Genomic DNA, 56,721 nt, shown 5'->3' on the forward strand with positions numbered 1-56,721 from the left:
GACCTCACCGATTTCCTGACCTGGAAGGCGACCGGGTCGCTGGCGCGCTCGCAATGCACGCTGACCGCCAAATGGACCTATCTGGCGCATGAGGAAACCGGCTGGCGCCGTGACTTCTTCGACAGGGTCGGGCTTGGCGATCTGTTCGAACACGGCAGCCTGCCGGAGAAGGCAAGTGCTGTCGGCGCAGACATCGGCACGCTCACCCCTGAAGCGGCGGCGGAGTTGGGCTTGAGCGAAAACTGTCGGGTCGGCGCCGGCGTCATCGATGCCTATGCCGGCGCGCTTGGCGTGCTCGGCGGCTTTGCTGGCGACGAGCAGAATATCGGCCGCCATCTGGCATTGATCGCCGGCACCTCGTCCTGCGTCATGGCGATGTCGCCCGATCCGCAGCCTTTCGCCGGCGTCTGGGGTCCATACTATGGCGCCGCACTGCCAAAACTCTGGCTGTCGGAAGGCGGCCAGTCGGCGACCGGTGCGCTGCTCGACCATATCATCCGCTGGCACGGCGCCGGCGGCGAGCCGGACGCGGCCATGCATGCAAAAATCGCCAGGCGCGTCGCCGAACTGCGCAGCACCGAAGGTGACAAGCTGGCGGCAAGGCTGCATGTGCTGCCGGATTTCCATGGCAACCGCTCGCCGCTTGCCGATCCGCATGCGGTCGGTGTGGTCAGCGGGCTGACGCTGGATTCCTCCTTCGACAGTCTGTGCAAGCTGTATTGGCGCACCGCCGTCGGCATCGCGCTCGGCGTGCGCCATGTGCTGGAGGCGCTGAACGAGAACGGCTATCTCATAGACACGCTGCATGTCACCGGCGGCCACACCAAGAACCCGTTGCTGATGGAGCTCTATGCCGACGCCACCGGCTGCGCGGTGATCGAGCCGCTGGCCGACGAAGCCGTTCTGCTCGGCACCGGCATGGTCGCCGCCACCGCGGCCGGTCTGTTCCCGGACCTGAATGCCGCTTGCGTCGCCATGCAGCAAGGCGGCAGGGCGCGCACCTCGAACCCGGCCGCGTCAGGCCGCTTCGACCGCGACTACAAGATTTTCCTCGAAATGCACCGCCAGCGGCAGGAGCTCGACGCCATCAGCTAGAGCAATTCCAGGAAAAATGTGAAACGGTTTTCCGTCCGGAATTGCGTACCAAATCTAGGCCTCCTCTCGCCGGCGCAAGGATGCGCCGGTCGCCGCGTCGAACAGATGCACGCTCTCCTCCTCGAATGTGTAGCGCACAGGCGCGCGCAACCCCGGGCATTCGCGGGCCGATACCAATGCGCCGACCTCCTTGCCGCCGCAGGCGAACGTCACCAGCGCGTCATTGCCATGGAACTCGATGAGGTCGGCGGTGCCTTGCAGAAGATTGATGCTCTGAGCGCCGGCGGTCTTCAGGTCCGGCGGTCGGATTCCAAGCACGGCGCGCTGGACGCCGCGTAGATCGAAGCCCGAGCCTTCTATGGAGAAGCTCGAGCCGCCGCCTGTCAGCGTCCAGCGTTCGTCCTTCCGCCCGACGGCCACGTCGATGAAATTCATGTTCGGCGTACCGATGAAGCCGGCGACGAACAGATTGCCCGGCTGGCGATAGATCTCCGCAGGCGAGCCGATCTGTTCGATAACGCCATCCCTGAGCAGCACGATCCGGTCGGCCAGCGTCATCGCTTCCAACTGATCGTGGGTGACATAGACGGTGGTGGTCTTCAGCGACTGATGCAGCCGGGCGATCTCGACCCGCATGTGGTTGCGCAGCTTGGCATCTAGATTGGACAGCGGCTCGTCGAACAGGAACACTTTCGGCGTCTTGATCATGGCGCGCGCAATCGCCACGCGCTGCTGCTGGCCGCCGGAAAGTTCGGTCGGCTTGCGGGCGAGGTAAGGTTCGAGGCCGAGCGTCGTTGCCACCGCCTCGACCCGCTTCCGGATCTCGGCCGGGGGCACTTTCTGTCGCTTGAGCCCAAAGGCGATGTTGTCGAAGATCGTCATATGCGGGTAGAGCGCATAGTTCTGGAAAACCATGGCAATGCCGCGCTCGCCGGGCTCGAGATCGTTGACCACTTTGCCGCCGATCGACACTTCCCCGCCGCTGATATCCTCCAGTCCGGCCAGCATCCTGAGCAAGGTCGACTTGCCGCAGCCGGACGGGCCGAGGAATACGACGAATTCGTGCTCCTCGATCGAGAGATTGAGGTCGCGGATGACGGTGGTGGCGCCGTAAGCCTTGTCGACATGGGAGCAAACGATCGCGGACATGGTCAGCCCTTCTCGCCGGTAAGAAGGATTTGCAGCTTGACGTCTTGCGGCTTGCCTTGCGCCGCCCGCTCGAAGGCCTCGATGCTGTCCGAGAAATCATAAGTGCCGGTGATCAGCGGCTTGAGGTCGACCTTCCCCGAGGCGATCAGCTGCAGCGCGCGGTCGAAGATGTTGGCGTAACGGAACACCGTCTCGATGCGCACTTCCTTGGAGATCGCCGCCGGAACGTTGAGGCTGACCGGTTCGACCGGCAGTCCGACCAGCACCACCGCGCCGCCCGGCCGCACGACATCGAACAGGTCGGCGAATGCCTTCGGGCTGCCGCTCGCCTCGAACACGATATCCGCGCCCCAATTGTCGGTCGCGGCGGAGACTGCGTCGACCAGCGATTGCTCACCTATATTGACCGGCACGATGCCGGGATATTGCGCGGCAATCTTGAGCTTGGGTGCGGAAAAATCGGAGATCAGCACCTTCGAGCAGCCGCCGGCCAGCGCCGCCAGCGCGATCATGATGCCGATCGGGCCGCAGCCGACGACGACGGCGACGTCGCCAGGCACGATGCGGGCGCGGCTCGCCGCCTGCATGCCGATAGCAAAGGGTTCGACCATCGCGCCTTCGGCGAAGGTGACATTGTCCGGCAGTCTGTAGGTGAAGGCGGCCGGGTGCACGGCATAGGGCGCCAGCACGCCATGCACCGGCGGTGTCGCCCAGAAGCTGACATCGGGATCGACATTATAGATGCCGAGCCTCGTCGCGCGCGACGACAGGTTCGGCACGCCCGGCTCCATGCAGACGCGGTCGCCGACCTTCAGCGTGCCGACATTGGCGCCGATCTCAACGATCGTTCCCGCGGCTTCGTGGCCGAGCACCATCGGGGCCCGCACGACATAGCTGCCGATCGCGCCATGGGTGTAATAGTGCACGTCGCTGCCGCAGACGCCGACCGTGTGGATGGCGATCTTGACATCGCCCGGTCCGACGTCGAGCGGCAGCGCGATCTCGCGCAGCGACAGTTCGCCTTTTTTCTCAAGCACCAGTGCCCGCATAGGTAAGTCCTCGCATCAAGTCTTTTTTTGCCGGAAAACGGAATTCAGGAAGCCGCTGAGCACGCCGAGGAACAGCAGCGGCGGTAGCGACAACAGCACGACCGAGGCGTTGAGGATTCCCCACGGCACGTTCATGCCTTGCTGTGAAAGTTCGGAAGCGACGATCGGCAATGTCTTGGCGTTGGAACTGGACAGCATCAGCGCGATCAGGAATTCGTTCCACACCAGCACGAAGCTGAAGGCGACGGCGCCGATCAGCGAGCGCGCCGCTACCGGCAGCGCAATGCGCCAGAACACCGAGTAAGCGCCGTAGCCGTCGACGAAAGCGGCTTCCTCGATTTCCTTCGGCACGGCCTGGAAGGCGGGAATGGCGAGCCACATGATCACCGAGATGGTGAGCAGCGAATAGGTGACGATCAGCGCCGGCAAGGTGTCGTAGAGCCCGATCTGCAGCCAGATCACCATCAGCGGAATGGCGACTGCCACCGGGGGCAGGAAGCGCAGCGACAACACGAAGAACTGGATGTCGCCAGCGAAGCGATTGGGATAGCGCGCCACCGCATAGGCTGCCGGAAGGCCGAGCATGACGCCGATCAGCACGGCGACGCCGCAGGAAATGACCGAGTTATAGAGACCAGTCATGACGCTGTCGCGGCCGATGATGTAGCTGATATTGTCGAAGGTCGGGGTAAACACCAGGCGCGGCACGCGGGTGATGATGTCGACATTGTTCTTCAGCGAATTGACCGCCGTCCAGGCGAGCGGAAACACCGCCATGAAGCCGGCGAAGGCCAGGATGATCTTGCCGATGAGGCGGCCCGGTCTCATGCGATACGGCCTCATGCCTGCACCCGCTTCCACAGCATGGTGAAGGTGATGACAGTCGCGATCATCATCAGCACCGCCATGGCCGAGGCATAGGACACCTTGCCGGATTCGATGAAGCCTTGCGAGAAGGCGTACATGTCGAGCGTCTCGGTCGCCACGCCCGGCCCGCCGCGCGTCATCACATAAATCAGGTCGAAGGAGCGCAGCGATTCGATCATCTTGACGAACATCAGGCTGATCAGCGGCGCCTTCAGCATAGGCAAGGTCACATAGGCATGGATCTGCCAGCGTTTGGCGTGGTCGAGCCGCGCCGCTTCGATCGGCTGCGGCGGCAAGGTCTCCAGAAGCTTCAGCACGATGACCGCGAAGAACAGTCCCCACTGCCAGACATCGACCGAGGCGACGGCAAACAGGGCCGTCGACGGCTTCGACAGCGGGTCGAAGATCAGCCCGCCGGTGATCAGCCTGTAGGGATAGGTGGCGATGCCGTAGAGCGGATGATAGGCAAACTTCCACACGAAGGCCGCCGAGACACGCGGCAACAGCACCGGGATGATGAACAGCAGGCAGTAGATGTTGCGCAGCCGCGGCGACGCTACTTCGAACATCAGCACGCCGAGCCCGATCGCCACCATCATCGTCGCCACCACGGTGACGATTTCCCACTTCACCGAAACCCAGACCGCGTTGAGGAAACGCCGGTCGGCGAACAGGTCGATGAAGTTCGACAGCCAGACCCAGGAATAGTCCGACGAGCTCAGCTCGCGGTTCTGCAGCGCAATGACGATGGCGTACAGCGTCGGCACCATCGACAGCACCAGAAGAATGGCGAGCGTCGGAACCAGAAACGTCACGGGCAGGGAAGAGCGTCGGCGCATTGCCTATCCTCGGGCTGTGCCTTTTTGGAGAGACCCGCGGCGCACAGGTCCCGGCATCCGGTCGAATGCCGTGGACCGCGCGCCGCGGGCGGGAGGATTACTTCTTCTTCACCAGCTCGTTGGCGTAGGCCTCGAGTTCGTCGAGGCCGCCCTTGACGTCGGTGCGCGTGCCGGTGACCAGCTCTTCCAGGATGATGCCCCAGCGGTCGCCGAGATCCGGCCAGCGCGGATCCTGCCAGAAGTTCACCGCCGTCACCTTGCCGGTATCGGCAAGCGCCTGGCCGAGATCGGCGCCATAGATGTCGGCGAACTCCTTGCTGGACAGCACGCTGGTGCGGTTGAGCTCGCCGAATTGGTGCGCGTCGAGCCGGCGCTTCTCGTTCTCCTTCGACGTCGCCCAGGCGATGAACAGGCCGGCGCATTGCTTCGCGGCGTCATCGGCATTGGCCTTGGCGGCGATGGCGAGGCCGTGGCCGTAGCCGCCGCCGGTCAGTGGCGAGGGCGGCGGCAGGAAGCCGATCTTGCCGACCACTTGCGAGGTCTTCGGGTCGACCGCCATGCCCGACAGCGGCGTCGATTCGACCAAGATGGCAACCTGGCCCGACAGGAAGGCGCCGGTCGATTCATCCCAGCTGCCGGTCTGCGTGCCGGGCGCTGAATCCTTGAACAGTTTAAGATAGGTCACGGTCGCTTTGACCGCGGCCTCGGAGTTGAAAGCCGGCTTGTCACCGTCGAACCATTTTCCGCCATAGGCCTTGAAGAACGGCATCCAGCGCCAGACATTGGCGCCCGAGCCACGCGCGCCGCGCAGCGCGATGCCGTACATGCCCTTGTCGGGATCTGTCAGCTTCGGCACGTCGGCGATCAACTCGTCCAGCGTCTTCGGCGGCTGGATGCCGGCGGCTTCCAGAATGTCCTTGCGGTAGACCATCAGGTCGCCGCCGCCGGTCAGCGGCGCGAACCACACCTTGCCGTCATAGGTGGCGACCTTCTGCCGGCCCGGGTCGAAATCGGCGTAGTCGTAGTCAGCCGGGTAATAGTCGGTGAGCGGCACGATCCATTTCGACGAGGCGAACAGCGCCACATTGGCTTCGTCGACATAGTAGACGTTGTAGTTGCCCACCGTGGACGCATCGGCGCGCGATTTTGCCCGGCGGTCGTTCTCGTTGAGATAGTCGATCTGGAAGCTGGCGCCGGCCAGTTTCTGGAACTCCTCCTTGGACGCCTCCAGCAGCGTCAGCCCGTCACGCGGTTGCGCCAGCACCTTGACCGGCGCCGAGCAGACCGGCGCCGCCAGCGCCATGGTCGAGAGGGTCGTGGTAAGCATGAAAGCTGCGCTTATGCTCGCAGCGAGCCGAATTGGTTTCATTGATTTTCTCCTCCAGGAACAGTCGCAGGAAGCGGAAGTCTTCGGTTGCGCGATCCTCGCCATCGCCCGAGCGACAAGCCACCCATCGCCAAAATGAGGAGTTGCTAAAGGCCGCGCTAGAAGCCCCGTTGCAGCAGACCTGTACTTTTATGCATTGTGCGCTGCAAAATCCGGCCCGCCTGCACGGCCTCTGTCACATGAGTACCGATGGAGTGAGGAAGGCCGGTTTTCAGGCGCGTATCGTCATCCGCTGCTTCGACAGCTTGCGGTAGGATGACGGCGTCATCCGGTGCTTGCGCAGGAAGGCGCGGTTGAAGTTGGAGATGTTCATGTAGCCGACCTGGAAGCAGATGTCGGTGATCGGAATGTCGGTGTCCGCCAGCAGCTTGCAGGCTTGCCAGAGCCGGAGCTTGGCGATGTGGTCGCTGAAACTGTTGCCGGTGTTTTTCTGGAAGAAGCGCGAAAACGTGCTTTCGCTCATCCCCGCCAGCTCCGCCGCCTCCGGCAGCTTCAGATCCTCGGCGAAATGCTGGAAGAGATAGGTCAGCGTGCGCTGGATGATGTCCAGCGAGGTTGCGTCGAGCGCGGGTGAGAAATCCGGCGAGGACAAAAGCTCGTATTCGTCTGTCCTGGCCAGCAGATCGACCAGTTCGAGGAAGAGGCAAAACCGGGCGAGCCCGTGCACGGTGCCCATCCTTTCCATCAGCGCAGCGCCGTCGAGCGCGGCGCGGCCATGGAAGACGATGCCGCGCAGCGATCGCTCCAGGAACGGTTCTAGTTCGCGCAGCTCCGGCAGCAGTCCCGCCGAGCCGCGCAGCCGCTGCGGATCGAATTGCAGCACGATGTCGCGTCCTTCGATCAGCTCGCCGGGTTGCACCGATGTCACCCAGTCATGCGGCAGCCCGCCGCCGACGATGCTCAGGTAGCCCGGCCCGAATTCGCCGATGTGATCGCCGACCAGCGCGACCCCGGAAGACTTCCTCAGGAGATGGATCTCGTATTCCGGATGAAAATTCCAGACATTGCGCTCCCAGGGATAGTCGTCGAGCCGCCACAGGAAACTGTCGCTCGCCTCGGTGACGATGTGCTCGAAAGCCGGCACCGTGCGAGGGATCGCGGCCGTGTTCTTTCTGCGCCTGAATGCCATCGTCTGCTCTCCGGGGCGTATGAGGAAGCGACTGGTTTCGGGTAATCCGTAGCAGTCTGTTGCCCGCAAGTGAACGATGTCTGCCTCAGCGATTTCAACGCCGGCTCTCGATGATCTCGATGAAGCGGGGGAACAGCCCGGCCTGGGATTTGATGCCGAGTTTGCGGTGGATGTTGCGGCGATGGACCTTCACCGTTCCCGGCACGATGCGCATGGCTCTTGCGATCGACTCGGTGGAATGCCCCTGCAGCACCAGATCGACGACATGCTTTTCGCGCGGGGTCAGCGACAGGCTTTCCCAAATGTGGGCGCGGTCGAACTCGTTGACGGCGGCGATCGTCTCGCCCTGCTCCGCTTCGTCCTGCTCCTCGGCCGAAAGTGTGGGCCAGCGCAACCGGGCGAAGTTGATGACCGCCGGCGCCATGTCGCGCAGCAGCCTGGCATGGGCGGTGCCGAAGGGCCCCGAAGCCTGCAATCGCATCAGCGACAGCACCAGCGCATCCTTGCCGGGCAGCGGCACAAAGAAGCCGACTTCTTCGGCGAGCCTTGTCTGGCTGTAATAGGTGCGAAAATACTCGCTGGCATAGAAGCGGTCGGGCGCCAGTTCGCGCATGCGCCAAAAACCCTCCTTACGCTCCACCGCCGCATGATGAAACGGGTCGAGCAGATAGGGTCCTTCTTGATAGAGCGTGACGAAGACATGGCTCTCGTCCGGCGAGAAGGTTTCGAACAGCAGCGGCGGTCGCGAGGCGCCGCGATAGCCGAAGATCACGCAGTGGTCGAAGCTGACATGCTGCCTCAGCCAATCGACCATTGCCTGGCCGAACAGGCCGCCGCTCGTCTCTCGTGTCGCCGCGACAAGGGCTGCGAGCCGGCTGTATTCGTCGCTGCGGGACACACTCAAACTATACCCCCTTAAACGAGAAAATAGATCAGATATACCACCAGCGAGGTATATACTAGCCGCCATTGGCTCTGGTAGCGTCCTGGAGTAGCCCTGTTGCTGGAGCCAGCACTTTGACCGCAGTGCCCGACATCGAGTTTCGCGGCGTCACCAAGCGCTATGGCGCCGTGACCGCTGTCAGCGGCATCGATCTGGCTGTGCGGCCCTCCGCCTTTGTCGCCCTCCTCGGACCGTCCGGCTGCGGCAAGACCACATGCCTGCGCATGATCGGCGGCTTCGAGCAGCCGAGCGAAGGCCAGGTGTTCATCCGCGGCCAAGACATGGCCGGCACGCCGCCCTATCGCCGCCCGGTCAACATGGTGTTCCAGCAATACGCGCTGTTTCCGCATCTCGATGTGGAAGCCAATGTATCCTACGGGTTGCGCCAGGCACGGCCACGCCTATCGTCGCAGGAAATCGGCCGGCGCGCCGGCGAGGCGCTCGAAATGGTGCGGCTCGCCGGCTATGGCCGCCGCAAGATCCACGAACTCTCCGGCGGCCAGCAGCAGCGCGTCGCGCTGGCGCGCGCACTGGTCAACAAGCCGGCTGTGCTTTTGCTCGACGAGCCGCTGGCAGCGCTCGACAAAAAGCTGCGCACCGACATGCAGATCGAGCTGCAGAACCTGCAGCGCGAGATCGGCATCACCTTCGTGCTGGTCACCCACGACCAGGAGGAAGCGCTGTCGATGAGCGACTTCGTCTGCGTCATGAACGGCGGCCGCATCGTACAGCTCGGGCAACCAAGCGAGATCTATGACGAGCCGGCCGACCTGTTCGTCGCCGACTTCGTCGGCAAGACCAATCTGTTGAGCGGCAAGGTTGCCGGGCATACAGGCGATCTTGTCAATGTGGCGCTGGCGGACGGAACCGTCATTGCCGCGCGCAAACGAACCGCCTTGCAGCAGGGCGAGACCGTTTCTGTTAGCCTGCGTCCTGAATCGCTAAGCCTCGGCGCCACCAAAGGCAGCCCTTTCAAGGGCATCGTACGCAACCGGATCTTCTTGGGCTCGACGGCGGAATACGCCATCGAGGTGCAGGGCATCGGAACGCTGCTGGCCAAGGCCGACCATGTGATCGGCCATGGCAACCTCTTCAAGCCGGGTGAACCCGTCGCCATCGGCTTTGCCTCCGGGACGCCGCTGGCGTTTCCGGAGACCAAGAACAACGGGACCAACCAGAGGGTAGCAAAAAATGTCGAAATCATATCGTGACGGACTGCCGATTAGCCCTGAGAACTTCGTCGACCAGCTGATGCGCCTGAAGCGCGGCTCGATCGGCCGCCGCGACTTCCTCGGCCTCACCGGCCTTGGCATCGCAACCGCGGTGATGGCGCGCGAGCTCGGCATCATGCCGACGCCGGCCTTCGCCGCCGAAAACCTCGGCGACCGCATGTCGATCGCCACCTGGCCGAACTATCACGACCCGCAGACCTTCGAGAATTTCAAGAAGGACACCGGCGTCGCCGTCGAGGTCAACGTCTTCGGCTCCAATGAGGAGATGCTTGCCAAGCTGCAGGCCGGCGCCTCGGGCTGGAGCCTGTTCGTGCCGACCAACTACACGATCTCGACCTACAAGAAACTCGGCATCATCGATCCGCTCGACATGGCCAAGCTGCCGAATTTCGACGGCTCCCAGGAGGACCCGCGCTTCACCTCGGAAGGCACGATCGACGGCACGACCTACGCGGTGCCGAAGAACTGGGGCACCACGGGCTTTGCCGTCAACACCAAGAAGCTGGCCAAGCCGATGACCAGCTGGAAGGAATTCTGGGACGTCGCCATGGCTGAGGGTGATGGCCGCACCATGGTGCATGACTACCAGCTGACCACCATCGGCAACGCGCTGAAATATTACGGTTATTCCTTCAACTCGCTGAAGCAGGACGAGCTCGCCAAGGCCGAGGAGCTGCTGCTCAAGGTCAAGCCGCATCTGTTCGCGGTCTCGTCCGACTACCAGCCGGGCATGCGGGCGGGCGACGCCTGGATGACCATGTGCTGGACGAATGACGGCGCGCAGTTGCATCGCGATATCCCGGAGATCGCCTACGTGCTGGGCAAGGAGGGCGGGGAAATCTGGACCGATTTCTACGCCATCCCGAAGGACGCGCCGAACAAGCCGGCCGGCTATGCCTTGCTCAATTATCTGATGACCCCGGAGGTTGCTGTGAAGGAGCATCTCGCCAATGGCGCGCCCTCGACCGACGCGCGGGTCAACAAACTGCTGCCCAAGGAAGTGCTCGACAATCCGATCCTTTACCCGGCGGCCGACCTGTTGACACCGCTGGAGTTTGGTGCGGCGGCGACGCTGACCGACCCCGGCCGCGCCGAACTGATGGCGCGCTTCAAGTCGGCTTGAGGCTGGCCTGACGCAAACGGAAAACCGGCGGGCCTATGTCCGCCGGCATCGGGGCGGTTTCCATGCACGGCAACAGATTTCGGTATAACATCCTGACAGCGCTGCTGCTCGCTCCGGCTACAGCGTGGCTGGTGGTGTTTTTGGTGTTGCCGTTCATCGCCATTGCCGTGTTCAGCGTCGGCGAGCGGGCGCCGGAGGGCGGCTATCAGGCCACCTTCACGCTGGCGCAATACGCCAATCTCCCGGCAAGGGCGACCGCCTTCTGGAACACGATGATGCTGGCGCCTGTGGGCGCGCTTGCCTGCCTGCTCGTCGCCTACCCGGTTGCCTACTATCTCGCCCTGAAGGCGCCGCAACGCTGGCGACTGATCCTGCTTGCGCTCGTCGTCATTCCGTTCTGGACCAGCCTTTTGATGCGCACCTATGCCTGGATGTACATTCTGGGCGGACGCGGCATTCCCGCACTGCTGGCCTTTGTCGGCATCGAGGATGTCAGGTTGATCAACACGCCGGGCGCCGTGCTGCTCGGTATCGTCTACGGCTATTTGCCCCTCATGATCCTGCCGATCTATGTCAGTCTCGAGCGGCTCGACCGAAGGCTGCTGGAGGCCTCCGCCGATCTCGGCGCGACGCCGCTCTCGACCTTTCTGGGTGTCACCCTGAAGCTGTCGCTGCCGGGCGTGATGACAGGTTTCTCGCTGGTCATGATCCTGCTGCTTGGCGAATACCTGATCCCGACCCTGCTTGGCGGCGGCAAGGTGTTCTTCATCGGCAACGCGCTGGTCGACCTGTTCCTGCAGTCGCGCAACTGGCCGTTCGGATCGGCCATCGCCATCACGCTGGTGGCGGTTTCGGTGGTGGTGCTGATCGCGGCAAACCGCATTTCGACACGGGTGTCGGGCGCCCGCAGGGTGGATCTGATCTGATGCGCGCCTTCGTCACAGCCGTCTTCGCCTTCCTCTATCTGCCGATCGCGTTGGTCGTGCTGTTTTCCTTCAACGCCGGCCGCCATGCCAGCGAGTTCACCGGCTTTTCGGTGCAGTGGTACGGCACGGCGCTGTCGAACCCGTTCCTAGTCGAGGCGTTGAAGAACAGCCTGTTCATCGCCACCACCAGCGCCCTTCTGGCGGCGGTGTGCGGCACGGCAGCCGCACTCGGCCTGGCGCGGGTCGGGCTCAGAACCCGCGCCGTCTTCGACGCGCTGATGGGTGCCGCGATCGTCGTTCCCGGCGTCGTCATCGGCATCTCGACGCTCGTCGCGCTGGTCCAGCTGTTTGGCGTGCTCAACCCGTTCCTCGCCTCGATCTGGCCAAACGACCAGCCGCCGCGCCTGTCGCTCGGCTATGGATCGATCATCGCCGCCCACGGCCTGTTTTCGATGGCGTTGGTGACGATAATCGTCGGCACGCGTCTCGCCAGCCTCGACCGCAACCTGGTCGAGGCCTCGAGCGATCTCTACGCCACGCCGCTGACGACGTTTCGCTCGATCGTGCTGCCGCAGATCATGCCGGCGGTGATCGCCGGCTTCCTGCTCGCCTTCACCTTCTCCTTCGACGATTTCATCGTCGCCTTCTTCGTCGCCGGCGCGCAGACGACGCTGCCGATCTATGTCTTCGCCTCGATCCGGCGCGGCGTGACGCCGGAAATCAACGCCATCGCCACCATCGTGCTCGTCGCCTCGGTTCTTCTGGTGGTGCTTGCCCAATGGCAGCTGCGCCAGCGCCAGCCGTCAAACTGAACAAGCCATCCAGCTGAAAGACAAATTCATGCTCCTCAAAGACCGCATCGCCGTGGTGACGGGCGCCGGTTCCGGCATCGGCCGCGCCGGCGCCATGATCATGGCCAGGGAAGGCGCGCTGGTGGTCATCGCCGACCGGGATAAGACCAGCGGCGAGGCGACAGCGGCGAGTATCCGCGCGGCTGGCGGGCAGGCCGAGGCCATTGTCACCGACGTCTCTGACGACGCGGCGGTAGGGCAGCTCATCACAGGCACTCTCGGCAAAAATGGCCGCATCGACATTCTGCACAATCACGCCGGCATCCAGGTCGGCGGCACGCTGACCGAGGTCGAAGTCGATGGTATGGATGCGTCCTGGCGCATCAATGTACGGGCGCAGTTCCTGGCCGCGCGGCTGGTCATGCCGGCAATGGTCGCGCAAGGCGGCGGCGTCATCCTCAACACGGCCTCGAATTCCGGCGTGTTCTACGATCGCGAAATGATCGCCTATGCCACCTCCAAACATGCGGTTGTGGCGATGACCAGGCAGATGTCGCTCGACTATGCCCGGCACAATGTGCGCGTCAACGCGCTCTGCCCCGGTTGGGTCGACACGCCCTTCAACGAGCCGTTCATCGCCCAGATGGGCGGACGCGAGGCGATCGAGACCTATGTCCGCACCAAGATTCCGATGGGCCGCTGGGCGAGCGCCGAAGAGATCGCCGAAGCGATCCTGTTCCTCGTCTCCGACCGCTCATCCTTCATGACCGGCCAGGCACTGGTGATCGACGGCGGCGAAAGCATCGGCTGATCTAGAGCAATTCCAGGAAAAGTGTGTAACGGTTTTCCGTCCGGAATTGCGTAAAACAAATAAGGGCAGCCGGATAGGAGGGTTCCCGCCTCTGGCTCAATCGCCGGCTGCCCGTCCTCCCTTGCCTTCATGCCGCATTTCGTCCAATAGAACGACGCAAACGCTGCGAAACCGAAGGTTTTGCCGTTTGGAAGTGCGGCTTCCGGCCTCGTTGCCGACGCGCCGCAATCGGAAAGAGCAGGACAATGTCTGCGATCGAAGCCGGCGCTCGTGCGCCGGAAAATCTTTGGCGTCAGGAAATCAGGGCGACGCTGGCGCTGGCCTGGCCGATGGTGCTGACCAATCTCGGCCAGACCGCGATGACCGCCACCGACGTCATGATGATGGGGCGTCTGGGCGCGGACACGCTGGCCAGCGGCGCGCTTGGCGCCAATCTCTATTTCATGCCGCTGATCTTCGGCCTCGGCCTGATGCTGGCGACCTCGCCGATGATCGCCACCGAGCTTGGCCGCCGGCGCTATTCGGTGCGCGATTTGCGCCGTACCGTGCGCCAGGGCCTGTGGCTGGCGATCCTGATCTCGATCCCGATCTGGATCGTGCTGTGGCATGGCGAGGCCATTCTGCTGGCCATGGGCCAGGAGCCGGCGCTCGCCCACCAGGCCGGCATCTATCTGCGCTGGCTGGAATGGGCGGTGCTGCCGTTCTACGGCTATATCGTGCTGCGCTCGTTCATCTCGGCGCTGGAGCGGCCAGGCTGGGCGTTGGTCATCGTTTTCGTCGCCGTCGCCTGCAACGCCTTTTTCAACTGGGTGTTCATGTTCGGCAATCTCGGCGTCACCTCGATGGGCATTGCCGGTTCGGGGCTGGCGACCACGCTGTCGAGCACGCTGATGTTCTGCGGCCTGGCAGCCGTGGTGATGCTGGAGAAGAAGTTCCGCCGCTACCGCCTGTTCGGCCGCTTCTGGCGCTCCGACTGGCCGCGCTTCAAGGGTCTGGTGCGGCTCGGCATGCCGATCGCCGGCATCCTCGCCTTCGAGGTGACGATCTTCAACGCCGCAGCCCTGCTGATGGGCCTGATCGATGCGGATTCGCTCGCCGCGCACGCCATCGCCATCCAGATCGCCTCGATCTCCTTCATGGTGCCGCTCGGCCTCAACCAGGCGGTCACCGTGCGTGTCGGGCTGGCGCATGGCGCCGGCAATCCGGCAGGCGTTTCGCGCGCTGGCTGGACCGCCTTCGTCATCGGCGTCTCGTCCATGGCGCTGATGGCGCTGGTGATGGTGCTGTGGCCGCATCTGTTGATCGGCGCCTTCATCGACATGACCGATCCGGCCAATGCCAGGGTGATCGCGCTGGCCGTGTCGTTCCTTGCCTTTGCGGCGCTGTTCCAGATCTTCGACGGCGCGCAGGCCGTTGCCGCCGGCATGCTGCGCGGCCTGCACGACACCAAGGTGCCGATGATCTATGCCGCGATCGGCTATTGGGGCATCGGCCTGCCGCTCGGCGTGCTGCTCGCCTTCCATTTCGGCCTGCACGGCGTCGGCATTTGGATCGGCCTGGCGTCAGGTCTGGCCGTGGTGGCGGTGCTGCTGCTCGCGCGCTGGCTGCGGCGGGATCGGATCGCGCCGCCGCTCGTCTTCAGCCATTAAAAGCAAAACGGCCGCCGGGTTCGGCGGCCGTTCTCGTTTGGCGTGGCTGCGCTCAGCTCCCGTCCGACGACATCGCGCCGAGCAGCCGGCGTATATCGCCGAACCTGGCGATCGAGCCGAACACCAGTGCCGCCACCGCCACGAAGAACACCGAGACCGAAGCCATGGTCGGCGTGTAGCCATAGCGCAGCGCGTTGAAGATCTTGATGGGCAGCGTCTCGGTGGTGAAGCCGATCGTCATGTAGGCGACGATGTATTCGTTGAGCGACAAGACGAAGGCGAAGGCGTAGCCCGAGACGAGGTAGGGCAGGATCAGCGGCAGCACCACGGTCTTCAGCACCGTGCGGTCGTCGGCGCCCATGGTGGCGGCGGCCTCTACCAGCGAGCGGTCGATCGAGGCAAAGCCCAGCGACAGCGTCACCAGCGGCAGCGTCACGAAGAAGATGGCGTGGCTGATGATGGCGGTGAAGAACTGGCCGAACAGCCCGACCGTCGCCCAGAAGGAGAGGAAGCCGAGCGCGGTGATGACCGGCGGCAGGATGAAGGGGGCAAGCCCCAGCACCTGAAAGATGTTTGCCCATGGCGCGATGCGCCGCCATAGGAACCAGGCCAGCGGCAGCGCCACCGCAACAGCGATCGCCGCCGAACAGACGGCCAGCGTCACCGAATGGATCAGCGCCAGCCGCCATTCCGGATCGGTGAAGATCTGGGCGTACCAGGCGAGCGAGAAACCGACCGGCGGGAAGCTGAGTTCCTGCCGCGAGTTGACCGAAACCCCGGCCACCACGATCAGCGGCGCCGCCAGGAACAAAGCGACGATGGTGAAATAGACACGGCGCAGCAAGGTCGCGGTCATAGTGCATTCTCGCGGCGTCCGACGAGCAGCGTCAGTCCGACCAGCGCCAGCGAGATCAGCACCAGGAACACCGCCATTGCGGCTGCGAACGGCATGTTGGACTGGTAGATCGCCTGGTCGGTGATCAGCACGGACAGCGTCCAGTGTTGCGGCCGTCCGAGAATCTGCGGCAGCAGGTAGGAGCCGAGCGCAAACACGAAGACCATGATCAGCGTCGCCACGATGGTGTTGCGCAGCGCCGGCGCGACGACGTTGAAGAAGGCGCGGATAGGCGAGGCGCCGAGCGTGCGCGCGGCCTCTAACAGAGTCGGATCGAGGCGGACCAAAGCGGGGTAAAGCACCAGGATCGTATAGGGCAGCGCCTGGTAAACCATGCCGGTCAGCACCGCGCCGAAGGTCGGCAGCAGCGCCACCGGCTTGTCCATCAGCCCGATCGCCACGAACAGATTGGTGATGCCCGCCGTGCGCGAAAACAGCGTCGACCAGGCAAAGCCGATAATGACTTCCGACAGCGACAGCACCGACAACAGGCCGACCAGCCACAGCGTCTGCACGCGGCGCGGCCGGCGGGTCAGGAGGTAGGTGAAGGGGAAGGCGATGGTCACGCAGCAGACGGCGACCAGCACCGCCAGCATCAGCGAAAAGCCGAGCACGCCGCCGAAGAACACCGACAGGAAGCGGGCGTAATTGTCGAACACGAAGTCCGGCGTGTAGAAACCGGACGGGTTGCGCTTGAAGAAGCTCACCGCGATCATCGTCGAGAAGGGCACGACGAAGAAGACGATCAGCATCAGCGCCGGAAAGAACAGTGGCGTGTAGTCGGCTATGGACTTCGGGGCTTCGCGTCTCATGCGCCGAGCACCACGCAGCTTGCCGGTGGCAGCGTGACCCCGACCTTGGCGCCGACCGGCACGTCATGCCGCTCGCGCGGCGTCGTCACCGCAATGATGCTGGTGCCGCCGACGTCGACGAAGGTCTCGATGGTGCCGCCGAGATCGCGAACGAAACTCACCTCGCCGGTAATGGCCGAGCCGCCGGGGCTGCCCAGATGCACGTCCTCCGGGCGGACCGAAACAGACGCTTTGGTCTGACCCGCCGGCATGGCAAGACCTGGAATGGCTGTGCCCAGAATGGTGGTGCGCCCGGTGCTGTCGATCTCGGCCGGCAGCAGATTGGTGATGCCGATGAAGTCGGCGACGAAGGCGTCGGCCGGCTTGCGGTAGATCTCGATCGGCGGCGCCGCCTGCAGGATTCTGCCGTGGCCCATGACGACGACCAGGTCGGCCATGGTCATGGCTTCGCGCTGGTCGTGGGTGACGACGATGGTGGTGATGCCCAACCGCTGCTGCAACTGGCGCAGTTCCACCTGCATGGCCTCGCGCAATTTGGCGTCGAGCGCCGACAGCGGCTCGTCGAGCAGGAACAGTTTCGGCGACAGCGCCAAGGCCCGCGCAATTGCCACGCGCTGGCGCTGACCGCCCGACAGTTTGGCCACCGGACGGTCGGCAAAGCCGGTCAGATGGATGAGGCCCAGCAACTCGTCGACGCGTTTCTTCTGCTCCTCCTTCGAGGCGCCGCGAATGCGCAGCGCATAGGCGATGTTGTCGCCGACGGAGAGATGCGGAAACAGCGCCAGCGACTGGAACACCATGCCGAGATTGCGCTTGTGCGTCGGCAAAGGCGTGATGTCCTCGCCGTCGAGCACGATGGCGCCGCTGGTCGGCTCCTCCAGTCCGGCAATCATGCGCAGCAGCGTGGTCTTGCCGCAGCCCGACGGGCCGAGCAGACACACGAACGTGCCATGCGGCACGTTGAGCTGGACATTGTCGACGGCGGCGAAGTTGCCGAATTTTTTGGTGACGGCGTTGATGTCTAGTCCGGACATGCTCATCCCTTGGAGGGTTTGCTAAGGGGCCGCCGGACTATGCCGGCGGCCGCTGTGGTTCAGACGGATCGAACGGCTCAGCCGACGATCAGCTCGGTCCACTTCTGGTTGATCCAGTCGGCCTTCGATGTATAGAGGTCGTAGCGCGGGATGATCGGATCGATATCCGACGACACCGCGGCGAACTCTTCCGGCTTGAGGTCGAGCACCTCCTTCTTCAGCGTAGGCGTGGTGCCGACCTTGCGCGACATCAGACCCTGCATCGACGGCTGGCTCATATAGTCGATGAATGCATGCGCCTCGTCGACCTTGGTCGAGGCGCGCGACAGCACCCAATTGCCGGAATCCTGGATGCCGCCTTCCTTCGGGAAGGTCGAGCGGACATGGAAGCCGTCGGCGACCGCGAGGCCGGTGACGTCGTGATAATACTGGCCCATCGGGATCTCGCCCGACTTCAGCGCCTGCTCGAACTGCGCCTCGTCGCGATACCACAGCCGGACATTCGGCTTGAGCTCGGCGAGCTTTTCGAATGCCTTGTTCAGTCCGTCCTCGGTGTCGAGCGCATTGGTGCCGCCCATGAAGGTCTTTGCCGTCACTTCGAGCAGGAACGAGTTCGAGGCAAGTGCCAGAAGGCCAAGCTTGTCCTCATTGGCCTTGTCCCACAGCGTCTCCCATGAGGTCGGCGCATCCTTGTAGACGTCGGTGTTGGAGACCAGCGTGATCCACCAGGCGACGGCGCCGATGCCGGCGACCCGGCCATCCGGATATTTGTTGACGAAGCGCGGCAAGAGGTCGTTGTAGTGCTTGAACTTCGACGTATCGAGCGGCGTCCATAATTCGGTCGACTGGCCCTTCAGCGTCGAGGTCTGCGACATCATCGAAAGGTCGGCCGGCGCCTGGCCTGCCTTGGACGCCTGTTCGAGCTGCACCAGCCAGGCTTCGCCGGTCGGCTCGGCGACCGATTCCACTGCAATGCCGGTGGCCTTGGTAAAATCGGGGAAGACGTGCTCGTCAAAGGATTTCTTGAAATAGCCGCCATAGACGCCGACCTTCAGCGACTTGTCCTGCGCGCGCAGGATCGACGGCATGGCGAGCACGCCGGCTGTAGCGAGGCCCGCACCAAGCACGCCGCGCCGTGTCAGGGATTTTCCAATCAGTCTGTTCATCTGGTTTCTCCTCAGTTGATGCCGTTCTATTCCGGCAGGTTCCCTTCACGCACTGTCGCCGCCTGGCGTCAGTGGGCCGCCGCTCGTTGTTCGAGCGTACGGGCGTATTGCGTCAGTGGAAAGCACATGACGAAGAAGATCAGCGCCACCAGCCCGTAGACCTTGAACGGTTCGAAGGTGGCGTTGTTGATGGCGTTGGAGGTTCTGACCAGCTCCTCGAAGCCGATGATCGAGGTCAGCGCCGTCGATTTGATCAACTGCACCAGGAAGCCGACGATCGGCGCCCTAGTGATCGAGAACGCCTGCGGCAGGATGATCAGCCTGAGCTCCTGCAGACGGTGCAGGCCTAGGCTGGCACCGGCGTCCCACTGCCCGCGCGGCAGCGCATCGACGCCGCTGCGCCAGATCTCGGCCAGATAGGCGCTGGCGAAGAAGGTCAGGCCGAGCACCGCTGCCGTCCATGGTTCGATGCGCAGGCCGAGCATCGGCAGGCCGAAGAACATCAGGAACAGCTGCATCAACAGCGGCGTTCCCTGGAACAGGGCGATGTAGCCGGAAGCGATGCGCCGGCTCCATTTATTCTCTGCGATCCTGAAGAACAGCACGATCAGCCCGACCAGCGCGCCGCCGACAAAGGCCGCCAGCGACAACAGCACCGTCCAGCGGGCGGCGAGCAGCAGATTGCGAACGATGTCCCAGAAGGTGAATTCGATCATGTGACACCTGCCCCCAACACGCGGCGCCCGCCTGTGACCAGCAGCCGGCGCAAGGCCATGGACAGGACGAGGTAGACCAGGGTCACGACGAAATAGGTTTCGAAGGACCGGAAGGTGCGGGCTTGCAGCATGTCGGCCTCATAGGTCAGCTCGCGCACGGCGATCTGCGACACCACGGCCGATTCCAGCATCATGATGACGATCTGGCTGGTCAGCGCCGGATAGATCACCTTGAGCGCCTGCGGCAGCACGATCTTGACAAACACCTGGCGTGGCCGAAGCCCGAGTGCCAAGGCGGCTTCCGTCTGTCCGCCGGGCACGGCATCGAGACCGGCGCCGACGATTTCAATCGTGTAGGCCGCCATGTTGAGCGTCATTGCCAGCATGGCGGCCAGGATCGGATCGAGCCTTATGCCGAGGCTGGGCAGGCCGAAGAAGATGAAGAACAGCTGCACCAGGAACGGCGTGTTGCGCATCACCTCGACATAGACCGCGATGGCGCGCTTCACGAATACCGGGCCGTTGCGCCGGCCGGCAGCGCCCAGGATGCTGAGCAGCGTGCCCACGAGCGTGGTCACGACGATCAACAGGATCGTCGTGGCCGCGCCGCGCGCGATGTCGCCCACAGCACCTGGGAGCCAGGCAAAGGCCACGAGAACTCAATCCTTGAGGTTGTCGGGATTGAGCGGCGTCTTCAGCCAGGCCTTCGAGCTCTCGTCGAGCTTGCCGTTGGCCAGCATCTTGGCAACCGCATCATTGACCGCCGTCTTCAGCCGGTCCTCTTTCTTGTTGAGGCCGATATGCGAAGGCGAGGTCAAAAGCTGGAACTTCTGCTCCGGCTTCAGCGCGTCCTGCTTGGCCAGCACCTGCGCGCCGACATCATTGCCGACCACCATCAGCTGGGTCTGGCCGGAGATGAAGGCCTGGATGACGGAATTGTAGTTGTCGAAGCGCTTGATGTCGGCCGATGACGGCGCCGCTTCGGTCAGCGACGTATCCTCCAGCGTGCCGCGATTGACGGCGATCGACTTGTCGGCGAGATCTTCCTTGCCTTTGATCGAAAGCGCTGCTGGACCGATGACGGCGATGTAGTAGGGCGCATAGGCGGCGGCGAAATCGATCACCTCCTCGCGCTCCTTGGAATAGCCGACGCTCATCAGGATATCGACGCGCTTGTCGGTGAGATACGGGATGCGGTTCTGGCCGGTGACGCTGACCAGATTGAGCTTCACCTTGAGTGAATCGGCGATCGCCTGCGCGACGTCGACGTCATAGCCCTTGATGCTCATATCGGCGCTGGCCGAGGAGAAGGGCGGAAAGTCGGAGAAGATGCCGACATTGATGGCGCCGGCCTTGGTGATGTCGTCGACGGCGTCGGCATTGGCCTGGGAGGCGAAGCCGAGGCCGGCGAGCATCAGCGCGGCGGCGATGGTTGATTTCATATGGATTGTCATTGGTATTCCCCTTCTGGAAGCTTGTTTGTTTTGGAAACGGCCGCCGGCTCCAGCGCGGCGGCCGCCTTTGCATGTGAAATCCGTCAGGCCCCCTTGCCGGTGATCGCCGGGCTGAACACCATCAGGCTCAGGATCTCGAACAGGACCTGGGCGCCGACATGGGCGGTGTTGGTGGTCGCGTCATATTGCGGCGCCACCTCGACGACATCGCCGCCGACAATGTTGAGACCTTTCAAGCCGCGCAGCAGTTCGAGCACCTCGCGCGTCGTCAGGCCGCCTATTTCCGGCGTGCCGGTACCCGGCGCGAAGGCCGGATCGACACTGTCGACGTCGAAGGAAATGTAGGTCGGGCCGTCGCCGACGATTTTGCGCGCCTTCTCGATGATGGCGGGGATGCCGAGACCCGTCACCTCTTCGGCATGCACGACCGTCATGCCGGATTCGTAGGTGAACTCCCACAGATACTCGGCCGAGCCGCGGATGCCGATCTGGATGGTGCGGGTGGGGTCGAGCACGCCGTCCAGCACCGCGTTGCGGAACGGTCCGCCATGATGGAACTTGGTCATGTCGAACAGCCCGCTTGTGTCGCAATGGGCGTCGATATGGATCATGCCGACCGGCGCCTTCTTGCCGACCGCCTTCAGGATCGGATGGCTGATCGAGTGGTCGCCGCCGACCGAAAGCGGCAGCACGCCGGCATCGACGATCTGGTTGGTGCGGCGCTCGATATCCTCGTGGCTGACCTCCAGCCGGTAGCGGCTGCGGAACGGCGTATCGCCGATGTCGGCGACGCGCAGCTCATGCGTCGGCGCGCATTCTAGCACATGATTGTAAGGGCCGATGCGCTCGATGGCGCGCAGCGCCCTGGGTCCAAAGCGCGAGCCGGGCCGGTTGGTGACGCCGAGATCCATCGGCACGCCGATGATCGCCACCTGCAAATCGCCGAAATCCGGATTGTCGGCAGCGATTTCACGGTAGGGCGCGGCGAGGAAGGTGGGGATGCCGGCATAGGGCGCCAGCCTTGTGCCGCTCTTGGAGAAGATCTTGTCGGCGACCTTGCGGAACTTCGGGTCGAACATCTCGCCGCCATGGCTCTCGCCATACTTGCGGCGCAAGGCTTCCAGCTTGCCTCTGTCATAACCCATGTCGGTCTCCTCCTGCGGGCTGATGCATGCGGCCGTGGCGACACCTGCGAACTGACCATCATCCGGCCGGGCCGCTGTCCCGCTGGCTGCCTGTAGATTTCACGTCATTGATGCTGTTGACCTGCCAAAGTGTCCGGCAGCGGCATTGAAAAATCAATTGATATTGTTACGGTGCTGATTGTGAGAAAATCTCACAGAGTATCCGGTTGCTCATGGCCAAGCGTCTGCCCCCCTTGAATCCCCTGCGCGCCTTCGAGGCGACGGCGCGGCATGCCTCGCTGACCAAGGCGGCGAGTGAGCTCAACGTCACCCATGGCGCGATCAGCCACCAGATCAAGGCGCTCGAGCAATCACTCGGCGTAAAACTGTTCGAACGCACCGGACAGCGGGTAAAGCTCACCCCGCACGGCGCCGAATTGCTGCCGGCGGTCTCGACCGCCTTCGACGGCATCGCCGCCGCCACCCAGCGCATGACCAGGCCAGCCAGCGCCGGTACGCTGTCGGTCTCCTGCGTGCCGGCGCTGCTGCTTCTGTGGATGACGCCGCGGCTCGGCAGCTTCATGGCGCAATATCCTGACATCAGGTTGACGCTGATCCCGTCCAACGACCCCAAGGACATCCGCGCCCCACAGGTCGATGTCTGCGTGCTCTATGGCGACGGCAGCTGGACCGATTGCTGGATGCGCAAATGGTCGGGCCTCGAACTGTTCCCGGTGGTCAGTCCGACGCTGATCAACAACCGGCCGCTCCGCATCTGCCGGGATCTTGCTGGCCATGTCATCCTGCATGGCGATGATGGCCGCGAATGGCACACCTGGCTGGCCGCCGCCGATGGGCTCGACCTCGAACGTGGCCGCCGTCACCATCTCGGCGACGCCCGCACGGCGATCGAAGCCGCGGTGCATGGCCACGGCGTCGCGCTCGGCGATTCCGTCACCGCCAGCATGCTGCTCGCCAGGGGCCTGCTGGTGGCGCCGTTCAGCCTGTCGGTGCCGGCGGTCGACGATTTCTATGTGGTCTGCCGCAACGAGATGCGTTCAGCGCCGATCGTACAGCTGTTCGTCGACTGGCTGTTCGCCGAAAAGGAACAGGCCGACAGCCGCGCCGACGCGCCGGTGGCCGGCCGCATCGGCAGCCGCCGGAAGCGTCCGGCGCTGCGGGTGGTGGGCGCCAAGAGTTGAGGCTGGACCGGAGCGACTGCTTTTTGTCGGGCCAGCCCGGAAAGCGGGAGGCGCTTTCAAAAATTCAATGCTAATAAGCTCTTGCCGGGCAATTCCAGGAAAACTGTGCGGCGGTTTCCCGTCCGGAATTGCGTAAGAAAGACGTGAGCAGCGAAGGCGACGGCAGGACATGGCAAGAACCGATATAGCGCGGCGCGTCTATAACCACACCTGGAAGCTGGACCCGATCGTCCGCAGCCTGCTCGACACCGATTTCTACAAGCTTCTGATGCTGCAGATGATCTGGGGCATGTACCCCAAGGTCGACGCCACCTTTTCGCTGATCAACCGCACTACCTCGGTGCGGCTTGCCGACGACATCGACGAAGGCGAATTGCGCGACCAGCTCGACCATGCCCGCACGCTGCGCTTCTCCAAGAAGGAGATGATCTGGCTTGGCGGTAACAATTTCTATGGCCGCAAGCAGATCTTCGAGCCGGAATTCCTCGCCTGGCTGGAAGGTTTTCGGCTGCCCGACTACGAGCTCTCCAAGCGCGACGGACAGTACGAGCTCTCCTTCAGTGGCCCCTGGATGTACACTACGCTGTGGGAAATCCCGGCGCTGGCGATCATCAATGAGCTTCGTTCCCGCGCCGCCATGCGCGCCTTCGGTCCCTTCGCGCTTGACGTGCTCTATGCACGCGCCAAGGGGAAGATGTGGGCCAAGACCGAACGCTTGAAGGCGCTGCCCGGCATCCGCATCTCCGATTTCGGCACCCGCCGCCGCCATTCCTTCCTGTGGCAGCGCTGGTGCGTCGAGGCGCTCAAGGAAGGCATCGGCGAAGCCTTCACCGGCACCTCGAACGTGCTGCTGGCGATGGACAACGACCTCGAAGCGCTCGGCACCAACGCGCATGAATTGCCGATGGTTTTTGCCGCCCTTGCCAAGTCGGAAAAGGAATTGAAGGAATCGCCCTACAAGGTGCTGCAGGACTGGCAGCGCTATTACGGCGGCAACCTGCTGATCGTGCTGCCCGACGCTTTCGGCACCGCATCCTTCCTGCGCGACGCCCCGGACTGGGTCGCCGACTGGACCGGCTTCCGCCCCGACAGCGCGCCGCCGATCGAAGGCGGCGAAAAAATCATCGACTGGTGGCGCGAGAAGGGCAAGGACCCCAGGCAGAAGCTGCTGATCTTCTCCGACGGTCTCGAGGTCGAAACCATCGAGGAGACCTACAGGCACTTCAAGGGCAAGGTGCGCATGTCCTTCGGCTGGGGCACCAACCTCACCAACGATTTCGAAGGCTGCGCGCCGACCGAAACCAACAGCCTGGATGCGATATCGCTGGTCTGCAAGGTAACGGAGGCCAATGGCCGGCCGGCGGTGAAGCTGTCGGACAATCCGGCGAAAGCGACGGGCGACAAGAAGGAGATCGAGCGCTATCTCCGGATTTTCGGGGCGAAGGACCGCGTGGAGCAGCTGGTCAAGGTTTGAGGGTCGGCGGGTGCCTTGCTGGACGAAATGGAAATCGCGATAGCGTGAGTTCCCGCCCACCCCCCTCTGTCCTGCCGGACATCTCCCCCGCAAGGGGGGAGATTACCCCGTCATCTCCGCCTTCGCTAATCTCCGACGTTGCAAAGGAAGCGCCGGCAGGGCAACTGCCAATCTCCCCCCTTGAGGGGGAGATGTCCGGCAGGACAGAGGGGGGCGTCGTAGAGCGCGGCTGTCACCGGCCAACCCTTATCACCACCACCCTCACACTCCTCCCCACCCCTGCCTTCGCCCACGCCTCCGACCGCGGCCACGTCCTCCTGCTTCCCACCGGCTACTACATCGCCGGCGGCGCGCTTGCCGTCGCGGTCAGCTTCCTCGTCCTCGCCCTGCTGCCACCCGCAACCCTCGACCGCTTCTGGCGCCGCCGCTTACAACTTTTCACCTTCAGCGACACCGCCCGCACAATCATCAGCCTCATCTCCTTTGCCGGCTTCGCAACGCTCATCGCCGCCGGCCTGTTCGGCAGCCGCGACCCGCTCTCCAATCCGCTGTCGCTAACCATCTGGACGCTGCTCTGGGTCGGCCTTGCCATCGCGCAAGGCCTGTTCGGCGATCTCTGGTCGTGGCTGAATCCATGGTATGGCCCGCGGCGGATCGAAAGCCGCCTGTTCAAGCTTCGTGGCGGTGAGGGACAGAAATCGCGTTTGCCTTCATGGCTCGGCCGCTGGCCGGCCGTTATCCTGTTCTTCGCCTTCGCCTGGTTCGAACTGATCTATCCGGCGCCCGACGACCCGGCGCGGCTGGCCTATGCCGCCGGCCTCTACTGGTTGCTTACCTTCATCGCCATGCTCGCCTTTGGCTACCGCGATTGGAGCCGGCGCGGCGAATTCCTGACGATCTTTTTCGCCATGGTGGCTCGTTTCGCCGTCGTCGAGCGCGATGAACACGGTCGCCTCGCTCTCTGCTGGCCGGGCTCAAAACTGCTCGGCGCAGCGCCCCTGCCGGCAAGCGGCATCGCTTTCCTGCTGCTCAGCCTGTCATCGGTGTCCTTCGACGGCCTGTCGAAAACCTTCTTCTGGCTCGGCCTGTTCGGCATCAACCCGCTGGAATATCCCGGCCGCACCGCGCTCATCGGCATTAGCAGCTTCGGCCTCGTGCTGACCTTCGTTCTGCTGGCGGCGGCATTCCTGCTGGCCGTCATACTCGGCCAGCGCCTTGCCGGCAGCCGACATTCCCACGGCGAGGCCGCCGGGCTGCTGGTCTGGTCGATCGTGCCGATCGCGCTCGCCTATCATGTCGCGCACTATCTGACGGCGCTGCTGGTCGACGGCCAGTATGCGATCGCCGCTCTGTCCGACCCGTTCGCGCTGGGATGGAACCTGTTCGGCGCCGCCGACATGCAGATCGAGGCCGGCATCGTCGCCGGGGCCCACTCCGCCTGGTGGCTGTGGAACCTGCAGGCCGGCATCATCATCGCCGGCCATATGCTGGCGGTGCTCGTTGCCCATGGACTGGCCTGGCGACTGCACCAGGTGCCATCGCGCGCCGCCCTCAGCCAGTTGCCGCTCACCATGCTGATGATTGCCTACACGATCTTCGGCCTGTGGTTGCTTGCCACGCCGACGGCCGGATGAGACAAGCTGATCAACATGCCTTTGCGGAAAGCCCGCTTGCAAGCTCTGTGCTTTGGTGATTTAGTTTGTACACATGCAATTTCTGCCCCTCCTGCAAGGGAGTGGCCTTGCCTCGTTACAGACAGTCAAAACTCAAAAACAGGGGAACTGCCGTGACTGACAAGAATGGGTTTTTCGATCTCTCCAAATCCACCCTTAGCCGCCGCACCGCGCTGAAAGGTCTCGCCGCCGGCGCCGGGCTGACGCTCGCGCCCGGCTTCGTCCGCTACAGCCAGGCGCAGAGTTCGGCGCCAATCAAGATCGGCTTCCAGTCGCACCGCACCGGCATCGGCGCCGCCTATGGCCGCTGGTACGAAAAGACCAGTGCCGCCGCGGTCAAGGCGATCAACGATGCCGGCGGCATCAACGGCCGGCCGGTCGAACTGGTGATCGAGGATGACGGCACCGATCCCGGCCGTGGCGCCGAAGTGGTCGGCAAGTTCGCCACCCAGCACAAGACCGACATCGTCTTCGGCACGCTGTTCTCGCATGTCGTGATCGGCTCGGCGCCGGCCGCCGGCGAAAACAAGATCCCTTATTTCGTCGTCAGCGAAGGCCACCATGTCGCTTCGACCAAGCTCAACCGCTACGTCTTCCAGCCCGGCATCACCGATGTGAAGAGCCAGATCCAGTCGATGGCGCCATGGATCGCGGCCAATGCCGGCAAGAAGGTGACGCAGATCTTCCCGGATTTCGCCTTCGGCTACGACCATCGCGACTACCTGCCGCCGGCGCTGAAGGCGCAAGGCGCCGAGGTCATCGCCCAGATCGCCATCCCGCCGACAGAGTCGTCTTTTACGAAATACTTCCCGCAGATACCGGCCGAGACCGAAGTCATCTACCACGTGATGGTCGGCCCGGCCGTGCTCACCTTCGTCAAGGAACTCGGCGAGTTCTACGGCTCCAACCGGCCGCAGCTGTTCGGCTTCATCGATTCGCTCGAAGCCACCGACATCAACAGCCCCGGCCTCGAATTCCTGGACGGCAGCCATTTCTGGGAAGGCTCGCCGCGCTATGCCCAGGCCAATGACTCGGCCGCGCAGAAAGCCTACCGCGCCGCCGTTGGCATCGACGAAAATGGCGCTGCCGTCGGCGACCCCAAGGACGTCTCCACCGCCGCCCACATGTTCGGCTGCTGGGAGACGCTCTATGTCGTCAAGAAGGCGATGGAAGACGCCGGCTACAAGGGCCTGGAAGACCGCGCCAAGCTGGTCGAGGCGACCGAGGCGCTGACCGAATTCGCCGAAGGGCCGGAGCATCCGCAGGGGCCGAAGACCTTCAACGGCAAGATCCACCAGTGTTTTGGCATCCAGAACATCTCCAAGGTCGAAGGTGGCAAGCTGAATGTCGTCCACAAGACCAAGATCGAGGACGGGCTTTACGAGGCCGAAGGGGATTATACGACGCAGGCGCTGTGAGGCGCCTTACCCTCCCCCTTGTGGGGAGGGTCGGCACGCAAGCTTCGCACTTTTGCGAAGCTTGCGAGACGGGGTGGGGGTCGCGACGGCCCGTGCCCAACCCCCACCCGACCGCTGCGCGGTCACCCTCCCCACAAGGGGAGGGTAAGGGCGCCCTGAATGCATTTCGGACCCCATCTCCTCCTCGCCGCCCTCGAAGGCCTTGTCACCTCAGCCGTGCTGGCGCTGACGGCGCTTGGGCTGTCGCTGGTGTTCGGCGTCATGCGCGTCGTCAACGTCGCCCATGGCGAGTTCTTCATGCTGGGCGCGGTGCTGGCCTGGGCGATCTCGACGGCGATACCCGGCCATCCCACGCTCGGCTTCCTGGCGGCGCTGGTGATTGCGCCGCTGATTGTCGGCGCCATTGCGCTGGTAGCCGAGCGGCTTGTGCTGCGGCGGCTCAATTACAATCCGGAAGCCACCATCGTCGCCACGATCGGCATGCTCTACATCATCCAGCAGCTGGCGTTGAGCTTCTATGGCCCGGAAGCCCGCCCGGTGGAGCCGCCCTTCAGCTACCGCATCCTTTTGCCCTGGTTCGGCTATTCCGGCTACAAGCTGTCGATCATTGCCGCTTCGGCCCTTCTGCTCATCGCCACCTGGCTGGTGCTGACGCGCACCAAGATCGGCCTCATCATGCGCGCCACCCAATATGACAGCGAGACGGCGCAGGCCTTCGGCATTCCGGTCGCCCGCGTCTATGCCGGCGTCTTCGCGCTCGGCGCCATGCTGGCGGCCATCGCCGCCGTGCTGATCGTGCCGATCAGTCAGGCGCACTACCTGATGGGGCAGGACCCGCTGCTGTTGTCCTTCATCGTCGTCATCATCGGCGGCCTCGGCTCGCTGCGCGGCACCGTCGTTGCCGCCGTGCTGATCGGCCTGTCCGATGGCATCATCTCGGTGTTCTTCTCGCCGACTTTGGCCAAGATCATAGCCACGCTGCTGGTGGCCATGGTGCTGGTGTTCAGGCCGCAAGGCCTGTTCGGGCAGGCGCCGCGATGAGCGAAGCTTCGCCGGCAAAAGCGTATGCATTGCATATCGGCGCCATCGCGCTGCTGTTCGCCCTGAGCTTCGTCCTGCCGGATTATCATCACGGCCTGCTCGCCCGCATCATGGTGCTGGCGGTGTTCGCCATGGGCTACAACATGCTGTTCGGCTATGTCGGCCTGCTCAGCCTCGGCCACGCCATGTTCTTCGCCGCCGGGCTCTATGGCGCTGGTCTCGCCGTCATCCATCTCGGCTGGAGCGTGCCTTTGGCTTTCCTCGCCGGTATCGCCTGCGGCGCGCTGCTGGCACTTGTGATCGGCCTGCTGGCGCTGCGCACCACCGGCGTCGCCTTCATGATCGTCACCATGATGTTCGCGCAGGTGTTTTACCTCACCATCCTCTATTTCGCCGCCTGGACCGGCGGCGACCAGGGTCTGGTGGTGCCGCAGCCGGCGCGGGTTCTGGCCTTCGGCTCGACATCGCTCGACCTCACCAACCCGACCGTGCGCTACATGAGCGCGCTGGCGCTGTTCTCGGTCGTGCTGCTGATCACCCTCGCCATCGTCCGCTCCCGCTATGGCCGCGTGCTGGTCGCGGTGCGCGAGAACGAGGAGCGCACGAAAATGCTGGGCTACGACACCTTCTCCAACAAGCTGATCGCCGTCGTCGTCTCCGGCACCATCTGCGCCGCCTCGGGTGCGGCCTATGCGCTGCTGTTCGGCTATGTCGGCTCGAGCTTTGCCTCGGTGCAGTATTCCATCCTGCCGCTGCTCTGGGTGCTGCTCGGCGGCGCCGCCACGACGCTGGGCGCGCTGCTCGGCACGGTGTTCATGTACTATGTCATCGACACCGCCAGCGGCTACACCTCCGCCTATCTCCTGATCGTCGGTATTGCGCTCATCCTGCTGGTGCTGTTTTTCCCCAAAGGCATTCTGGGCACCATCCGCCAGCGCTGGCTCGGGTGGCTGCCATGATGCCGTTGCTGACCACCAAAGGCCTGGCGCGCAGTTTCGGCGGCCTGCGCGCCGTCGACGGTGTCGATTTTCAGCTGATGCCGGGCGAGATCCGCGCCGTCATCGGTCCCAATGGCGCTGGCAAAACCACCTTCGTCAGCCTGGTCAGCGGCCGCATTCAGCCATCGTCCGGCATGATCGTCTTCGACGGCGCCGACATCACCAGCCAGCCGGCCTATCTCAGGGTGCGCCGGGGCATCGCCTACACCTTCCAGATCACCAGCGTCTTCGCCAACCTCTCTGCCTACGATAATGTCGCGCTGCCGGTGCAGCGCACGCTGACCGATGCCCGCTCGAAAGGTGCGGTGCGCACCGGCGTCATGGCCGCGCTGGAACGCACCGGACTGGCCGGCCGCGCCCATATGCCGGCCGGCCAGCTTTCCTACGGCCATCAGCGCCTGCTGGAAGTGGCAATGGGCCTGGCGCTGAAGCCGCGGCTTTTGATCCTCGACGAGCCGACGCAAGGGCTGGCCGACAGCGAGATCGACAATTTCATCGAACTGGTGCGCGAGATCGCCAAGAGCGCCACCGTGCTTTTGATCGAGCACAACATGCCTGTCGTCATGCAGCTGGCCGACCGCATCACGGTCTTCAACGCCGGCAGGATCCTGGCCGAAGGCACGCCCGAACAGGTTCGCGCCAACACACAGGTGCAGGAAGCCTATCTGGGGACGGCGCCATGAGCGAAGCCCCCAAGACTGAAGCCCACGAGACTGAAGCGCTGACTATCTCCAGGCTCGACTGCTTCTATGGCGAGGTTCAGGTGCTCTATGGGCTCGACCTAGTGCTCAACAAGGGCGAGGTGCTGTGCCTGTTCGGTCGCAACGGCGCCGGCAAGACGACGACGCTGAAAGCGATCATGGGGCTGGTTCGGTCGAGCGCCGGTTCGATCCGGCTCGCCGGCAAGGAGTTGACCGGCCTGGCGGCGCATGAGGTGCCCAAGGCCGGCGTCGCCTATGTGCCCCAGGGCAGGCGGCTGTTCGCCGAGATGACGGTGGCGGAAAACATCGAGATCGGCCTGATGGCGCGCGGCAAGGGAAGAGCGACGCGCGAGAGCGTGCTCGACCTCTTCCCGCTGCTGCGCCAGCGGCTGCGGCAGCGCTCCGGCACTTTGTCCGGTGGCGAACAGCAGATGCTGGCCATGGCCCGCGCGCTTTGTCTGGAGCCGCAGGTGCTGTTGCTAGACGAGCCGACCGAAGGGCTGATGCCGTCGATGATCGCCAAGATCCGCGAGACGGTGGTGAAGCTGCGTGAGCTAGGTGTCTCCACCATTCTGGTCGAACAGCGCGTCGACGCCGTGCTGTCGGTCGCCGACCGCGTCTGCTTCATCGAAAACGGCCGCAACCGCGAGACCGTCGATGTCGAGCAATTGCGCGCCGACCCATCGGCAGTCAGGCGCTATGTCGGCGTCGGCTGATCAGCCGAAAAACAGGAACCCGGCGATCAAAAAGATCGGGATCAGCACCAGCCCTGACCATGCCATGTAGCCGAAGAAGCCCGGCATCTTCACACCGCGGTGTCGGGCGATGGCGTAGACCATGAAGTTGGGTGCATTGCCGATATAGGTGTTGGCCCCCATGAACACCGCGCCGGCCGAGATCGCGGCCAGCGTCGAGGCCGCCTCCGTCATCAGGTGCCGCGCGTCGCCGCCTGCGAGTTCGAAGAGCACCAGATAGGTCGGCGCATTGTCGAGGAAGGACGACAGCCCGCCGGTCAGCCAGAAATAGGCGAGATCATTGGGCTGCCCGGTGGGTGACGTCACCAGCGCGACCAGCGGCGCCAGCGCGCCGTCATGGCCGGCGCGAAGGATGGCAATGACCGGCACGATGCAGATGAAGATGCCAGCAAACAGTTTCGCCACCTCCGCGATCGGGCCCCAGGTGAAGCCGTTGGCCTCGCGATGGCTCTTGAGTGACACGACAAGCGACAGTCCGGCGAGCCCCAGGATAATGGCGTCGCGCGCCAGGTTCTGCAGTTCGAGGCTCACGCCCAGCACTGAAAAGCTCACGCCCGGCTTCCACGCTGCCGACAGCAGGATCGCGGCAATGACGCCGGCCAGCAGCGGCAGATTGGCCAGGCCGCGAAGGCGCACCTTCGTATCCGGCGTCGGATCCTTGATCTTCGGCGCGCCGCCTTCACGGCGATGCAGCATGATGTCGATGGCCAGGAAGACAAGCAGCACCAGGCCGCCGGTAAACAGCGTCTCGCGCCAGAGGTTCGCCGACGTCCAGAAGAAGTCGACGCCGCGCAGGAAGCCGACGAACAATGGCGGGTCGCCCAAGGGCGTCAACGAGCCGCCGATGTTGGACACCAGGAAGATGAAGAAGATGACGACATGGGCGTTGAACTGCCGGTTGTCGTTGGCGCGCAGCATCGGCCGGATCAGGATCATCGAGGCGCCGGTGGTGCCGATCACCGAGGCCAGCATCGCCCCGACGAGCAGCAGCCCGGCATTGACCAGCGGCGTGCCATGGATGTTGCCGGCGACAAGGATGCCGCCCGAAATGGTGTAGAGCGCGAACAGCAGGATAATGAAGGACATGTATTCGGTGAGCAGCGTGTGCAGCACGGCTTCACCGGCTACCGGAACGCCGAATGCAACCATCAGCGGGATGACCGCCAGCGCTGCCCAGCCGGCGGCGATCTTGCCGTAATGATGCTCCCAGACATAGTGGAACAGCAGCGGTCCGGTGGCGATCGAGAGCAGCAGGCCGGCGAAAGGCAGCGCCCACCACAGCGACATGGCAGCATCGGGCAGGCCGCGGGCCTCGGCCGCGAAGGCCATTTGCGGAGACACAGCGGAAGCGAGTACACCTGCCGCGAAAGCCTTCCCCAACTGTGTGCAGCCCCCTCGATGCGTCACGATCCAGTCACTCCGAGATCGGGTCTTCGAGCTTCACCCCGGCATCGCGCATCCTCTTCAGCATCGCCTCGACCGAACCGTTTAGATCGATGCCGCGGCACGCGTCGAGCCGCACCGTCGTCTTGAAGCCTTGCTTGACCGCGTCGAGGGCCGAAAAGGCAACGCAGAAGTCGGTCGCCAGGCCAACCAGGGTCACACTGTCGATGCTGCGCTCCTTGAGGTAGCCGGCGAGCCCCGTCGGCGTCTTGTGGTCGTTCTCGAAGAAGGCGGAGTAGCTGTCGATATCAGGGCGAAATCCCTTGCGGATCACCAGCTCGGCCTTGGTCCAGGCGAGCCCCGAGTGAAAATCCGAGCCGAGGCTGCCCTGGATGCAATGGTCCGGCCACAGCGTCTGCGGCCCATAGGGCATCTCGATCGCGCTAAAGGGCTGCGCCCCCGGATGGCTGGAGGCAAAGCTCGAATGTCCGGCCGGGTGCCAGTCCTGCGTCAGCACGACATGCTCGGCATGCCGAATCAGATCGTTGACCAGCGGCACGATTTCGTCGCCGCCGGCAACCGCCAGTGCGCCGCCGGGGCAGAAGTCGTTTTGCAGGTCGATGACAACAAGCGCTTCGTCGGCCATGGCGCCTCTCCTCTTCTACGTCTCGAACGGGGGATCGAGTGAAATACGCCGCTGATGCGACCGGATGCTGAAACTTGACCGGATGGCCGCCTGCGTCAACCTCTGCAAGCGTAAGAAATGCTTGGCGGCCGGGTTCCCTTAAACTCCGGCTTTGACAATTTCCGCCAGCTTGATATCATTTGCATACGAATGAATTTGGCCTGATCAGACACTGGCGGGTTCGGGAAGTCCCCACCTTTGAAGGCCCCAATGGGAAGGCCGATTTTTTTGGAAGGCAAAGCGTGATCCGTTACGCGAAACCCACCACGCTCGACGAGGCGCTCGCTCTGCTGGGCGAGGGCGCCTGGCGCGTGCTTGCCGGCGGCACCGATTTCTATCCAGCGCAGGGCGCCAAACCGTTCCGCGACAATGTTCTCGATATTAACGGCCTGCACTCGCTGCGCGGCATTGCCGAGACCGAAACCCATTGGGTTTTGGGCGCCCGCACCACCTGGACCGACCTTGTCCGCCATCCATTGCCGGCGGCTTTCGATGCGCTGAAGCAGGCCGCGCGCGAAGTGGGCTCCCTGCAGATCCAGAATGTCGCCTCGATCGCCGGCAATCTCTGCAATGCTTCGCCTGCCGCCGATGGCGTTCCGGGACTGCTGGTGCTGGACGCCGAGGTCGAGCTGCGCTCTGCAGCCGGGACGCGTCATCTGCCGCTGCAGGAGTTCATTCTCGGCAACCGCCGCACCGCGCTGCTACCGGGCGAGCTGGTTACCGCCATCCGGGTGCCGAAGCCCAGGGCCACCGGCACGTCGGCCTTCGTCAAGCTCGGTGCGCGGCGCTACCTCGTCATCTCCATCGCCATGGTGGCGGCGCGCCTCGTTGCCGAGGATGGCATGGTCATGGAAGCCGCTGTCGCGGTCGGGTCCTGCTCGGCCGTGGCCAAGCGGCTCGCCGCTGTCGAAGCCGTGCTGGTGGGCAAGCCTGTCGGCCCGGCACTCGCCGATGCGCTCCTGTCCGCGCCGATGGCCGAGCTCTCGCCGATTGCCGACGTGCGCGGCAGCGCCGAATACCGGCTCGACGCAGCGCGCGAGCTTGTCGCCCGCGCCGTGCTGAGGGCTTGCGGACTGACGAACGACAACAGCATGGTGGCGGCATGAGCCACTCCGAGATGATTGAAGCCCTGCCCGACCTCGTGCCGGGCGTCGGCCTCGATCGCGCCGAGATCGCCTTCGCCGTCAATGGCGCCGCCGTCTCGGTCAATGTGCCGCCGCTGCGCCGTCTGTCGCAGGTTTTGCGCGACGAATTGCAGCTGACGGGCACCAAGGTTGGCTGCGATGCCGGCGATTGCGGCGCCTGCACGGTGCTGGTCGACGGCGACGCCGTCTGCGCCTGCCTGATGCCGGCGGCCTCCGCAGCCGGGACGTCCGTAACGACCGTCGAAGGCCTCGCCAATGGCCGGCTCTCGGCTCTGCAGGCGTCCTTCCTGGCACATGGCGCCGCGCAATGCGGCATCTGCACGCCGGCGCTGCTGGTCGCGGCAACGGCGCTGGTGGATGGCACGCCGAATCCGACCGAGACCGAGGTGCAGGATGCGCTGGGTGGCATCCTGTGCCGTTGCACCGGGTACAGAAAGATCATTGCGGCAGTGATGGATGCGGGACGGTTCGAGACGTCGACCGACGGCGCTGCCCCTCATCCGCCTGCCGGCACCTTCACCCCGTATAGTGACGGGGAGAAGGGAAGTGCTCCAGCGCCGACGCTCCCCTCTCCCCGTTCTTCACGGGAAGAGGGTAAGGGTGAGGGGCAGCGCCAACGTCATTCGTTGGAATTCAACTTTGAACGTAGAATGCCAACCACAGGGAATGCTGTAGGCGCCTCCCCGGTCCGGCTCGACGGCGTGCCAAAAGTCACCGGCGCTGAAAAATTCGGCGCCGATGCCTTTCCCGCCGATGCGCTGGCCGTGCTGGTGGTCCGCTCGCCGCATTATCATGCCGGCTTCGCCTTCGGCGACCTGGAGGGCTGGGTGAAGTCGCATCCCGGCATCGCCGGCGTCTTCACCGCCGCCGACATTCCGGGAAAAAACTGTTTCGGCGTCATCGGTCCGTTTGCCGACCAGCCGGCGCTGGCCGAAGGCTTTGCGCGGCTGCGCGGCGAGGCAGTGGCGCTGGTCGCCGGCGAGCGCGAGGCCATGCTCGATCTCGACCTCCAGGATTTCCCGGTCCGCTGGACCGAGCTGCCGCATTTTCTGCAGCCCGGCGACGCGCAGGCAGAAGGGGCGGCGCTCATCCACGCGAACCGCCCGGCCAATTTGTTGACCAAGGGCTTTGTCGAGCGCGGCGACCCCGAGGCGGCGCTTGGCGAGGCTGCCTTCACAGTGTCCGGTGCCATCGACACCTCCTATGTCGAGCACGCCTATATCGAGCCGGAAGCCGGCCATGCCTACATGGACGGCGACACGCTGGTCGTCGTCGCCTGCACCCAGGCCCCCTACATGGATCGCGACGAAACGGCGAAGGTGCTCGGTCTTGCCGTCGACAAGGTGCGCATCGTGCCGACCGCGACCGGCGGCGGCTTCGGCTCGAAACTGGACGTTTCACTGCAGCCGCTCATCGGCCTTGTGGCACTGAAAACCGGCCGGCCGGCGGCGCTTGCCTACACCCGCACCGAATCGATGATGTCGACCACCAAGCGCCACCCCGCCGAGATGAAGGCGACGATCGGCACTGACGCCGAGGGCCATGTCACCGGCATGATCTTTTCCGGCGATTTCAACACCGGCGCCTATGCCAGCTGGGGCCCGACCGTCGCCAACCGCGTGCCGGTGCATGCCTCCGGTCCCTATGCGACGCCGAATTACCGCGCCGAAGGCCGCGCCATCCACACCCACGGGCCGATTTCCGGCGCCTTCCGCGGCTTCGGCGTGCCGCAGGCGACGATCATGCAGGAGACGCTCTATGATGAGCTCGCCGGCAAGCTGGGCATGGACCGGCTCGATTTTCGGCTGAAGAACTGCCTTCGGAACGGATCCGAAACGGTTACCGGACAGCGACTGGAGTCGGGCGTCGGCATATTCGAGTGCCTCGACTCCTTGCGGCCGCATTGGGCTCGCGCGAAGGCCGACGCAGATACATTCAACAATGCCAATACGAGCAAAAAGCGCGGCGTCGGCATCGCGTCCTGCTGGTATGGCTGCGGCAACACCTCGCTGCCCAATCCGTCGACCATCCGGGTCGGTATCTCGCCAGAGGGGGAGGTCATCCTGCATCAGGGCGCCGTCGATATCGGCCAGGGCTCCAACACCGTCATTGCCCAGATCTGCGCCGACGCACTTGACCTGCCGCTGGAAAAATTCAAGCTGAGAAGCGCCGACACCGCGATCAGCCCGGACGCCGGCAAAACATCGGCCTCGCGCCAGACTTTTGTCACCGGCAAGGCGGCCGAAAAAGCCGGCCGCGCCTTGCGCGAAAAGATCCTGCGCTTTGCCAATGTCTCGGAGAACGCGGCCCTGCAATTGGACGGTCCGGTGATCGTCATTCGTGAGGGCGAAGCCACTCGGCGTATCGATCTCGCCGCGCTCGATGTCGATGCGGACAGTTTCGTCTTTCGCGCTGAGGAGACCTACGATCCGCCGACGCTGCCGCTCGATGCCAAGGGCCAGGGCAAGCCTTACGCCGTCTACGGCTATGGCGCGCAGATCGCCGAACTCGAGGTCGACCTCAAGCTCGGCACGGTGAAGCTCTTGAAAATCACCGCCGCGCACGATGTCGGCAAGGCTATCAACCCGCTGCTGGTCGAAGGCCAGATCGAAGGCGGCATCGCGCAAGGCATCGGCATGGCGCTGATGGAGGAATACATCCCCGGCCGCACCGAGAATTTGCACGACTATCTCATCCCGACCATCGGCGATGTGCCTGAGATCGAGCACATATTGATCGAGGTTCCCGATCCGGAGGGACCGTTCGGCGCCAAGGGCCTGGGCGAGCATGTGCTGATCCCGACCGCACCCGCCATCCTCAACGCCATACGCCACGCCACCGGCGTTCTCATCACCAAGGTTCCGGCGACGCCGACGCGCATCCGCGCCGCCATCCGCGAAAAAGATGGCATCCGCGACAAGGAGGCACGCCGATGAGCGAGCTTGCCGAACGCTTCGAAACCCACGATCCGGGCGAAAAGCTGGTGGCGGAAAAGATCCGCTGCGATGCCTGTCCGGTGATGTGCTACATCGCCGATGGCCGCACCGGCGCCTGCGACCGCTACGGCAATGTCGGTGGCCGCATCGTGCGTATGGACCCGCTGACCATCCTCGATCATGCGGCAGAGAGTGGCGCCGCGGTCGTGCCCTTCACCGCCGAGGGCGAGCAATGGGACGGCGAACTGGTCAACAACGGCCGCCGCTTCGTCACTGCGATCGGCGCCGGCACCACCTATCCCGACTACAAGCCGGCCCCCTTCATCGTCAGCCAGGAGGTCGAGGGCGTCGATCTGGTGACCGTGGTCACCGAAGGCATTTTTTCGTACTGCGGCGTCAAGGTGAAGATCGACACGGACCGTCATCTCGGCCCCGAAACGGCAATCGTGCGCGCGCAAGGCGAGGCGATCGGCCACGTCACGACAGGCGAGTATGGCTCGCAGATGCTGTCGCTGGGCGGCGTGCATCATCTGACCGGCGGCTCCAAGGCCGAAGGCCGGGCAACCTGTGACGCGATGCTCAGTCTGTGCAATCGCAAGCCGGTCGAACTGACCATCGATGGCGGCGCCACCATCACCGTCGAAGCCGGCAAACCACCTGTCATCGACGGCAAGCAGGAACACCGCATGCGGGTCGGCTGCGGCTCGGCCACCATCGGCATGTTCGCCACGCAATGGCGCGGCCTTGTCGACGAGGTGGTGGTGGTCGACGACCACATCACCGGCGTCGTCTCCGAGCATCAGGCCGGCAAGGTGCTGGGCTGGCAGGACACCGGCATCAAGATCATCGGCCGCCGTTCGACGCCGGGCCGCTATTTCAAGGTTTCCGAGCCCGGCCTCGGCTGGGGCGGCACCTCGATTTCCGACCCGCTGTCGATCCTCGGCGAATGGAACGCCAAGAAGGGCGCCCGCCCCGGCCTGTCGCTGCTGATGGTGTCGACCACCGGCGAGCAGTTCGCCTATTACGAGCTCGACGACGAGTTGAAGCCGGTGGAAAAACCGTTCCCCGAGCGGCTGCAGAAATCGGTCGGCCTGATCGAGGACAATTGCGAGCCGGCGCTCTGCACCGTGCTGTTCATCGGCGGCGCCGGCGGTTCGCTGCGCGCCGGCGTCACCGAAAACCCGGTCAATCTCACCCGCTCGGTGCAGGGCTTGAATACCTATGTTACCGTTGGCGGCGCGCCGGTCTATGTCTGGCCGGGCGGCGGCATCACGCTGATGGTCGACGTCATGCGCGTGCCGGAAGGCGCCTTCGGCTATGTGCCGACGCCGGCGCTGGTGGCGCCGATCGAATTCACGCTACGCCGCGACGACTATGTCCGGCTGGGCGGCTACGAGGCCGAGATACGCAGCGTCGAGGATATCGTTGCCAAAGGCGGCGAATATCTCAACCCGCGCCGCGGCTCAGGCGCCGAGGCCCACAATCCATGGCCGCCGCTGGCGCAGTTGCGCCGCGTCGGCTCGAACGGGGCTTCTTGATGCAAGGCCCGCAAGTCCACTGGCTGCAGGACGGCAAGCGGCTGCACCTCAACCACGGGCCGATCGACCTGATCGTCGAGGCCTTTGGTGAGGCGGCTGAGTGTCGTGCCGCCTACGATCAGGCGATCGAGCGCTTCCAGACGATCCTGATCGAGTTGGTCGAGGAGCTTCCCGAATTGCGGCTGCCGGCATTTTTCCTGGCGCCGCGCACCTTCGCCGGCCCGACTGCGCGGCGCATGGAAGCAGCCGTCATGCCCTTGGCGGAATGCTTCATCACGCCGATGGCCGCCGTCGCCGGATCAGTAGCCGACGAAGTGCTCGCCGCGCTGCTTGCCGGTCGCAAGCTCGACCGGGCCTATGTCAACAATGGCGGCGACAGCGCCCTCCATATCGGCAAGGGCCAGTCGATGAACCTGGCGATCGCCGGCACCGGCAACGGCATGGCCGACCGCCTCACCATTCGCTCGGCGGACGGCGTGCGCGGCGTCGCCACCAGCGGCTGGCGCGGCCGTTCGTTCTCGCTTGGCATTGCCGACGCCGTCACCGTGCTGGCGCACACCGGCGCCGAGGCCGATGCGGCCGCGACACTCATTGCCAACGCCGTCGACCTGCCCGGCAATCCCGCCATCAAGCGCATTCCCGCGCAGGACTTGGCGCCCGACAGCGATCTCGGCGCGCGGCTGGTGACACAAGCCGTCGGCATGCTCGCGCGTGGCGATGTGGAGCGGGCGCTGGACAATGGCCTTGCCGTCGCCGAAGATTTTCGCCGGCGCGGCCTGATTGCCGCATCGGCGCTGTTTCTAGGTGGGGAAGCCCGCATCAGTGGTTCCATGGCGCTTGCCGCGCCCAACAAAAATCCAGGGAAGGAAGTTGCCCATGCCTGAGTTTCCGATCCGCAAGATCGCGGTTCTGACCGAAGAGATCTTTCACGATGGCGGGCCGGTCGCTGCTCTGCCGCGCCGCCGCGCTGCAGCCGTGGCCCTGGTGAAGAACCCGTTCGCCGGCCGCTACGTCGAAGAACTGCAGAGCGCCATGGACGATCTGAAGCCGCTCGGCCTGCTGCTCACCGACAAGCTCATTGCCGCATTGGGCGGCGACATCAAGCAGATCGACGCCTACGGCAAGGGCACCATCGTCGGTTCGTCAGGGGAGCTGGAGCACGGCGCGCTGTGGCATGTGCCGGGCGGTTACGCCATGCGCGAGCGGCTGGGCGACGCCAAGGCGATCGTGCCGTCGGCAACCAAGGTCGGCGCCTTCGGCTCGCGGCTCGACGTGCCGCTCGGCCACACCAACGCCGCCTATGTGCGTAGCCATTTCGACGCCATGGAGGTCGGTCTCAGCGACGGGCCGCGCGCCGACGAAATCCTGTTCTGCCTCGCCATGAGCTGCGGCCCCCGCGTGCACGACCGCATGGGCGGCCTGGCGGTCGGCGACATCAAGGCCTGGGACGGCTTGCGATGAGCGGCGGGGACAATCTTCTCAAGCTCGTCGAGGCCGAAGAGCCCGACGAACATGACTACCGCCTGCAGGAGCAGGTCGGCTTCATCCTGCGCAAGGCGCATCAGCGCCATGTCTCGATCTTTGCCGCCCAGATCAGCGACCTGACGCCGCCGCAATTCGCTGCACTTGCCAAGCTGCACGACGTCGGCGAGACCTCGCAGAACCAGTTGGGCACGCTGATCGCCATGGATGCGGCGACGGTCAAGGGCGTCATCGACCGGCTGAAGGCGCGTGGCCTGGTCGATCTGACCAAACACGAGGTCGACAAGAGGCGGCTGCTGGTCAACCTCACGCCAGAGGGACGCGAGGCGATCGAGCGGCTGATCCCGCTGGCCCGCGCCATCACCCAGGAAACGCTGGCGCCGCTGACCGCCAAGGAGGCCGCTACGTTTATGCGGCTGCTGGCGAAACTCGCCTAGGCGCGCAGTCTCGTGCCTTCTGGATCGAAGAACGGCATCGGCGCCACCACCGCGCGTGTCCGCTTGCCGTCAATGTCGGTGCTGAGTTCGGTGCCGATGGCGGTGAACGGCAGCCGCAGATGCGCGGTCGCCAGCACCTTGCCCAGCGAATAGCCGTGATCGCTATAGGTGACGACACCGGCATCCTCGCCGTCGGCGAAAACCCTGGCATCCGTCGCGGCCGGCTTGTCACCGTCGAGAATCAGCCCGGTCCAGCGTTCGTCGAGCCCCTTGCCGCGAATTGTGAGCAATGCCTCGCGGCCGATGAACTCGCCCTTGTCGAACTTGATCCAGCGATCGAGCCCGACATGGAAGGGCGTACGGCTCTCGTCCATGTCGATGCCATGCGCCGGATAGGCCTTTTCCAGCCCGAGCGTGAACATGGCCAGCACGCCGTATGGCTTCAGGCCGAAATCGCTACCGGTCCGCATCAGCGCGTCCCAGACGGAAGTGGCCTCGTCCGCCGGCACGAACAGTTCGAAGCCGAGCTCGCCGGTCGCCCCGGTGCGTGAGATCAGGACTTTGGTCTCGCCGACGCGCCCTGAAGTGAACGCCCAGCGTTTCAACTCTTCGAGATCGGCATCCGACACTATAGCTTTCAGCAGCTCGCGTGAGCGCGGCCCCTGTATGGTCGGGAAGGCGACGGCCGCGGTGATGTCGGTGACATAGGCCTTTCGCGCTTCAGCATGATGCTGCAGCCAGGGCAGCATCTTCAGCCGGTTGACCGAGCCGGTCACCAGCATGAAATGCTCAGGCGCCAGCCGGAACACGGTGAGGTCGTCCATGATGCCGCCATCGTCGCGGCAGACGGTGGAATAGCGCACCTGGCCGGGCTTCATCGCGGCGGCATCGTTGACGATGATGTGGTTGACCAGCGCCTCGGCTTCCGGCCCCTTGATGTCCATCTTGCCCATGGTGCTGAGATCCTGCACGCCGACATTCTTGCGCGTGTTCAGATGCTCGTCGGCGATGCCGGAATAAGTTTTGGCCGAGACGAAGTCGCCGCCGACCCGGCCCATCGTGGCGCCGAGGCCAACGATGCTGGTGTAGAAAGGGGAGCGCCGCTCAACCAAGAAACTTCTCCGTCATCTCATGAAAACGGCAGCGCCGGGTGGCGCTGCCGAGGTCGGGTTGGCTGAGGGATTAACCCCCGTAGACGTCGAAGGCGAAGTACTTGTCGTTGATTTCCTTGTACTTGCCGTTGGCACGCAGGGCGTCGATGGCGGCATTGAACTTGTCGGCCAGTTCCTTGTTGCCCTTTTGCAGGGCGATGCCGACGCCGGGTCCATGAATGGCCGGATCAGCGGTGAGCGTGCCGAGCAATTTGCAGCAGGCGCCATCGGGCTTCTTCAGCCATTCGGTCAGGATGATCGAGCCGTCCATCATCGCGTCGAGCCGGCCATTGGCCATGTCGGTGCGGGCGTCGTCGCCGGTCGGATACGCTTTCACGGTCGAGCCGGAGTATTTCTGCTCGGCGAAATTCTGGTGGATGGTTGCGCTCTGCACGCCCAGCACCTTGCCCTTCAGATCGTCCGGCGATGTGCCGGCGATGGTCGAATCCTTCGGCACGGCGATGGCCGGCGGCGTCTGGTAATATTTGTGGGTGAACTCGACCTTCTCGGCCCGTTCCGGCGTGATGGTGATGTTGATGATGGCGTCGAACTTGCCGGCCTGCAGCGCCGGAATGGAACCATCGAAATCCTGTACGGAGAATTCGCACTCGGCCTTCATCTCGGCACACAGCGCCTTGCCGAGGTCGATGTCGAAGCCGCCCAGCGTGCCGTCCGAATTGGCATAGTTGAAAGGCGGATAGGCGCCCTCGGTCCCGATCCTGAGTTTCTCGGCGGAGGCAGCACCGGTCCCAAGCAGCAGGGCGGCGGAAGCGGCAAGCACGAAACGACCGAAAAGACGCATGTTCCTGATCTCCGTTGACTAAGCAATTCCAGGGAAGGTGTTGGCGGTTTCCCGTCCGGAATTGCGCGAAAACAAGGATAGAAGTCTATGGTCTTTTGCAGGCCCCACGGAGACGGAAACGACATGCTCTGCGGCGATCACGGCGCGGCAAGCCGTCCTTCCCCAGGAATCTTACTGTGATCTAAATTACAGACCGATCATGGACATGGGCGCATGCTCAGCTGGAAGTAGACGGTCGTGGGAGGGACCTGGGGATGGACCAGCAGGAATTCGTGCAGGAAGCCGCGCAGCGGCGCATAGACGACGACATCGCCAAGCGCATCAAGGTTCACCAGGCCAACATCGAGCGGCTCGAAACCGCAAGGGAAAGCGCCGGCAATCTCGAGGCGGCCGTCGCCAACCGGCCGCTGGTGATGCTGGCGCAGGGCGATTCCTGGTTCGACTATCCGCTCACCGGCAACGGCTTTCCGTTCGTCGACACCGACGTGATCGCGCAGCTGCGCCGCATCGGCTCGATGCCGCCGACCATCCTCAACCTTGCCCATCATGGCGATGCGGCGACCGACGAGATGTCGCTGCCCAAGCAGCAGCGCATGATCGCCGCCCTGCGCAACAAGGCCAACTGGCTGGACGGCAAGCCCGATGCCATCCTGTTCTCTGCCGGTGGCAACGACATTGCCGGCGACCAGTTCTGCATCTTCCTCGACTTCAATGACGGCCACGCCCCCGGGCTGAACAAGAACCGCTTCACCAAGGCGCTCGGCATGGTCGAGGCCTGCTATCTCGATTTGTTCGCGCTGCGCGACCGCGTCGCGCCAGGCGTGCCGATCTTTGGCCATTGCTATGATTTTCCGATCCCGAACGGAGCGCATCCGTCCTGTGTCGGCCCGTGGCTGAAACCGTCGCTCGATTTCTGCAACTGGACGGTCGCCAAGGGCACGGTCATCGTTCACGACGCGCTGGCGGCGTTCCGCGATGTGGTGAAGCGCCTGGCCGACGATCCCAACAACAATTTCCATCTGGTCGACACGCAGGGAACGTTGAAGGTGGCCGACTGGGCCAACGAACTGCATCCCGATCCCGCCGGCTTCAAGAAGATCGCGCAGAAATTCGCCGATGCGCTGAAGGCCAAGCTGCAGACCTGACGCGGCTCGGGCCTGTCGGCTGTCAGGTTCCGAACAGCTCTTTGGCTTGTTCATCGGTGTAGTAACCAAGCCTGATGTCTTCGGCGACCAGTTTCGGGTCGCGCTGACGCGGATCGCCATAGCCGCCACCGCCCGGCGTGCCGACGCGCACGCGGTCGCCGGCCTTGAGCGCGATGTCCTGCTCCTTGGACAGATGCGGCGGCACATGTGCCTCGCCGTCGCGGAACACGGTCACCGTGTTGACCGCGCCGTCCTTGCCGCCGAGCGCGCCTTGCGGGCCGAAACGGCCATGGTCCATGACGAAGGACGCGCGCGCTTCGCCTCGCAAGATCTCGACCTCATAGGCGAGGCCGAAGCCGCCGCGCTGCTTGCCGGCGCCGCCCGAGCCTTCGCGCAACGCATAGTGGCGGTAGAGCACAGGAAACGCCTGCTCCATGATCTCGACCGGCGGCGATTTGGAAATGCCGATGGTCGAGCAGCCATTGGTCAGGCCGTCATGGCCTGAATTGCCGCCATAGCCGCCGCCGGAGATCTGATACATCACATAGTCGCGGCCGCGCGCCGGATCGTTGCCGCCCAGCGCGAAATTGCCGCTGGAGCCGGCGGGCGCGGCCGTCACCTTGTCCGGCAGCGCCTGCACCATCGCGGCGAACACCGCCTCGGCGATGCGCTGCGAGACTTCAGCCGCGCAGCCCGAGACCGGCCGCGGGTATTTGGCGTCGAGGAACGTGCCTTCCGGCCGCTTGACGATCAGCGGCTCGAAAGCGCCGGCGCTGATCGGCACATCAGGGAAAATATGGCGCATGGCGAGATAGACCGACGACAAGGTCGTCGCCAGCACGCTGTTCATAGGCCCCGCGCATGGTTTTGACGAGCCGGTAAAGTCGAAGGTCAGCGTGTCGCCCTGCTTGTCGACGGCGAGCGCGATGGTCAGCGGCTCGTTGACCACGCCGTCCGAGTCGACAAAGGCCTTCGAACTGTATGTGCCATCGGGAATGGCGGAGATGTTGGCGCGCATCTGCTCGGCGGCGCGGCGACGCAGTTCGGCGATCGCCTCGACAACAGTTTCGTCGCCGTAACGATCGAGGATTCCATTGAGCCTGTCCTGACCGATCAGCAATGCGGCGGCCTGCGCCCTTATATCGCCGATGCGCTGGTCGGCGACGCGGATGTTGGAGCAGATGATGGCGTAGATTTCCGTGTCCAACACGCCCTTCTTGAACAGCTTGACCGGCGGCAGCCGCAGGCCTTCCTGCTCGACGGCTGTGGCGGAAGCGGAGAAGCCGCCCGGCACCGAGCCACCGATATCGGGCCAGTGGCCGGTATTCGATAGCCAGCAAAATATCTTGCCGTCGCGATAGACCGGCATGGCGAAGCGCACGTCCATCAGATGCGTGCCGCCGAGATAGGGATCGTTGACGATGTAGATGTCGCCGGGTTCCGGGGGCAGGCAGCGGCCGTCGGCGATCATCTCGATCACCGTTTTGGTCGAATACTGCATGACGCCGACGAACACCGGCAGGCCCTGGCTGCCTTGTGCGATCAGCGAGCCGTCGACGGCCGAGTAGATGCCGTCGGAGCGGTCATTGGCTTCGGCGATGACCGGCGAGAAGGCCGCGCGGGAGAAAGTGAGATCCATCTCGTCGCAGACCTGCTGGAGGGCAGCCTGCAGGACCGAAAGCGTGATGGCGTCGAGCTTTTGCATCTCAGGCCTCGCCGATATCGATGATGATGTTGCCGTCGGCGTCCGATCTTGCGCGGTCGCCGGGTTCGAGCACGGTGGTCGCATCCATCTGTTCGAGGATCGCCGGCCCTTCGATGACGGCATCGAGCGGCAGCTTTTCACGCGCATAGATCGGCGTATCGTGCCAGCGTCCGGCATACCAGACCGGCCTGATCTCGCGCCGTGCCTCGTCAAGCGTCTTTGTACGTCCGGCCGGGTCGATCAGCCGTGACAGGTCGATCGCCGGCCGCACGCCCGTCACCGACGTGTTGAGGTTGACCAGATTGGCGCGGATCTCCGGCAACTCGACCTTGAAGCGGGCGAAATAGGCTTTTTCGAACAGCACCTGCAACTCCTGCCTTGTCACCGATGAAGACGGCAACGGCACGTTGATGATGTGGGTCTGGCCGACAAACTGCATGTCGGCAGAGTGCGTAACGCGGATCGTTTCCGGCTTCACCGCTTCCTTGCCGATCAGTTCCTCGCCTTCCCCGCGGTGACGTTCCAGCACCTCGCGAAGCCGGGCCTCATCAAGCACGGCGACCGGCTGGTTGATGGTGTTGACGAAGTCATGACGCAGATCGGCGACGACGCAGCCGAGCGCGTTGGTGATGCCCGGACGGGCCGGCACCAGCACGCGGGGCAGGCCGAGTTCGCGCGCCAGCGCGGTTGCATGCAGCGGCCCGGCGCCGCCGAAGGCGAACAGCGCGAAATCACGCGGATCATGGCCGCGCGACACCGAGACCATGCGGATGGCGCCGGCCATCTTCATGTTGCCCAGGCGCAGCACCGCGCCCGCCGCTTCGACGCCGGAGAGGCCGGCGGCCTTGCCTATTCTGTCTTCGAAGATCCCGGTGACCCGCTCGACGGTGACCGGATTTTCGACCGCCAGCAGCTTCTTCGGCGCCAGCCGGCCCAGCACCAGATTGGCGTCGGTGATGGTCGGCTCGGGTCCACCACGACCGTAGCAGATCGGGCCGGGATTGGCGCCGGCACTTTCCGGGCCGATCTGGATCAGCCCGGCCGCATCGACCCGGGCGATGGAGCCGCCGCCGGCACCGACCGTATGCACCGCCACCATCGGCACGTGGATCGGCATCGCATATTCGATCTCGATCTCGTTCGAGACGGCGGGCTCCGCATTGCGGATCAGCGCCACATCGGTCGAGGTGCCGCCCATGTCGTAGGTGACGAGGTTTTCAAAGCCGGCGCGCTTGCCCGTATAGGCGGCGGCGATGACACCCGAGGCTGGTCCGGACATCACGGTCTTGGCCGATTCCCTGGTGACGAAACGGGCCGAGATCATGCCGCCATTGCCGTTCATGATCAGGAAGTCGCGGGCGTAACCTTTGGCGGCCAATTCCTTGCGCAGCCGCTCGACATAACGCTCGAGGATCGGCTGCACCGAGGCGTTGACCGCGGCGGTCACGCCGCGCTCGAATTCGCGGGCTTCCGACAGCAGCGCATGGCCAGTCGTGATGTAGCCGTTCGGCCAAAGCTCGGCGGCGATTTCGGCCGCGCGCCGCTCATGCGAAGGGTTGGCGTAGGAATGCAGGAAATGGATGACCAGGGACTCGCAGCCGGCCACGATCAGCGTCTTCACGGCGTCGCGCATCTCGGTCTCATCGAGCGGGGTGCGCACCGCGCCGGATGCTTCGACGCGCTCCGAGACTTCGAGCCGGAGATCGCGCGGGATGATCGGAACGAAGGTGCCGGTCATGCCATAGGGCTGCGGCCGTGTGCGCCGTCCAAGCTCGATCACGTCGCGAAAACCGCGCGTGGTGATCATGCCGGTTTTCGCCAGCCGGCGTTCCAGAACCGCATTGGTGGTGGTGGTCGTGCCATGCACGATGAGGTCGATGCCGTCTATGGCAAAGCCGGTGGCGCCGAGCGCTGAAACCACGCCGAAAGCCTGGTTGTCGACGGTGGTGGGCGTCTTGGCGATATGCACCTTTCCGCCATCTTTGCCGTCGATCAAAATGAGGTCGGTGAAGGTTCCGCCGACATCGATGCCGGCAACGACGTGACCCAGGGAATCCGGTTGTTGCACCGAAAAATTCTCTTTCATTGTCGAAATCCGAAATGGCGGAACTACGAATATGCCGCAGTTTGGAAAGCTGTTTTAGCGTGGTATCTTGACACAAATATCGTTTGTATACTAATAAATTTGGGACACAAGAGCTCACTGCTTTGGAGTGTGTGAACGGCACGCCGGGACCTGAAGGGTCTGGGCGCGCAGGAAACGGTTTGGCGCCCGCGTAGTGGCTTGGGCAAGACAGAGTTGGATCGATGAACACCACATCCGCACTCAACACCGCCGGCGCCCGTCCGCTGCAGTTCCCGATTCCGGCCAATGTCTATGCCGAAACCGTCGTCTCGGTGAAGCATTACACCGACCGCCTGTTCTCGTTCCGCATCACCCGCCCGCAGTCGTTGCGCTTCCGCTCCGGCGAGTTCGTCATGATCGGTCTGCCCAATGCCGAAAAGCCGGTGTACCGCGCCTATTCGGTCGCCAGCCCGGCCTGGGACGAGGAGCTGGAATTCTTCTCGATCAAGGTGCCGGATGGTCCGCTGACCTCCGAACTGCAGAAGATCCAGGTCGGCGACACCGTCATCATGCGCCAGAAGTCGACCGGCACGCTGGTTGTCGACGCGCTGACCCCGGCAAAGCGCCTGTTCATGATCTCGACCGGCACCGGCATTGCGCCCTTCGCCAGCCTTCTGCGCGACCCCGATACCTACGAAAAATTCGATCAGGTCATCCTGACCCACACCTGCCGCGACAATGCCGAACTGACCTATGGCCAGGAACTGGTGGCCGCGCTCGAGAACGATCCCCTGATCGGCGAACTGACCGGCGGCCGCGTCACCCTCTACAATTCGACGACCCGCGAAGAATCGGCGCGCATGGGCCGCATCACGGCGCTGATCGGCTCGGGCAAGTTCTACGCCGACCTCGGCATCGAGAAGCTCAATCCGGAGACGGACCGCATCATGATCTGCGGCTCGATGCATATGCTGAAGGACGTCAAGGAAATGGCCGAAAGCCTCGGCTTCCATGAGGGCTCGCTCAGCCATCCCTCGACCTTCGTCGTCGAGCGCGCTTTCGTCGGCTGACATCAGCCGGCGCCTCGGCGCCACGTCTTGAATTGACGTTTTGACCATGTGGTCAAAATTCAGCTGCTTTTGCCGCCTTTTTCCGTTATGAGCCCTTGAAGGACTCGTGAAGCATCGATTCACGGGCTATCTTCGGTGTGTGTCGCCCAAGTCCGGGAGCAACGACACGCACCACGACGTAAAATCGTCGAGCGAAAGGGCAGGAGATGAGCAGCACAATCCGCGAAGCCGATCTCGGCGCGTCCAAGGTCACGCCGCTGCCGGCACGTGCGGCCGCCAACACGCCCGTGCCGCAAAGCCACGGTATTGCCCGCAACACCGGCATGCGGCTCGATCTCGGCTTCATGGAATCGGTGCGCTCGGTCAACCGCTCAGCGCTGGAACGCAGGGTCGCCAGCCTCACAAAGCGGCGCTCGATCAAGGCTGACAACCAGGCCGCCTGGCTGCTGCGCGCGGTCTCCTGCATGGATTTGACGACTCTGAATTCCAACGACACCGAAGAGCGGGTGCGCCGCCTATGCGCCAAGGCGATCAACCCGTTCCGTCGCGACATCGTCGAGGGGCTTGGCATCGAGGGCGAGAAAATCCGGCCGGCGGCGGTCTGCGTCTATCATCCCTTCGTCGCGACGGCTGTTGATGCCGTGCGCGGCACCGGCATCCATGTCGCCGCCGTCTCCACCGCTTTCCCGCACGGCCTTGCGCCGCTGTCGACCCGCCTGCAGGAGATCGAGGCTTCGGTGCGCGACGGCGCCGACGAGATCGATGTCGTCATCCCGCGCGGCTTGGTCTTCGGCGCCAAATGGCAGGAGCTCTACAACGAGATCGTCTCGATGCGCGAAGCCTGCAGTGATGCGCATCTCAAGGTTATCCTCGGCACCGGCGACCTCGCCACGCTGCGAAATGTCATGCTGGCCTCGATGGTGGCGATGATGGCGGGCGCCGATTTCATCAAGACCTCGACCGGCAAGGAAAGCGTCAACGCCACGCTGCCCGTCGGCCTCGCCATGGTGCGCGCCATCCGAGCCTATTTCGAGGAGACCGGCTTTCTCATCGGCTTCAAGCCGGCCGGCGGCATCTCTACAGCCAAGGCTTCGCTCGACTGGCTGGTGCTGATGAAGGAGGAGCTCGGCCGGCCATGGCTGGAGCCAGACCTGTTCCGCTTCGGCGCCTCGAGCCTGCTCACCGACATCGAGCGCCAGCTCGAGCACCATCTGACCGGGCATTATTCGGCCAATCACCGCCACGCGATGGCGTGAGGCGGAGAAGGCCTTGAACGTCGAGTTCCTTCGCGCCTCCCTCTGTCCTGCCGGACATCTCCCCCGATTGGGGAGAGATTGGCTAACGTCGGCGATTTCGCCAATTGTCGACGTTTCAGAGCCGACAGGCGCGAAGGCTAATCTCCCTCCTTGTGGGGGAGATGTCCGGCAGGACAGAGGGGGGCGCCACAGAGCGCCTGCCAAGACGATTATCTGGAGCGCGTCATGAACATTCTCGAACGCTATCACGCCATGGAATACGGCCCGGCGCCGGAAGCCCGCACCGAGGCCGATGCCTGGCTTGCCGGACGCGATTTCGGCAAGGCGCTGTTCATCGACGGCGGCTGGAAGGCAGCAGGCGGCGGCAAGACCTTCGAGACCAGCGAACCCTCATCCGGCAAGCTGCTGGCCAAGATCTCCGATGCCGGCGCCGCCGATATCGACGCAGCCGTCGCCGCAGCCACCAGGGCCTTACCGAAATGGTCGGCATCCTCGGGCTACCAGCGCGCAAAAGTGCTTTACGCCATTGGCCGCGCGATGCAGCGTCATCAGCGCCTGTTCGCAGTGCTTGAGTCAATCGACAACGGCAAGCCGATCCGCGAAAGCCGCGACATCGACGTGCCGCTGGCCATCCGCCATTTCATCCATCATACCGGCTGGGCACAGGCGCTGGACAAGGATTTCCCAGGCCACAAGGGTGTCGGCGTCGTCGGCCAGATCATCCCATGGAATTTCCCGCTGCTGATGCTGGCCTGGAAGATTGCGCCGGCGCTCGCCGCCGGCTGCACGGTGGTGCTGAAGCCGGCCGAGTTCACGCCGCTCACCGCCATCCTGTTTGCCGAGATCTGCGAGCGTGCCGGCGTGCCCAAGGGCGTCGTCAACATCGTCCAGGGCGGGCCGGAAGCGGGCGTCGCCATCGTCAACCATCCCGGCATCCAGAAGATCGCCTTCACCGGCTCTTCGGAGGTCGGCAAGATCATCAGGAAAGCCACGGCTGGATCGGGCAAGAAGCTGTCATTGGAGCTTGGCGGCAAATCGGCCTTCATCGTCTTCGAGGACGCCGATCTCGACAGCGCCGTCGAAGGACTGGTCGACGGCATCTGGTTCAACCAGGGCCAGGTCTGCTGCGCAGGCTCGCGGCTTCTGGTGCAGGAAGGCATTGCCGACGCGTTGATCGCAAAGGTCAAGGTCAGGATGAGCCGGCTTCGCGTCGGCAGCCCGCTCGACAAGAACACCGATATCGGACCGCTGGTCGACTTCACGCAACTGGACCGCGTCAAGGGTCTGGTCGCCGAAGGCGCCAGACAGGGCGCCGTCTGCTGGCAGCCCGACGCGGTGCTGCCGTCTTCCGGCTACTACCACCTGCCGACGCTCGCCACCGGTGTTTCGCCGGCAAATATATTGGCGCAGGAAGAGGTGTTCGGTCCGGTTCTGGCCACCATGACCTTCCGCAACACCGAGGAAGCGATCGAGCTTGCCAACAACACGCGCTATGGGCTGGCCGCCTCGGTGTGGAGCGAAAACATCAATCTCGCGCTGCATGTCGCGCCGCAATTGAAGGCCGGCGTCGTCTGGGTCAACGGCACCAACATGTTCGACGCCGCCTGCGGCTTCGGCGGCTATCGCGAAAGCGGCTTTGGCCGCGAGGGCGGGCGCGAGGGCATGTTCGAATATCTCTCGGCAAAACTGCCGCTTGGTCCCGTGATCAAGCCGGCGACCTCTTCGGCGCAGCCCGTCGAGCAATCGGATGGCGGCGCCATCGATCGTACGGCCAAACTGTTCATCGGCGGCAAGCAGGTGCGGCCCGATGGTAATTATTCGCTTTCTGTCGCCACTGCCAGGGGCAAGCTGGCCGGCGAAGTCGGTCTCGGCAGCCGCAAGGACATCCGCGACGCCGTTGCCGCCGCCCGCGCCTGCAAGGCCTGGACGGAAGCGACCGCCTACAACCGTTCCCAGGTGCTCTTTTATCTCGCCGAAAACCTGTCCGGCCGCACCGGCGAATTTACCGCACGCTTGTCCGAACTGACCGGCGCCAACGCCAAGGCCGCGCGGGAGGAAGTGGAACAATCGATCGAGCGCCTGTTCCTCTATGCCGGCCTTGCCGACAAGTATGAGGGCAGGGTGCATCAGCCACCGGCCCGCGCCGTCACGCTCGCTTTGCACGAGCCGGTCGGCGTCCTCGGCATCGTCGCCCCGGACAGCGCGCCGCTGCTCGGCTTGATCTCCCTGATCGCACCTGCGCTTGCCATGGGCAACACGGTGGTGGCCGTGCCGTCGGAAAAATACCCGCTGCTTGCCACCGATCTCTACCAGGTGATCGAATATTCCGACGTTCCGGCAGGCGCCATCAACATCGTCACCGGCCGCACGGCGGAGCTTGCCGGCGTGCTGGCCAAGCATGACGATGTCGACGGGCTCTGGCTGTTTGCCGATGCCGACACTTGCGCCAAAGCGGAGGCCGATTCCGTCGGCAATCTCAAGCGCGTCTGGACCGGCAACGGCCGCAGCCTCGACTGGGCGTCCGACGAGGCCGCCGGCGATGCCCTGCTGCGCCGCGCCGTCGAAGTGAAGAACGTCTGGGTGCCATACGGCGACTAATGCCGCCGAAGCGCGCTGTGCTTGAGCGAACCATGGCAGCGTCACTCGTTGCCCGGTTGTCATACATGTTGTTGCATCAGAGCAAGCGATGTGCATTACATCGGCCGTCGCGAAGGTGATCGCGTTCGGGCTTGACGCCCGGACGTGTGTTCTTTAACCAGAAAAAACATTTGTTATTTTGACTGATGGATTGTGCAGGCCGCATAGTCGCGCCTGTCTGGCACAGGACGCCCTGGTCAGCCCGCATTAAATCGGGCCGGGAAGTGGCCAAAGAGGGCGAGGAGAAACGCATGGCGGATCTGGCAGGCAAGGTCGTTGTCGTCACGGCGGCGGCGCAAGGCATCGGCAGAGCGAGCGCTCTGGCCTTCGCCAAGGCAGGTGCCGTCGTGCACGCCACCGACATCAACGAGGCGCTGCTGGCCGAACTCGCCAAGACCTCCGGCATCAAGACCCGCAGGCTCGACGTCCTCAACGATGATGCCGTCACATCGGGCTTCGCTGAAATCGGCCGCGTCGACGTGCTGTTCAATTGCGCCGGCTTCGTTCATTCCGGCTCAATCCTCGAGATGAAGGACGCCGATCTCGATTTCGCCTTCAACCTCAATGTCCGCGCCATGATCCGCACCATTCGGGCCGTACTGCCCGGCATGCTGGAGCGCGGCGACGGCTCGATCATCAACATGTCGTCCGTCGCCGGCGCCGGCAAGGGCGTGCCCAACCGCTTCGCCTATGGCGTCTCCAAGGCGGCCGTGATCGGTCTCACCAAGGCGGTTGCCGCGGACTATGTCGCCAAGGGCATTCGCTGCAACGCCATCTGCCCCGGCACCGTCGAGAGCCCGTCGCTGCAGGACCGCATGCATGCGCAGGGCGATTACGAGGCGGCCCGGGCGGCCTTCATTGCCCGCCAGCCGATGGGCCGTCTCGGCACGCCCGAGGAAATCGCCGACCTTGCCGTCTACCTCGCCGGCGCCACTTACACCTCGGGGCAGGCCTATAATATCGACGGCGGCTGGTCGATCTGAGCATAGTCTCGATACGCAGGTTCCGGGTCGACCAGTCCTAAAGTCCGGCTTGCCCCAGGTCGGATCCGTTAGCCAGAGTCGGCCAGTCCTCGTCGCTTTGGCAGAGTGAGTTGAAAACGGCCTTGGGCCGCAATTTGGAGAGCAAGATGAAACTGCTGCGCTATGGCGAGATAGGGAGCGAACGCCCCGGCCTGCTCGATGCGGATGGAACGATCCGCGATCTTTCGGGTCATGTCACCGACATTGCCGGCAAGGCGCTCGATCCGGCGTCGCTCGAGACATTGTCGAAGCTCGATCCGAAGTCGCTGCCGGCCGTACCCGGAAGCCCGAGGCTTGGCGCCTGCGTTGCCGGCACAGGAAAATTCATCTGCATTGGCTTGAACTATTCCGACCACGCCGCCGAAACCGGCGCCACCGTGCCGCCGGAGCCGATCATCTTCATGAAGGCGAGCTCGGCCATTGTCGGCCCCGACGATGATGTGCTGATCCCGCGCGGTTCGGAAAAGACCGACTGGGAGGTTGAACTCGCCGTGGTCATCGGCAGAAAAGCCAAATACGTCAGCGAAGCCGAGGCGCTGGATTATGTCGCCGGCTATGCCGTTGCCCATGACGTGTCCGAGCGCGCCTTCCAGGCCGAGCGCCAGGGCCAGTGGACCAAGGGCAAGAGCTGCGACACGTTCGGTCCGACCGGGCCGTGGCTTGTCACCAAGGACGAGGTTGCCGATCCGCAGAACCTCAAAATGTGGCTGACGGTCAACGGCAAGACGATGCAGAACGGCTCGACCAGGACCATGGTCTACGGCGTCGCCTATCTCGTTTCCTATCTCAGCCAGTTCATGTCGCTCCACCCCGGCGACATCATCTCCACCGGCACGCCGCCCGGCGTTGGGCTGGGCATGAAGCCGCCCGTGTTCCTGAAGCCCGGCGATGTGGTGGAACTGGGCATCGAGGGGCTAGGCCAGCAGAAGCAGACCTTCAAGGCGGATGCCTAGCCGCCTCTTCTCTTGAGCGTTTCACCGTTTGCCGGCGAAACGCTCTATCTCTTTTTTGCCCGACGGCTGGTGCCTCTTGTCAGCGCCAGCCGAGAGCCGGGGCGACGTGCTTCAGGATCGCCTCGATGACGTGGGCGTTGTACTCGACGCCGAGCTGGTTGGGGACGGTCAGAAGCAGCGTGTCGGCCTCGGCGATCGCTTCATCCTCTTTCAGCTGCTTGACCAGCACATCGGGCTCGGCGGCATAGGAGCGGCCGAAGACGGCAAGCTTCTCAGGCTCGATATAGCCGAAATGATCTTCGCTGCTGCCGCCGCCGAAATAAGCGCGGTCGCGGTCGTTCACCAGCGCAAAGATGCTGCGGCTGACCGACACGCGCGGCTCGCGTGTATGGCCGGCTTCCTTCCACGCCGCGCGATAAGCGCGGATCTGTTCGGCCTGCTGGATATGGAGCGGCTGGCCGCCCTCATCGAACTTCAGCGTCGAACTTTGCAGGTTCATGCCGAGCTTGCCCGCCCATTCGGCGGTGGCGTTGGTAGCGGCGCCCCACCAGATCCGATCGCGCAGGCCGGCCGAGAACGGCTCGAGCCGCAGCATTCCCGGAGGATTGGGGAACATCGGCCGCGGATTGGGTTGCGCGAAACCTTCGCCGCGCAGCACGTCCAGAAACACCTCGGCATGGTTGCGCGCCATGTCGGCATCGCTTTTGCCGTCCTGCGGCACGTAGCCGAAGTAGCGCCAGCCGTCGATCACCTGCTCCGGCGAACCGCGGCTGATGCCAAGCTGCAGCCGGCCACCGGCGATCAGGTCGGCAGCACCCGCATCCTCGGCCATATACAGCGGATTCTCATAGCGCATGTCGATGACGGCGGTGCCGATCTCGATGCGGCTGGTGCGGGCGCCGACCGCGGCCAGAAGCGGAAACGGCGAAGCGAGCTGGCGGGCAAAATGATGGACGCGGAAATAGGCGCCGTCCGCGCCCAGCTCCTCGGCGGCGACGGCCAGGTCGATCGACTGCAGCAGCGCGTCGGACGCCGAGCGCGTCTGCGATTGCGACGAGGGCGACCAATGGCCGAACGAAAGAAAGCCGATCTTCTTCATGCGCGCATCCTGTTCTTTGATTCCAGTTGCTTACTTCGTCGCCCACGCGATCGGGTTCAATCGACACTCACACAACGCAGTGTCAATGCCGCCGGCCCTTGACGGTTTCGCGACGATACCCATCGGTGCGCAAAGGACCAAGGCCATGGTCCCCGGCGATGCCCTGCGCGACCGCGTCAGCATCTGCCGCGGCGCTTTTGGGGCCAAATGAACCAACCAAAGGCGATGTACCGCAAACTCCATTCGCTTCAGAGCCCGGTTTTGAAATCTTCTCGCTCATTTAATTCTATAAAATCGGTAGGCTTAATGCGGATAGTGCGTTGCGAGAAGGAGCCTCGGATGTCAAAAAAGCTGGTGGTGGGGTTGTCCGGCAACCTGACCCGTCCGTCCAAGACGAAGGCATTCGTCAGCCACATCGCCGGTGAGGTGGCGAGCCGGGCCGGCTCGGCTTTGAGCGTTTTCGACATCGAGGATCTCGGCCCGTCCTTTGCGCCTGCAAGACAGCTTGGCGATCTCGATCCGGCGGCGCGCGGTATTATCGAGCAGCTGCTCGGCGCCGACGTGCTGGTGGTCGGCTCCCCGACCTTCAAGGGCAGCTACACCGGGCTGTTCAAGCACTTCTTCGACCTGCTCGACCCGTCGTCGCTGCGCGGCAAGCCGATCATCCTGGCGGCAACAGGCGGCGGCGAGCGTCATTCGCTTGTCGTCGAACATCAGTTGCGGCCGTTGTTCGGCTTCTTCGAGGCGCAGACCCTGC

50 protein-coding genes (2 of these 50 running past the window's edge) are annotated in these 56,721 nt (G+C 64.0%); 28 read left to right on the top strand and 22 right to left on the bottom strand.

Translation table 11 applies throughout. From position 1 onward, the window contains the following. Positions 1–1,095 carry the 3' portion of an FGGY-family carbohydrate kinase gene (locus NKK52_RS26710; protein ID WP_023683586.1) on the top strand. The gene continues 492 nt to the left of window position 1, outside the view, so only the last 1,095 of its 1,587 coding nucleotides appear in the window; its start codon lies beyond the left edge, outside the window; the stop codon is at positions 1,093–1,095. 54 nt (positions 1,096–1,149) lie between these two features. Here the strand turns inward: NKK52_RS26710 and NKK52_RS26715 are convergent, their stop codons facing one another. The 7 genes from NKK52_RS26715 to NKK52_RS26745 form a co-directional block, all read right to left on the bottom strand. Further along, the gene (locus NKK52_RS26715; RefSeq protein ID WP_023683585.1) at positions 1,150–2,244 is read right to left on the bottom strand and encodes an ABC transporter ATP-binding protein; all 1,095 of its coding nucleotides are present in this window, start codon (positions 2,242–2,244) and stop codon (positions 1,150–1,152) included. Between the two features lie 2 nt (positions 2,245–2,246). Further along, positions 2,247–3,293: an NAD(P)-dependent alcohol dehydrogenase gene (locus NKK52_RS26720; RefSeq protein ID WP_023683584.1), complete on the bottom strand. Its 1,047-nt coding sequence runs from the start codon at positions 3,291–3,293 to the stop codon at positions 2,247–2,249. 15 nt (positions 3,294–3,308) lie between these two features. After that, positions 3,309–4,121 carry a carbohydrate ABC transporter permease gene (locus NKK52_RS26725; RefSeq protein ID WP_023671259.1) on the bottom strand — a complete coding sequence of 271 codons (813 nt, stop codon included), beginning with the start codon at positions 4,119–4,121 and terminating at the stop codon, positions 3,309–3,311. Between the two features lie 11 nt (positions 4,122–4,132). After that, positions 4,133–4,999 carry a carbohydrate ABC transporter permease gene (locus tag NKK52_RS26730; protein WP_023683583.1) on the bottom strand — a complete coding sequence of 289 codons (867 nt, stop codon included), beginning with the start codon at positions 4,997–4,999 and terminating at the stop codon, positions 4,133–4,135. A gap of 97 nt (positions 5,000–5,096) precedes the next feature. Then, the gene (locus tag NKK52_RS26735; RefSeq protein WP_023683582.1) at positions 5,097–6,368 is read right to left on the bottom strand and encodes an ABC transporter substrate-binding protein; all 1,272 of its coding nucleotides are present in this window, start codon (positions 6,366–6,368) and stop codon (positions 5,097–5,099) included. Between the two features lie 229 nt (positions 6,369–6,597). After that, the gene (locus NKK52_RS26740) at positions 6,598–7,515 is read right to left on the bottom strand and encodes an AraC family transcriptional regulator (protein WP_023683581.1); all 918 of its coding nucleotides are present in this window, start codon (positions 7,513–7,515) and stop codon (positions 6,598–6,600) included. Between the two features lie 94 nt (positions 7,516–7,609). Next, positions 7,610–8,413, bottom strand: a complete 804-nt coding sequence (locus NKK52_RS26745; RefSeq protein WP_084633980.1) for a helix-turn-helix transcriptional regulator — start codon at positions 8,411–8,413, stop codon at positions 7,610–7,612. A 119-nt stretch (positions 8,414–8,532) separates the two neighbouring features. On the opposite strand from NKK52_RS26745, the gene NKK52_RS26750 reads away from it, so the two are divergent. The 6 genes from NKK52_RS26750 to NKK52_RS26775 all read left to right on the top strand — a co-directional run bounded on the left by NKK52_RS26750 (position 8,533) and on the right by NKK52_RS26775 (position 14,990). Continuing rightward, the gene (locus NKK52_RS26750; RefSeq protein ID WP_023683579.1) at positions 8,533–9,669 is read left to right on the top strand and encodes an ABC transporter ATP-binding protein; all 1,137 of its coding nucleotides are present in this window, start codon (positions 8,533–8,535) and stop codon (positions 9,667–9,669) included. Further along, complete coding sequence (locus NKK52_RS26755) at positions 9,650–10,813, top strand: ABC transporter substrate-binding protein (protein WP_023683578.1); 1,164 nt, start codon at positions 9,650–9,652, stop codon at positions 10,811–10,813. The genes NKK52_RS26750 and NKK52_RS26755 overlap by 20 nt, the downstream gene beginning before the upstream one ends. A gap of 62 nt (positions 10,814–10,875) precedes the next feature. Further along, a complete protein-coding gene (locus tag NKK52_RS26760) occupies positions 10,876–11,739 on the top strand; it encodes an ABC transporter permease (protein ID WP_023683577.1) in 864 nt (287 codons plus the stop codon). Next, a complete protein-coding gene (locus NKK52_RS26765; protein WP_023683576.1) occupies positions 11,739–12,551 on the top strand; it encodes an ABC transporter permease in 813 nt (270 codons plus the stop codon). The genes NKK52_RS26760 and NKK52_RS26765 overlap by 1 nt, the downstream gene beginning before the upstream one ends. A gap of 28 nt (positions 12,552–12,579) precedes the next feature. After that, positions 12,580–13,341 (top strand): SDR family NAD(P)-dependent oxidoreductase, encoded by a 762-nt coding sequence (locus NKK52_RS26770; protein ID WP_023683575.1) that lies wholly within the window; start codon positions 12,580–12,582, stop codon positions 13,339–13,341. A gap of 245 nt (positions 13,342–13,586) precedes the next feature. Further along, positions 13,587–14,990 (top strand): MATE family efflux transporter, encoded by a 1,404-nt coding sequence (locus tag NKK52_RS26775; protein ID WP_023683574.1) that lies wholly within the window; start codon positions 13,587–13,589, stop codon positions 14,988–14,990. Positions 14,991–15,042: 52 nt separating this feature from the next. On the opposite strand, the gene NKK52_RS26780 is transcribed toward NKK52_RS26775, so the two are convergent. The 8 genes from NKK52_RS26780 to speB form a co-directional block, all read right to left on the bottom strand. Beyond that, positions 15,043–15,846, bottom strand: a complete 804-nt coding sequence (locus NKK52_RS26780) for an ABC transporter permease (RefSeq protein ID WP_023671272.1) — start codon at positions 15,844–15,846, stop codon at positions 15,043–15,045. After that, positions 15,843–16,697, bottom strand: coding sequence for an ABC transporter permease (locus NKK52_RS26785; protein WP_023683573.1), 855 nt, complete (start codon positions 16,695–16,697; stop codon positions 15,843–15,845). The genes NKK52_RS26780 and NKK52_RS26785 overlap by 4 nt, the downstream gene beginning before the upstream one ends. Continuing rightward, complete coding sequence (locus NKK52_RS26790) at positions 16,694–17,731, bottom strand: ABC transporter ATP-binding protein (RefSeq protein ID WP_023671274.1); 1,038 nt, start codon at positions 17,729–17,731, stop codon at positions 16,694–16,696. Before NKK52_RS26790 ends, NKK52_RS26785 begins: the two co-directional genes overlap by 4 nt. 77 nt (positions 17,732–17,808) lie before the next feature. Next, the gene (locus tag NKK52_RS26795) at positions 17,809–18,897 is read right to left on the bottom strand and encodes an ABC transporter substrate-binding protein (protein ID WP_023671275.1); all 1,089 of its coding nucleotides are present in this window, start codon (positions 18,895–18,897) and stop codon (positions 17,809–17,811) included. Positions 18,898–18,965: 68 nt separating this feature from the next. Further along, positions 18,966–19,613, bottom strand: a complete 648-nt coding sequence (locus NKK52_RS26800) for an amino acid ABC transporter permease (RefSeq protein ID WP_023683572.1) — start codon at positions 19,611–19,613, stop codon at positions 18,966–18,968. After that, positions 19,610–20,266 (bottom strand): amino acid ABC transporter permease, encoded by a 657-nt coding sequence (locus NKK52_RS26805; protein WP_023683571.1) that lies wholly within the window; start codon positions 20,264–20,266, stop codon positions 19,610–19,612. The genes NKK52_RS26800 and NKK52_RS26805 overlap by 4 nt, the downstream gene beginning before the upstream one ends. Before the next feature lie 6 nt (positions 20,267–20,272). Further along, positions 20,273–21,067, bottom strand: a complete 795-nt coding sequence (locus tag NKK52_RS26810; RefSeq protein ID WP_023683570.1) for a transporter substrate-binding domain-containing protein — start codon at positions 21,065–21,067, stop codon at positions 20,273–20,275. Between the two features lie 83 nt (positions 21,068–21,150). Next, a complete protein-coding gene (gene speB, locus NKK52_RS26815) occupies positions 21,151–22,212 on the bottom strand; it encodes an agmatinase (protein WP_023683569.1) in 1,062 nt (353 codons plus the stop codon). A gap of 212 nt (positions 22,213–22,424) precedes the next feature. Here speB and gcvA point away from each other — a divergent pair, with 212 nt between their 5' ends. The 8 genes from gcvA to NKK52_RS26855 all read left to right on the top strand — a co-directional run bounded on the left by gcvA (position 22,425) and on the right by NKK52_RS26855 (position 31,414). Then, on the top strand, positions 22,425–23,393 hold the full coding sequence (gene gcvA, locus NKK52_RS26820) for a transcriptional regulator GcvA (protein ID WP_023671280.1): 969 nt from the start codon (positions 22,425–22,427) through the stop codon (positions 23,391–23,393). A gap of 169 nt (positions 23,394–23,562) precedes the next feature. After that, on the top strand, positions 23,563–24,867 hold the full coding sequence (pncB, locus tag NKK52_RS26825; RefSeq protein WP_023683568.1) for a nicotinate phosphoribosyltransferase: 1,305 nt from the start codon (positions 23,563–23,565) through the stop codon (positions 24,865–24,867). 191 nt (positions 24,868–25,058) lie between these two features. Further along, on the top strand, positions 25,059–26,501 hold the full coding sequence (locus NKK52_RS26830) for a hypothetical protein (protein ID WP_023683567.1): 1,443 nt from the start codon (positions 25,059–25,061) through the stop codon (positions 26,499–26,501). 152 nt (positions 26,502–26,653) lie between these two features. Then, positions 26,654–27,958 (top strand): ABC transporter substrate-binding protein, encoded by a 1,305-nt coding sequence (locus NKK52_RS26835; RefSeq protein WP_023683566.1) that lies wholly within the window; start codon positions 26,654–26,656, stop codon positions 27,956–27,958. 159 nt (positions 27,959–28,117) lie between these two features. Continuing rightward, positions 28,118–28,999: a branched-chain amino acid ABC transporter permease gene (locus NKK52_RS26840; protein WP_023683565.1), complete on the top strand. Its 882-nt coding sequence runs from the start codon at positions 28,118–28,120 to the stop codon at positions 28,997–28,999. After that, complete coding sequence (locus NKK52_RS26845; protein ID WP_023683564.1) at positions 28,996–29,958, top strand: branched-chain amino acid ABC transporter permease; 963 nt, start codon at positions 28,996–28,998, stop codon at positions 29,956–29,958. Before NKK52_RS26840 ends, NKK52_RS26845 begins: the two co-directional genes overlap by 4 nt. Next, a complete protein-coding gene (locus NKK52_RS26850) occupies positions 29,955–30,680 on the top strand; it encodes an ABC transporter ATP-binding protein (RefSeq protein ID WP_023683563.1) in 726 nt (241 codons plus the stop codon). Before NKK52_RS26845 ends, NKK52_RS26850 begins: the two co-directional genes overlap by 4 nt. Beyond that, a complete protein-coding gene (locus NKK52_RS26855; RefSeq protein WP_023683562.1) occupies positions 30,677–31,414 on the top strand; it encodes an ABC transporter ATP-binding protein in 738 nt (245 codons plus the stop codon). The genes NKK52_RS26850 and NKK52_RS26855 overlap by 4 nt, the downstream gene beginning before the upstream one ends. On the opposite strand, the gene NKK52_RS26860 is transcribed toward NKK52_RS26855, so the two are convergent. Together NKK52_RS26860 and pncA are read right to left on the bottom strand one after the other, a co-directional pair. Beyond that, entirely contained in the window at positions 31,415–32,782 is a 1,368-nt protein-coding gene (locus NKK52_RS26860; protein ID WP_050591979.1) for a sodium:proton antiporter, read from the bottom strand. Positions 32,783–32,867: 85 nt separating this feature from the next. Beyond that, positions 32,868–33,482 carry a bifunctional nicotinamidase/pyrazinamidase gene (gene pncA / locus NKK52_RS26865; protein ID WP_023683560.1) on the bottom strand — a complete coding sequence of 205 codons (615 nt, stop codon included), beginning with the start codon at positions 33,480–33,482 and terminating at the stop codon, positions 32,868–32,870. Between the two features lie 281 nt (positions 33,483–33,763). On the opposite strand from pncA, the gene NKK52_RS26870 reads away from it, so the two are divergent. Genes NKK52_RS26870 through NKK52_RS26895 form a run of 6 tightly spaced genes read left to right on the top strand, consistent with a single transcriptional unit; the run spans position 33,764 to position 41,059 of the window. After that, the gene (locus NKK52_RS26870) at positions 33,764–34,627 is read left to right on the top strand and encodes an FAD binding domain-containing protein (RefSeq protein WP_023683559.1); all 864 of its coding nucleotides are present in this window, start codon (positions 33,764–33,766) and stop codon (positions 34,625–34,627) included. Positions 34,628–34,638: 11 nt separating this feature from the next. After that, positions 34,639–37,602, top strand: coding sequence for a molybdopterin-dependent oxidoreductase (locus NKK52_RS26875; protein WP_031197791.1), 2,964 nt, complete (start codon positions 34,639–34,641; stop codon positions 37,600–37,602). Beyond that, the gene (locus NKK52_RS26880; RefSeq protein ID WP_023683557.1) at positions 37,599–39,140 is read left to right on the top strand and encodes a hypothetical protein; all 1,542 of its coding nucleotides are present in this window, start codon (positions 37,599–37,601) and stop codon (positions 39,138–39,140) included. The genes NKK52_RS26875 and NKK52_RS26880 overlap by 4 nt, the downstream gene beginning before the upstream one ends. Then, a complete protein-coding gene (locus NKK52_RS26885; protein WP_023683556.1) occupies positions 39,140–40,024 on the top strand; it encodes a UPF0280 family protein in 885 nt (294 codons plus the stop codon). The genes NKK52_RS26880 and NKK52_RS26885 overlap by 1 nt, the downstream gene beginning before the upstream one ends. Continuing rightward, positions 40,017–40,601, top strand: coding sequence for an amino acid synthesis family protein (locus NKK52_RS26890; protein ID WP_023683555.1), 585 nt, complete (start codon positions 40,017–40,019; stop codon positions 40,599–40,601). Before NKK52_RS26885 ends, NKK52_RS26890 begins: the two co-directional genes overlap by 8 nt. Next, on the top strand, positions 40,598–41,059 hold the full coding sequence (locus tag NKK52_RS26895) for a MarR family winged helix-turn-helix transcriptional regulator (protein ID WP_023671294.1): 462 nt from the start codon (positions 40,598–40,600) through the stop codon (positions 41,057–41,059). The genes NKK52_RS26890 and NKK52_RS26895 overlap by 4 nt, the downstream gene beginning before the upstream one ends. On the opposite strand, the gene NKK52_RS26900 is transcribed toward NKK52_RS26895, so the two are convergent. Together NKK52_RS26900 and NKK52_RS26905 are read right to left on the bottom strand one after the other, a co-directional pair. Continuing rightward, positions 41,056–42,171, bottom strand: coding sequence for an aminomethyl transferase family protein (locus NKK52_RS26900; protein ID WP_023683554.1), 1,116 nt, complete (start codon positions 42,169–42,171; stop codon positions 41,056–41,058). The two genes, NKK52_RS26895 and NKK52_RS26900, sit on opposite strands and share 4 nt — an antisense overlap. A 70-nt stretch (positions 42,172–42,241) precedes the next feature. Continuing rightward, positions 42,242–43,012, bottom strand: coding sequence for an ABC transporter substrate-binding protein (locus NKK52_RS26905; protein WP_023683553.1), 771 nt, complete (start codon positions 43,010–43,012; stop codon positions 42,242–42,244). Positions 43,013–43,266: 254 nt separating this feature from the next. Here NKK52_RS26905 and NKK52_RS26910 point away from each other — a divergent pair, with 254 nt between their 5' ends. Beyond that, positions 43,267–44,157, top strand: coding sequence for an SGNH/GDSL hydrolase family protein (locus NKK52_RS26910; protein ID WP_023671297.1), 891 nt, complete (start codon positions 43,267–43,269; stop codon positions 44,155–44,157). 22 nt (positions 44,158–44,179) lie between these two features. Here the strand turns inward: NKK52_RS26910 and NKK52_RS26915 are convergent, their stop codons facing one another. Then, positions 44,180–45,862, bottom strand: coding sequence for a hydantoinase B/oxoprolinase family protein (locus tag NKK52_RS26915; protein WP_023683552.1), 1,683 nt, complete (start codon positions 45,860–45,862; stop codon positions 44,180–44,182). Between the two features lies 1 nt (position 45,863). Continuing rightward, complete coding sequence (locus NKK52_RS26920; RefSeq protein WP_352630234.1) at positions 45,864–47,948, bottom strand: hydantoinase/oxoprolinase family protein; 2,085 nt, start codon at positions 47,946–47,948, stop codon at positions 45,864–45,866. 221 nt (positions 47,949–48,169) lie between these two features. Here NKK52_RS26920 and NKK52_RS26925 point away from each other — a divergent pair, with 221 nt between their 5' ends. From NKK52_RS26925 to NKK52_RS26945, 5 genes are all read left to right on the top strand, one after another. Further along, entirely contained in the window at positions 48,170–48,997 is an 828-nt protein-coding gene (locus NKK52_RS26925) for a ferredoxin--NADP reductase (protein WP_023683551.1), read from the top strand. Between the two features lie 206 nt (positions 48,998–49,203). Then, positions 49,204–50,253, top strand: coding sequence for a deoxyribose-phosphate aldolase (gene deoC / locus NKK52_RS26930; RefSeq protein ID WP_023683550.1), 1,050 nt, complete (start codon positions 49,204–49,206; stop codon positions 50,251–50,253). Positions 50,254–50,478: 225 nt separating this feature from the next. After that, positions 50,479–52,851: an aldehyde dehydrogenase family protein gene (locus NKK52_RS26935; protein ID WP_023683549.1), complete on the top strand. Its 2,373-nt coding sequence runs from the start codon at positions 50,479–50,481 to the stop codon at positions 52,849–52,851. 290 nt (positions 52,852–53,141) lie between these two features. Then, positions 53,142–53,873 carry an SDR family oxidoreductase gene (locus NKK52_RS26940; protein ID WP_023683548.1) on the top strand — a complete coding sequence of 244 codons (732 nt, stop codon included), beginning with the start codon at positions 53,142–53,144 and terminating at the stop codon, positions 53,871–53,873. A gap of 146 nt (positions 53,874–54,019) precedes the next feature. Next, the gene (locus NKK52_RS26945) at positions 54,020–54,865 is read left to right on the top strand and encodes a fumarylacetoacetate hydrolase family protein (protein WP_023683547.1); all 846 of its coding nucleotides are present in this window, start codon (positions 54,020–54,022) and stop codon (positions 54,863–54,865) included. Between the two features lie 79 nt (positions 54,866–54,944). Here NKK52_RS26945 and NKK52_RS26950 read toward each other — a convergent pair whose 3' ends face one another. After that, complete coding sequence (locus NKK52_RS26950) at positions 54,945–55,964, bottom strand: LLM class flavin-dependent oxidoreductase (protein ID WP_023683546.1); 1,020 nt, start codon at positions 55,962–55,964, stop codon at positions 54,945–54,947. 339 nt (positions 55,965–56,303) lie between these two features. Here NKK52_RS26950 and msuE point away from each other — a divergent pair, with 339 nt between their 5' ends. Further along, a protein-coding gene (gene msuE, locus NKK52_RS26955; protein ID WP_023683545.1) for an FMN reductase crosses the window boundary here: on the top strand, positions 56,304–56,721 show its 5' portion. 140 nt of this gene lie beyond the right edge of the window; the window shows 418 of its 558 coding nt (coding positions 1–418); the start codon lies at positions 56,304–56,306; the stop codon falls past the right edge of the window.

The sequence above is a fragment of the Mesorhizobium sp. C277A genome (assembly GCF_040324395.1).
Classification (GTDB): domain Bacteria; phylum Pseudomonadota; class Alphaproteobacteria; order Rhizobiales; family Rhizobiaceae; genus Mesorhizobium.

What these genes read in the sequence shown, in the direction of transcription:
- NKK52_RS26715 (WP_023683585.1), bottom strand. Translation starts at nt 2,244, where the DNA reads ATGTCCGCGATCGTTTGCTCCCATGTCGACAAGGCTTACGGCGCCACC.
- NKK52_RS26720 (WP_023683584.1), bottom strand. Translation starts at nt 3,293, where the DNA reads ATGCGGGCACTGGTGCTTGAGAAAAAAGGCGAACTGTCGCTGCGCGAG.
- NKK52_RS26725 (WP_023671259.1), bottom strand. Translation starts at nt 4,121, where the DNA reads ATGAGACCGGGCCGCCTCATCGGCAAGATCATCCTGGCCTTCGCCGGC.
- NKK52_RS26730 (WP_023683583.1), bottom strand. Translation starts at nt 4,999, where the DNA reads ATGCGCCGACGCTCTTCCCTGCCCGTGACGTTTCTGGTTCCGACGCTC.
- NKK52_RS26735 (WP_023683582.1), bottom strand. Translation starts at nt 6,368, where the DNA reads ATGAAACCAATTCGGCTCGCTGCGAGCATAAGCGCAGCTTTCATGCTT.
- NKK52_RS26740 (WP_023683581.1), bottom strand. Translation starts at nt 7,515, where the DNA reads ATGGCATTCAGGCGCAGAAAGAACACGGCCGCGATCCCTCGCACGGTG.
- NKK52_RS26755 (WP_023683578.1), top strand. Translation starts at nt 9,650, where the DNA reads ATGTCGAAATCATATCGTGACGGACTGCCGATTAGCCCTGAGAACTTC.
- NKK52_RS26760 (WP_023683577.1), top strand. Translation starts at nt 10,876, where the DNA reads ATGCACGGCAACAGATTTCGGTATAACATCCTGACAGCGCTGCTGCTC.
- NKK52_RS26765 (WP_023683576.1), top strand. Translation starts at nt 11,739, where the DNA reads ATGCGCGCCTTCGTCACAGCCGTCTTCGCCTTCCTCTATCTGCCGATC.
- NKK52_RS26770 (WP_023683575.1), top strand. Translation starts at nt 12,580, where the DNA reads ATGCTCCTCAAAGACCGCATCGCCGTGGTGACGGGCGCCGGTTCCGGC.
- NKK52_RS26775 (WP_023683574.1), top strand. Translation starts at nt 13,587, where the DNA reads ATGTCTGCGATCGAAGCCGGCGCTCGTGCGCCGGAAAATCTTTGGCGT.
- NKK52_RS26780 (WP_023671272.1), bottom strand. Translation starts at nt 15,846, where the DNA reads ATGACCGCGACCTTGCTGCGCCGTGTCTATTTCACCATCGTCGCTTTG.
- NKK52_RS26785 (WP_023683573.1), bottom strand. Translation starts at nt 16,697, where the DNA reads ATGAGACGCGAAGCCCCGAAGTCCATAGCCGACTACACGCCACTGTTC.
- NKK52_RS26790 (WP_023671274.1), bottom strand. Translation starts at nt 17,731, where the DNA reads ATGTCCGGACTAGACATCAACGCCGTCACCAAAAAATTCGGCAACTTC.
- NKK52_RS26795 (WP_023671275.1), bottom strand. Translation starts at nt 18,897, where the DNA reads ATGAACAGACTGATTGGAAAATCCCTGACACGGCGCGGCGTGCTTGGT.
- NKK52_RS26800 (WP_023683572.1), bottom strand. Translation starts at nt 19,613, where the DNA reads ATGATCGAATTCACCTTCTGGGACATCGTTCGCAATCTGCTGCTCGCC.
- NKK52_RS26810 (WP_023683570.1), bottom strand. Translation starts at nt 21,067, where the DNA reads ATGACAATCCATATGAAATCAACCATCGCCGCCGCGCTGATGCTCGCC.
- speB (WP_023683569.1), bottom strand. Translation starts at nt 22,212, where the DNA reads ATGGGTTATGACAGAGGCAAGCTGGAAGCCTTGCGCCGCAAGTATGGC.
- gcvA (WP_023671280.1), top strand. Translation starts at nt 22,425, where the DNA reads ATGGCCAAGCGTCTGCCCCCCTTGAATCCCCTGCGCGCCTTCGAGGCG.
- pncB (WP_023683568.1), top strand. Translation starts at nt 23,563, where the DNA reads ATGGCAAGAACCGATATAGCGCGGCGCGTCTATAACCACACCTGGAAG.
- NKK52_RS26830 (WP_023683567.1), top strand. Translation starts at nt 25,059, where the DNA reads ATGTCCGGCAGGACAGAGGGGGGCGTCGTAGAGCGCGGCTGTCACCGG.
- NKK52_RS26840 (WP_023683565.1), top strand. Translation starts at nt 28,118, where the DNA reads ATGCATTTCGGACCCCATCTCCTCCTCGCCGCCCTCGAAGGCCTTGTC.
- NKK52_RS26845 (WP_023683564.1), top strand. Translation starts at nt 28,996, where the DNA reads ATGAGCGAAGCTTCGCCGGCAAAAGCGTATGCATTGCATATCGGCGCC.
- NKK52_RS26850 (WP_023683563.1), top strand. Translation starts at nt 29,955, where the DNA reads ATGATGCCGTTGCTGACCACCAAAGGCCTGGCGCGCAGTTTCGGCGGC.
- NKK52_RS26855 (WP_023683562.1), top strand. Translation starts at nt 30,677, where the DNA reads ATGAGCGAAGCCCCCAAGACTGAAGCCCACGAGACTGAAGCGCTGACT.
- NKK52_RS26860 (WP_050591979.1), bottom strand. Translation starts at nt 32,782, where the DNA reads ATGGCCTTCGCGGCCGAGGCCCGCGGCCTGCCCGATGCTGCCATGTCG.
- pncA (WP_023683560.1), bottom strand. Translation starts at nt 33,482, where the DNA reads ATGGCCGACGAAGCGCTTGTTGTCATCGACCTGCAAAACGACTTCTGC.
- NKK52_RS26875 (WP_031197791.1), top strand. Translation starts at nt 34,639, where the DNA reads ATGATTGAAGCCCTGCCCGACCTCGTGCCGGGCGTCGGCCTCGATCGC.
- NKK52_RS26880 (WP_023683557.1), top strand. Translation starts at nt 37,599, where the DNA reads ATGAGCGAGCTTGCCGAACGCTTCGAAACCCACGATCCGGGCGAAAAG.
- NKK52_RS26885 (WP_023683556.1), top strand. Translation starts at nt 39,140, where the DNA reads ATGCAAGGCCCGCAAGTCCACTGGCTGCAGGACGGCAAGCGGCTGCAC.
- NKK52_RS26890 (WP_023683555.1), top strand. Translation starts at nt 40,017, where the DNA reads ATGCCTGAGTTTCCGATCCGCAAGATCGCGGTTCTGACCGAAGAGATC.
- NKK52_RS26895 (WP_023671294.1), top strand. Translation starts at nt 40,598, where the DNA reads ATGAGCGGCGGGGACAATCTTCTCAAGCTCGTCGAGGCCGAAGAGCCC.
- NKK52_RS26905 (WP_023683553.1), bottom strand. Translation starts at nt 43,012, where the DNA reads ATGCGTCTTTTCGGTCGTTTCGTGCTTGCCGCTTCCGCCGCCCTGCTG.
- NKK52_RS26910 (WP_023671297.1), top strand. Translation starts at nt 43,267, where the DNA reads ATGGACCAGCAGGAATTCGTGCAGGAAGCCGCGCAGCGGCGCATAGAC.
- NKK52_RS26915 (WP_023683552.1), bottom strand. Translation starts at nt 45,862, where the DNA reads ATGCAAAAGCTCGACGCCATCACGCTTTCGGTCCTGCAGGCTGCCCTC.
- NKK52_RS26920 (WP_352630234.1), bottom strand. Translation starts at nt 47,948, where the DNA reads ATGAAAGAGAATTTTTCGGTGCAACAACCGGATTCCCTGGGTCACGTC.
- NKK52_RS26925 (WP_023683551.1), top strand. Translation starts at nt 48,170, where the DNA reads ATGAACACCACATCCGCACTCAACACCGCCGGCGCCCGTCCGCTGCAG.
- deoC (WP_023683550.1), top strand. Translation starts at nt 49,204, where the DNA reads ATGAGCAGCACAATCCGCGAAGCCGATCTCGGCGCGTCCAAGGTCACG.
- NKK52_RS26935 (WP_023683549.1), top strand. Translation starts at nt 50,479, where the DNA reads ATGAACATTCTCGAACGCTATCACGCCATGGAATACGGCCCGGCGCCG.
- NKK52_RS26940 (WP_023683548.1), top strand. Translation starts at nt 53,142, where the DNA reads ATGGCGGATCTGGCAGGCAAGGTCGTTGTCGTCACGGCGGCGGCGCAA.
- NKK52_RS26945 (WP_023683547.1), top strand. Translation starts at nt 54,020, where the DNA reads ATGAAACTGCTGCGCTATGGCGAGATAGGGAGCGAACGCCCCGGCCTG.
- NKK52_RS26950 (WP_023683546.1), bottom strand. Translation starts at nt 55,964, where the DNA reads ATGAAGAAGATCGGCTTTCTTTCGTTCGGCCATTGGTCGCCCTCGTCG.